Origin of the sequence: Arthrobacter sp. UYCu712 (genome assembly GCF_040547005.1) — a bacterium.
Taxonomy (GTDB): domain Bacteria; phylum Actinomycetota; class Actinomycetes; order Actinomycetales; family Micrococcaceae; genus Arthrobacter.
Genome location: NZ_JBEPOZ010000026.1, coordinates 1 through 57,054 on the forward strand (window position 1 = coordinate 1; position 57,054 = coordinate 57,054).

52 protein-coding genes and 4 pseudogenes (1 of these 56 only partly in view) are annotated in these 57,054 nt (G+C 62.1%); 24 read left to right on the forward strand and 32 right to left on the reverse strand.

Features of this window, described 5'->3' with window-relative positions; translation table 11 throughout:
• Positions 1-343 precede the first annotated feature (343 nt).
• The 3 genes from ABIB51_RS19310 to ABIB51_RS19320 all read left to right on the forward strand — a co-directional run bounded on the left by ABIB51_RS19310 (position 344) and on the right by ABIB51_RS19320 (position 5,048).
• Positions 344-3,751 carry a PIN domain-containing protein gene (locus ABIB51_RS19310; protein WP_354190949.1) on the forward strand — a complete coding sequence of 1,136 codons (3,408 nt, stop codon included), beginning with the start codon at positions 344-346 and terminating at the stop codon, positions 3,749-3,751.
• A gap of 43 nt (positions 3,752-3,794) precedes the next feature.
• Positions 3,795-4,541 (forward strand): M20/M25/M40 family metallo-hydrolase, encoded by a 747-nt coding sequence (locus ABIB51_RS19315; RefSeq protein ID WP_354190951.1) that lies wholly within the window; start codon positions 3,795-3,797, stop codon positions 4,539-4,541.
• Between the two features lie 183 nt (positions 4,542-4,724).
• Positions 4,725-5,048, forward strand: a complete 324-nt coding sequence (locus ABIB51_RS19320; protein ID WP_354190952.1) for a hypothetical protein — start codon at positions 4,725-4,727, stop codon at positions 5,046-5,048.
• A gap of 266 nt (positions 5,049-5,314) precedes the next feature.
• On the opposite strand, the gene ABIB51_RS19325 is transcribed toward ABIB51_RS19320, so the two are convergent.
• The 7 genes and pseudogenes from ABIB51_RS19325 to mobC all read right to left on the reverse strand — a co-directional run bounded on the left by ABIB51_RS19325 (position 5,315) and on the right by mobC (position 11,414).
• Positions 5,315-6,034: a nucleoside/nucleotide kinase family protein gene (locus ABIB51_RS19325; protein WP_354190954.1), complete on the reverse strand. Its 720-nt coding sequence runs from the start codon at positions 6,032-6,034 to the stop codon at positions 5,315-5,317.
• Between the two features lie 90 nt (positions 6,035-6,124).
• Positions 6,125-6,435, reverse strand: a pseudogene (locus ABIB51_RS19330) (DUF4193 domain-containing protein).
• Between the two features lie 134 nt (positions 6,436-6,569).
• Positions 6,570-7,616: a PDDEXK nuclease domain-containing protein gene (locus ABIB51_RS19335; protein ID WP_354190956.1), complete on the reverse strand. Its 1,047-nt coding sequence runs from the start codon at positions 7,614-7,616 to the stop codon at positions 6,570-6,572.
• 215 nt (positions 7,617-7,831) lie between these two features.
• Complete coding sequence (locus tag ABIB51_RS19340; RefSeq protein ID WP_354190958.1) at positions 7,832-7,960, reverse strand: hypothetical protein; 129 nt, start codon at positions 7,958-7,960, stop codon at positions 7,832-7,834.
• Between the two features lie 191 nt (positions 7,961-8,151).
• Positions 8,152-9,348, reverse strand: coding sequence for a hypothetical protein (locus ABIB51_RS19345; RefSeq protein WP_354190960.1), 1,197 nt, complete (start codon positions 9,346-9,348; stop codon positions 8,152-8,154).
• Positions 9,349-9,378: 30 nt separating this feature from the next.
• Positions 9,379-11,019, reverse strand: coding sequence for a relaxase/mobilization nuclease domain-containing protein (locus ABIB51_RS19350; protein WP_354190961.1), 1,641 nt, complete (start codon positions 11,017-11,019; stop codon positions 9,379-9,381).
• 2 nt (positions 11,020-11,021) lie between these two features.
• Positions 11,022-11,414 (reverse strand): plasmid mobilization relaxosome protein MobC, encoded by a 393-nt coding sequence (mobC, locus tag ABIB51_RS19355; RefSeq protein WP_354190963.1) that lies wholly within the window; start codon positions 11,412-11,414, stop codon positions 11,022-11,024.
• A gap of 247 nt (positions 11,415-11,661) precedes the next feature.
• Here mobC and ABIB51_RS19360 point away from each other — a divergent pair, with 247 nt between their 5' ends.
• Positions 11,662-11,967: a hypothetical protein gene (locus ABIB51_RS19360; protein ID WP_354190965.1), complete on the forward strand. Its 306-nt coding sequence runs from the start codon at positions 11,662-11,664 to the stop codon at positions 11,965-11,967.
• Positions 11,968-12,508: 541 nt separating this feature from the next.
• Positions 12,509-13,609, forward strand: coding sequence for an IS21 family transposase (istA, locus tag ABIB51_RS19365; RefSeq protein WP_354190967.1), 1,101 nt, complete (start codon positions 12,509-12,511; stop codon positions 13,607-13,609).
• A 68-nt stretch (positions 13,610-13,677) separates the two neighbouring features.
• Here istA (ABIB51_RS19365) and ABIB51_RS19370 read toward each other — a convergent pair whose 3' ends face one another.
• The 10 genes from ABIB51_RS19370 to ABIB51_RS19415 all read right to left on the reverse strand — a co-directional run bounded on the left by ABIB51_RS19370 (position 13,678) and on the right by ABIB51_RS19415 (position 22,573).
• Entirely contained in the window at positions 13,678-14,817 is a 1,140-nt protein-coding gene (locus ABIB51_RS19370) for a hypothetical protein (RefSeq protein WP_354190969.1), read from the reverse strand.
• Positions 14,818-15,092: 275 nt separating this feature from the next.
• Entirely contained in the window at positions 15,093-15,557 is a 465-nt protein-coding gene (locus ABIB51_RS19375; protein WP_354190971.1) for a pentapeptide repeat-containing protein, read from the reverse strand.
• Between the two features lie 1,109 nt (positions 15,558-16,666).
• Entirely contained in the window at positions 16,667-16,957 is a 291-nt protein-coding gene (locus ABIB51_RS19380) for a DUF4190 domain-containing protein (RefSeq protein WP_354190973.1), read from the reverse strand.
• Between the two features lie 137 nt (positions 16,958-17,094).
• The gene (locus ABIB51_RS19385) at positions 17,095-17,550 is read right to left on the reverse strand and encodes a DUF6176 family protein (RefSeq protein WP_354190975.1); all 456 of its coding nucleotides are present in this window, start codon (positions 17,548-17,550) and stop codon (positions 17,095-17,097) included.
• Positions 17,551-17,734: 184 nt separating this feature from the next.
• Positions 17,735-18,550: a hypothetical protein gene (locus ABIB51_RS19390; RefSeq protein WP_354190977.1), complete on the reverse strand. Its 816-nt coding sequence runs from the start codon at positions 18,548-18,550 to the stop codon at positions 17,735-17,737.
• 291 nt (positions 18,551-18,841) lie between these two features.
• Positions 18,842-18,979: a hypothetical protein gene (locus tag ABIB51_RS19395; RefSeq protein WP_354190979.1), complete on the reverse strand. Its 138-nt coding sequence runs from the start codon at positions 18,977-18,979 to the stop codon at positions 18,842-18,844.
• A gap of 114 nt (positions 18,980-19,093) precedes the next feature.
• Positions 19,094-19,765 carry an RloB family protein gene (locus ABIB51_RS19400; RefSeq protein WP_354191032.1) on the reverse strand — a complete coding sequence of 224 codons (672 nt, stop codon included), beginning with the start codon at positions 19,763-19,765 and terminating at the stop codon, positions 19,094-19,096.
• Complete coding sequence (locus ABIB51_RS19405) at positions 19,734-21,077, reverse strand: AAA family ATPase (protein WP_354190981.1); 1,344 nt, start codon at positions 21,075-21,077, stop codon at positions 19,734-19,736. Before ABIB51_RS19405 ends, ABIB51_RS19400 begins: the two co-directional genes overlap by 32 nt.
• Before the next feature lie 340 nt (positions 21,078-21,417).
• Positions 21,418-21,966, reverse strand: coding sequence for a recombinase family protein (locus ABIB51_RS19410; protein WP_354190983.1), 549 nt, complete (start codon positions 21,964-21,966; stop codon positions 21,418-21,420).
• A 277-nt stretch (positions 21,967-22,243) separates the two neighbouring features.
• Entirely contained in the window at positions 22,244-22,573 is a 330-nt protein-coding gene (locus tag ABIB51_RS19415) for a histone-like nucleoid-structuring protein Lsr2 (RefSeq protein WP_354190985.1), read from the reverse strand.
• Between the two features lie 367 nt (positions 22,574-22,940).
• On the opposite strand from ABIB51_RS19415, the gene ABIB51_RS19420 reads away from it, so the two are divergent.
• From ABIB51_RS19420 to ABIB51_RS19450, 7 genes are all read left to right on the forward strand, one after another.
• Positions 22,941-24,848: a hypothetical protein gene (locus ABIB51_RS19420; protein ID WP_354190987.1), complete on the forward strand. Its 1,908-nt coding sequence runs from the start codon at positions 22,941-22,943 to the stop codon at positions 24,846-24,848.
• 469 nt (positions 24,849-25,317) lie between these two features.
• A complete protein-coding gene (locus tag ABIB51_RS19425; RefSeq protein WP_354190989.1) occupies positions 25,318-25,830 on the forward strand; it encodes an RNA polymerase sigma factor in 513 nt (170 codons plus the stop codon).
• Between the two features lie 13 nt (positions 25,831-25,843).
• Positions 25,844-26,857: a CU044_5270 family protein gene (locus ABIB51_RS19430; RefSeq protein WP_354190990.1), complete on the forward strand. Its 1,014-nt coding sequence runs from the start codon at positions 25,844-25,846 to the stop codon at positions 26,855-26,857.
• Positions 26,858-27,070: 213 nt separating this feature from the next.
• Positions 27,071-27,838, forward strand: coding sequence for an RNA polymerase sigma factor (locus ABIB51_RS19435; RefSeq protein ID WP_354190992.1), 768 nt, complete (start codon positions 27,071-27,073; stop codon positions 27,836-27,838).
• Positions 27,839-28,039: 201 nt separating this feature from the next.
• Positions 28,040-28,381: a hypothetical protein gene (locus tag ABIB51_RS19440; protein ID WP_354190994.1), complete on the forward strand. Its 342-nt coding sequence runs from the start codon at positions 28,040-28,042 to the stop codon at positions 28,379-28,381.
• 87 nt (positions 28,382-28,468) lie between these two features.
• On the forward strand, positions 28,469-29,458 hold the full coding sequence (locus ABIB51_RS19445; protein ID WP_354190995.1) for a hypothetical protein: 990 nt from the start codon (positions 28,469-28,471) through the stop codon (positions 29,456-29,458).
• A gap of 247 nt (positions 29,459-29,705) precedes the next feature.
• Positions 29,706-30,077 (forward strand): GNAT family N-acetyltransferase, encoded by a 372-nt coding sequence (locus ABIB51_RS19450; RefSeq protein ID WP_354190996.1) that lies wholly within the window; start codon positions 29,706-29,708, stop codon positions 30,075-30,077.
• A 79-nt stretch (positions 30,078-30,156) separates the two neighbouring features.
• Here the strand turns inward: ABIB51_RS19450 and ABIB51_RS19455 are convergent, their stop codons facing one another.
• The 6 genes from ABIB51_RS19455 to ABIB51_RS19480 all read right to left on the reverse strand — a co-directional run bounded on the left by ABIB51_RS19455 (position 30,157) and on the right by ABIB51_RS19480 (position 36,494).
• Entirely contained in the window at positions 30,157-30,747 is a 591-nt protein-coding gene (locus ABIB51_RS19455; RefSeq protein WP_354190998.1) for a recombinase family protein, read from the reverse strand.
• A gap of 164 nt (positions 30,748-30,911) precedes the next feature.
• Complete coding sequence (locus tag ABIB51_RS19460) at positions 30,912-33,959, reverse strand: Tn3 family transposase (protein WP_354191000.1); 3,048 nt, start codon at positions 33,957-33,959, stop codon at positions 30,912-30,914.
• A gap of 487 nt (positions 33,960-34,446) precedes the next feature.
• Positions 34,447-34,881 (reverse strand): hypothetical protein, encoded by a 435-nt coding sequence (locus tag ABIB51_RS19465; protein ID WP_354191002.1) that lies wholly within the window; start codon positions 34,879-34,881, stop codon positions 34,447-34,449.
• 11 nt (positions 34,882-34,892) lie between these two features.
• Positions 34,893-35,411 (reverse strand): hypothetical protein, encoded by a 519-nt coding sequence (locus ABIB51_RS19470; protein WP_354191004.1) that lies wholly within the window; start codon positions 35,409-35,411, stop codon positions 34,893-34,895.
• A gap of 19 nt (positions 35,412-35,430) precedes the next feature.
• Complete coding sequence (locus tag ABIB51_RS19475; protein WP_354191006.1) at positions 35,431-35,919, reverse strand: hypothetical protein; 489 nt, start codon at positions 35,917-35,919, stop codon at positions 35,431-35,433.
• On the reverse strand, positions 35,916-36,494 hold the full coding sequence (locus ABIB51_RS19480; RefSeq protein ID WP_354191007.1) for an RNA polymerase sigma factor: 579 nt from the start codon (positions 36,492-36,494) through the stop codon (positions 35,916-35,918). Before ABIB51_RS19480 ends, ABIB51_RS19475 begins: the two co-directional genes overlap by 4 nt.
• A gap of 481 nt (positions 36,495-36,975) precedes the next feature.
• Here ABIB51_RS19480 and ABIB51_RS19485 point away from each other — a divergent pair, with 481 nt between their 5' ends.
• A complete protein-coding gene (locus ABIB51_RS19485; RefSeq protein WP_354191009.1) occupies positions 36,976-37,317 on the forward strand; it encodes a hypothetical protein in 342 nt (113 codons plus the stop codon).
• A 143-nt stretch (positions 37,318-37,460) separates the two neighbouring features.
• A complete protein-coding gene (locus ABIB51_RS19490; RefSeq protein ID WP_354191010.1) occupies positions 37,461-38,042 on the forward strand; it encodes a hypothetical protein in 582 nt (193 codons plus the stop codon).
• Between the two features lie 206 nt (positions 38,043-38,248).
• On the opposite strand, the pseudogene ABIB51_RS19495 reads toward ABIB51_RS19490, so the two are convergent.
• Positions 38,249-38,419, reverse strand: a pseudogene (locus tag ABIB51_RS19495) (ATP-binding protein); the annotation flags it as partial.
• A gap of 462 nt (positions 38,420-38,881) precedes the next feature.
• Here ABIB51_RS19495 and ABIB51_RS19500 point away from each other — a divergent pair.
• The 6 genes from ABIB51_RS19500 to istB all read left to right on the forward strand — a co-directional run bounded on the left by ABIB51_RS19500 (position 38,882) and on the right by istB (position 45,462).
• Positions 38,882-39,607, forward strand: coding sequence for a hypothetical protein (locus ABIB51_RS19500; protein ID WP_354191011.1), 726 nt, complete (start codon positions 38,882-38,884; stop codon positions 39,605-39,607).
• A 42-nt stretch (positions 39,608-39,649) separates the two neighbouring features.
• Positions 39,650-39,865, forward strand: coding sequence for a tautomerase family protein (locus tag ABIB51_RS19505; RefSeq protein ID WP_354191012.1), 216 nt, complete (start codon positions 39,650-39,652; stop codon positions 39,863-39,865).
• Between the two features lie 170 nt (positions 39,866-40,035).
• Positions 40,036-40,929, forward strand: coding sequence for an aminoglycoside phosphotransferase family protein (locus ABIB51_RS19510; RefSeq protein WP_354191013.1), 894 nt, complete (start codon positions 40,036-40,038; stop codon positions 40,927-40,929).
• A 113-nt stretch (positions 40,930-41,042) separates the two neighbouring features.
• Positions 41,043-42,389 (forward strand): MFS transporter, encoded by a 1,347-nt coding sequence (locus tag ABIB51_RS19515; RefSeq protein ID WP_354191014.1) that lies wholly within the window; start codon positions 41,043-41,045, stop codon positions 42,387-42,389.
• Positions 42,390-42,970: 581 nt separating this feature from the next.
• The gene (gene istA, locus ABIB51_RS19520) at positions 42,971-44,647 is read left to right on the forward strand and encodes an IS21 family transposase (RefSeq protein ID WP_354191033.1); all 1,677 of its coding nucleotides are present in this window, start codon (positions 42,971-42,973) and stop codon (positions 44,645-44,647) included.
• The gene (gene istB / locus ABIB51_RS19525; protein WP_354191015.1) at positions 44,644-45,462 is read left to right on the forward strand and encodes an IS21-like element helper ATPase IstB; all 819 of its coding nucleotides are present in this window, start codon (positions 44,644-44,646) and stop codon (positions 45,460-45,462) included. The genes istA (ABIB51_RS19520) and istB overlap by 4 nt, the downstream gene beginning before the upstream one ends.
• On the opposite strand, the gene ABIB51_RS19530 is transcribed toward istB, so the two are convergent.
• Both ABIB51_RS19530 and ABIB51_RS19535 read right to left on the reverse strand, forming a co-directional pair.
• The gene (locus tag ABIB51_RS19530) at positions 45,449-45,982 is read right to left on the reverse strand and encodes a MarR family winged helix-turn-helix transcriptional regulator (protein ID WP_354191016.1); all 534 of its coding nucleotides are present in this window, start codon (positions 45,980-45,982) and stop codon (positions 45,449-45,451) included. The two genes, istB and ABIB51_RS19530, sit on opposite strands and share 14 nt — an antisense overlap.
• A complete protein-coding gene (locus tag ABIB51_RS19535; RefSeq protein WP_354191017.1) occupies positions 45,982-46,398 on the reverse strand; it encodes an SRPBCC family protein in 417 nt (138 codons plus the stop codon). The genes ABIB51_RS19530 and ABIB51_RS19535 overlap by 1 nt, the downstream gene beginning before the upstream one ends.
• A gap of 758 nt (positions 46,399-47,156) precedes the next feature.
• Between ABIB51_RS19535 and ABIB51_RS19540 the strand changes: the two genes are divergently transcribed.
• Positions 47,157-47,639: a hypothetical protein gene (locus ABIB51_RS19540; protein ID WP_354191018.1), complete on the forward strand. Its 483-nt coding sequence runs from the start codon at positions 47,157-47,159 to the stop codon at positions 47,637-47,639.
• A gap of 291 nt (positions 47,640-47,930) precedes the next feature.
• Here ABIB51_RS19540 and ABIB51_RS19545 read toward each other — a convergent pair.
• Positions 47,931-48,233: pseudogene (locus ABIB51_RS19545) on the reverse strand (recombinase family protein); the annotation flags it as partial.
• Positions 48,234-48,693: 460 nt separating this feature from the next.
• Here ABIB51_RS19545 and ABIB51_RS19550 point away from each other — a divergent pair.
• Entirely contained in the window at positions 48,694-49,893 is a 1,200-nt protein-coding gene (locus ABIB51_RS19550) for an IS110 family RNA-guided transposase (RefSeq protein WP_354191019.1), read from the forward strand.
• Between the two features lie 271 nt (positions 49,894-50,164).
• On the opposite strand, the gene ABIB51_RS19555 is transcribed toward ABIB51_RS19550, so the two are convergent.
• Positions 50,165-51,070: a LysR family transcriptional regulator gene (locus tag ABIB51_RS19555; protein WP_354191020.1), complete on the reverse strand. Its 906-nt coding sequence runs from the start codon at positions 51,068-51,070 to the stop codon at positions 50,165-50,167.
• Between the two features lie 73 nt (positions 51,071-51,143).
• Between ABIB51_RS19555 and ABIB51_RS19560 the strand changes: the two genes are divergently transcribed.
• The gene (locus ABIB51_RS19560; protein ID WP_354191021.1) at positions 51,144-52,151 is read left to right on the forward strand and encodes an EamA family transporter; all 1,008 of its coding nucleotides are present in this window, start codon (positions 51,144-51,146) and stop codon (positions 52,149-52,151) included.
• Between the two features lie 63 nt (positions 52,152-52,214).
• On the opposite strand, the gene ABIB51_RS19565 is transcribed toward ABIB51_RS19560, so the two are convergent.
• The 4 genes from ABIB51_RS19565 to ABIB51_RS19580 form a co-directional block, all read right to left on the reverse strand.
• A complete protein-coding gene (locus ABIB51_RS19565) occupies positions 52,215-53,426 on the reverse strand; it encodes an MFS transporter (protein WP_354191022.1) in 1,212 nt (403 codons plus the stop codon).
• Positions 53,427-53,585: 159 nt separating this feature from the next.
• Positions 53,586-54,959 (reverse strand): FAD-dependent oxidoreductase, encoded by a 1,374-nt coding sequence (locus ABIB51_RS19570; protein WP_354191023.1) that lies wholly within the window; start codon positions 54,957-54,959, stop codon positions 53,586-53,588.
• A 183-nt stretch (positions 54,960-55,142) separates the two neighbouring features.
• Positions 55,143-56,135, reverse strand: a complete 993-nt coding sequence (gene trxB, locus ABIB51_RS19575) for a thioredoxin-disulfide reductase (RefSeq protein WP_354191024.1) — start codon at positions 56,133-56,135, stop codon at positions 55,143-55,145.
• Positions 56,136-56,161: 26 nt separating this feature from the next.
• The gene (locus ABIB51_RS19580) at positions 56,162-56,584 is read right to left on the reverse strand and encodes an arsenate reductase ArsC (protein ID WP_354191025.1); all 423 of its coding nucleotides are present in this window, start codon (positions 56,582-56,584) and stop codon (positions 56,162-56,164) included.
• Between the two features lie 342 nt (positions 56,585-56,926).
• On the opposite strand from ABIB51_RS19580, the pseudogene ABIB51_RS19585 reads away from it, so the two are divergent.
• Positions 56,927-57,054, forward strand: a pseudogene (locus tag ABIB51_RS19585) (aquaporin family protein) (its annotated part continues 145 nt past the right edge of the window); the annotation flags it as partial.

Consider the following 57,054-nt stretch of genomic DNA (forward strand, 5'->3'; position numbering starts at 1 on the left):
ATACTCCGGAGTGAATTTACGTCTTGTCGTGCTCACAAGAACACCTTCCCGCAGAATCCAAGGATCCCGCTACTTCAGGTGTCCACCAACAGAGGGTAACCCCAGTACCTGAGAGCTAAGGCCTGGCGGGAAAGCTTCGGACAGTAACCTAATGTGGGGTCCCGCTGCTAGCGGGCTCAAGTTTCAATTAGCCCGAAGGGGGAGGCTTGTGGCTGTTGAATGGGCGTTGCTGGCAAAGGCCGGGGCACCGCTAGTTGGGAAAATCACTTCGCCCGCTCTGGAAAGCATCACATTGCCTTGGCGTGTTTCATGGCGTATTACCCGTCGAGCCGCCCTACAAGGCATGAAGATCCGATTCTTCCGGCTTCATGGCGTTCTGAGACAGCTGGACGTCCTCAAGGCCTTCCAGAAAGGCGACTGGGATCAGCTAAAGGAAAACGAAGAAGCCTTCGCCGAACTCATCAAGAACGAACCCGACGACGCAAAGATCACGGCGTTGCTGAAGATCCTGATCGAAAGCTACGTTGCCAACCTGAAACCCTCGGAAGCAACCGCTGCCCAAGGACAACGGGTCGAAGCCCTCGTCGAGAATACGTACCAAGCAACATACCGGCATATCGACGCCAGAAACTCGGATGACGCCACGTTCGAGCCAAACCTCCAGATGTTGAATCGCTTTAGGGCAGAAGAGGCCAGAAACATAAGGTCGATTTGGCCAAACGTCAGCAGGGCGGTCGCCGAAATTGTTGTCTCGCCGGACAGAAAGCAAACAGTCGCGGCGTGGGCGGAGCAACGGCCAACATGGATGCAGGATCTTCCTATAGCGTCCATGTGCTGGCTGGGGAGTCTCGCCAGGGACTACGGCGCACGCACAACGGCGACAGGGTTCTACGCAGAGGCGATCTCCAATGGTGCGGTACCCAGAAGCTACTGGAAAGCAAAGCGGGCAATGGCGGCCGGTCCCGTGGACAAAGTCAGCCTTCAAGAACAACTGGCAGGTGACGCGCCCCACCCGCTCTCTAACGCACTCCTTTCAGCCGTAGATGGCGACGCAGGGGGCATGCGCGAACACCTGCAAAACTGGGAAACCGGGCCCTCTGAAGACGATTGCCTCCGCAAGCTCCTGCTGGTTGATGCCCTAGATGCCCTGGGAGACCACGACGAAGCGATCACCGTGGCAAAAGCTGCAGCCGACCTATACGGGACCGGCAGTGCACACCTGACAGCAGCACAGAGACTACTTGCTCGCGGTACCGCCCGGAGCCAGCCAAACTATCTGGGGGATCTGCAGGAAGGACTCCGTCACGCTCTCAGCGCCAGGGAGACCTATCGGAAGTGGCAGGGCGACAGCCCCGAGGCTGCCCTAACCACCATGCGCGCGTACAGCCTCCTCGGAGACTACCTGAGCGGTTGGAAGGCTATGCAACCTCCCCCCGAAGGGACAGCCACAGAGCGCGAAGCCTCAGACGAAACAGTCCGCACCGAGTCCTGCATGCTCTCAGCTGAGCTTGGAATGATGTCTCGAGCACGAGACTTGCTCGCCAGCGTTAAGGATCCAGGCACTATCGCCCATGTGAAGGCATTGATGGCCGAATCCGAAGGCGACACCGAAGAAGCCAACAGGAACTGGACGGAAGCCTTCAGACACGCCCCCGACCCGGGATTAGGGCTGTCGATCGCCACCCGCCTGGCCAGAAAAGGACTAGAGATACCGGTCCCAGCGTGGGAGAACCTGGCATCCCCCGAGATAAGCGACCTACGGCTCATCTCGGACGTTTTCCGGAAAATCGACGGCAGCCTGCAACTCGCCCGCTCACGCCAACTCGAAAGTAGACACGTACTTGCGTCCCTGATCAACTTCCATGCCGAACAGGGAAACATAACGGAAGCAGCCGCGACGGCCGAGCTCGGCGCGAAGCGCTGGCATGACCCCGAACTATGGCTTACCGCGGCAGGGTTCCACCACGAGCTAGACCACAACACGGAAGCATCGCGATGTGCAGAAAACAGCCTTCACGCCGGCGGCAGTATCTGGAGACGACGCACAGAGGCCTACAGAGTCCTCATCGAAGCCAAATCCGCAGCGGGCGACATCTTGGAAGCTGCTGAATACGCCGCCCAACTTTTTACTGAACAACCGGACGATCCCGGCACGCAATGGGCCCTAATCAAAGCCCAGTACTTAGGGGCCGACGTCGAGGGGGCATGGGACACATACAAGAACCGCGCTAATGAGCCCCAGCCCCGCTCCAACGAAGAAGTGCTGATCTGGCTACGCCTGAATCGGCAATTCGGCAATCCCTTCGACATCAACCGCGCCTTGGATCTTGCCGAGCAACGGGACGACGAAGAAGTGCGGGCCAACATCCTGCTCTCCATAATGCTGTCGGACACTCCAAGCCGATCCGAGTCGACTCAACAACGATTTACTGCGGCGTATGAGAAGTTCAGGGAGAACTTCCCCGCAAGCGAGTTCATGGAACCCCATGAGATCAACCCGGACGACCTCCTGGGGTCGTTTGATCAGCTCATGGAGCGGCTTCCTGACTACACCGAACAACTCGACCAGATCAATGCCGGGCTGCTACCCGTGGGCATGGCTTCGACCATGCGCAACCGCTCATACGCGGAATTGATAATCAGTGGAGGCGCCGGAGTGATCTACGGAGGCGACCCCTCGTCACTAGAGACTGAGCTCGGGAACCTCGAAAACATTCACACCGCCGTCCTGGACACCACGGCCATGCACAGCTTGGTTCTCCTCGACAACGAAACCTCAAGAATTCTCTTGGGAACCTTCTCCTCAACAAGAACGACCATCGAGCAATACCGCGACGTCTTGGCGGCCACCGATTCGACCACCTTCAGCTCTGAGCTCGCCGTTTACAAGGACCCTGTAACCGGCCGCGCAAGGCTGAGCCAAACTCCAGCGGAAGTACTGGAGATCAACAGGGCAAGATCAAAGTCTCTGCTGGAGATGTTCAAAACGACCCAACGCGTCAGCAACCCCAAACTGCTGCGCGCACCAGAGGACCATCGCCTGCTCCCGTGGCTCTCGGCCGCTGACCTGGCGGAAAGACAAGGCCTCATTTTCTGGTGCGATGACCGCGTACTGCGATCCATCGCCGCGGCCAGCGGCGTCAAGACCGTAGGAACGGTTGCAGTTCTCGAAATGGCCCGCGAAGGCGGACTGCTTGATCCTGACCTGGTCGACGTAGCCGAAGCCGTACTGGTCCAGAACCGCTACGTCGGCATCACCTTCAACCCGAAGGTCTACAGACTCGCCGCGGAAATGAGCGTCTGGCGGCCTCAGGGCGTCGCGGCAGCCGTCATGAAGCACGGACCAACGGATCCCGACGAGCTGGCCAACTTTGTCTTGAACGCCATACGACAGGTCCTCCATGCTCCGGACGACGTGCGGGATTGGGTAAGTGCCTTTGCCCAATGGCTGGTTTCGGTCACAGGCGAACCCAACAGAGCCACGGAAGCACTCATTCACTGGCTCCGGCAGCTTTCTGACCAAGATTGGATGACCCCGGACCTTATGGTCTTCGCAAGCGAGGGTGTGAGAAGCGCTGCAAACAAGCTGGAGGGCGTAACAGATCCCCTACCTCAAGCGATGAACCTCCTGTACGAAGACCTCGTCAAGCGAACAGATGAAAGCCTGGCGGCGCAGTTCCTGACTGGTCTCGTGTCCCGCATGAACTCAGAAGACAGGGGCGCCGTTCTAAGGAATATCCTGATGAGCTGATCCATCAACTTGTCTTAGTAGCTGCAACCCTGCGGACGACCCAATGGGAGTCCGTACCGGAGGAAACCCACATTCCGTAGATCATGATCAACTCTGGCTAGGCCAAGGCGGCGAAATCTTCATTAAGACTGATGTTCAACGGGCACCTGGACACCGTGACGCTCGCCGGCTACGACCGCGACCGGTGGAGTCCCGCATCGACGACGGCAAGATGTTCGGCCGCGGAACGTTCGATATGAAAGCCGGCGTCGCCGCCATCATGGTCGCCGCCGCCACCGCCGCCAGCCAAGCCCACCGAGGCAACATCATCCTCGCCCTGGTCGCCGACGAAGAATTCGCCAGCGCCGGGACCGAGGAAGTACTCCGCCACTTCACCGCGGACAGCGCCATCATCTCCGAACCAACCCACGAAGACGTGGTGATCGCCCACCGCGGCTTCGCTTGGTTCGACGTCACCATTCAAGGCCTAGCTGCCCACGGATCCCGCCCGGACCTGGGCATCGACGCCATCGCGAAAGCCGGCCGCTTCCTCGCGGGCGTGGACGAGCTCACCAAGAAACTCGCCGAGGACAATCAGCACCCCACCCTCAAGGCGGGCAACATCCACGCCTCCCTGATCCGCGGTGGAGAAGAAATCTCCAGCTACCCGGCCGAATGCACGATCCCCCTCGAACGCAGAACGATTCCGGAGAAAACGCCGACACGACGAACGCAAAGCTCGCGACCAAATAGGCCTCCCGGAAAGCACACAGGCCGAGCCAAGGATGCTCCACCGTTTCTGCTTACTTGACGGGGGCACCAACGCAGTCAGCCTGAACTACACCCCAGCCGGACGTCAGGTTGCCCCGCCCAGCGTGTCAGGATAGGGCTCAAACGCGTTAACCGGACTGCTGGGATGAACAGTCCCAGATTCCAACCTGACACAAATGTGCTCGCCGCCTTAAGGCTGATAGTGGGCGGTAGGACAACCTAGATGGTTGAGGCAAAAGGCTTCAAGAAGGGCGCCGCGTTCAATGTCGAGCAGCTGCCGCGGGAGCTGCTGTGCCTGCAGGCGCATAGTGGCGGCCGGGCTCCCTTGCGCCTGCTGATCCTGACCACTCCCCCACCCATCAGGCTCGCCGGCAGTGGCCGCCAGGAAGTCGAAGCCGGAGCTGCCGTGGGTCTTGAGGCGCTGTGCGCCCGCGCCGGAACGACTGCTGAAGACTATGAGGCTTTGCTGGCCTCATCGTCATGCGGCAGAAAAGAACTCTATCGGATCTCCCCTCAGCATCGCTGCGTCTCTCCACCGGACCGCTGACGGCGTGGCCCGGGCCATCAAATGGCACTCGGGTGGCCATGCATTCGATTCTTTAGCGGACGTTGACTAGCACTCGGGCCGACCCATGGAGCATAAGTTTCGGAAGTCTGTCACTACGGGAGTCCGTGAGGCGCAGTCTGCAGGCCGATCGTGGATATTGTGACAAGCTGCGCAAAGGAAGGGGCTACGACGGCGCGTTATGTGAGCACTATCGATGAGCTTCGGCGCGCGCTTTGTGTCCCAGGCAGTGAGTAATGCTGCTGGCCCTATGAAGCCGGCGGCTCGGTTTCCAGCTGCTTACCCTCGGCCGGGCGCCGAGGCGGTCGCGGGGTTGTGTGCTCGATGACGAGTGTGCTGCGCTGGCTTCCTGATGCCACCAGGCGGGCATTGCGTTCGTCATTGCCGGTCGCGCGCCATTCGGCGATGTCGGCGTCCTTGTCGAACGTCAGGTGCCGGGCGGTGAGCCGGCGCAGGCGTTCGTCCTGTTGGAGTTCCACAAACCAGGTTTCGTCCAGGAGGGAAGCAACCTCGTTCCATGGGGCCTCGTCGAAGAGCAGATAGTTGCCCTCGGTGATGATGAGGCGTGTTTCCGGCGGGATGGCGATGGCCCCGGCGATCGCGTTGTTGACTTCGCGGCGGAATACGGGTGCGAAGATTTCCCGCGAGGTCTCTGAGCGCAGCCGGCGGAGCAAGGCGACGTAGCCGAAGCCGTCGAAGGTGTCCGGCGCGCCCTTGCGGTGCTCAAGCCCGCGGGACTCGAGCAGCGAGTGCGCCAGGTGGTATCCGTCCATGGGGACCAGGGCGACCTGCCGGGGATGGTTGGTGAGCAGGTGCTCCAGCAGCCATTCGGAGATCGTGGATTTTCCGGCACCGGGCGCCCCCGCGATTCCAAGAAGGCACCGTCCGCGCAGGAGCAGCGCTTCAGCACGGGCGAGGAGCTGCTGCTGGCCTGATTCGTCCCAGCGCAGGCGTAGAGGGAAGTTCATCGTCTCTTCTTTCCGCTCTTTCCTGGACCACGACGGCAACCAACAGGAGGCATGGCGGATGACCGATGGCCTCCATCTGGCACGAGCGTGCTAGCCCTCGCACTCGATGCAGTATGAGTGGCCGCCCTTTTCCCGCGCGAGCTGGGACCGGTGCCGAACCAGGAAACAGGAATAGCAGGTGAACTCATCCTCGGCCTGGGGAATGACCTGAACGATGAGTTCCTCGGCGACAACTCCCCGCCGGGGGTCATGGCCTCATCCAGAGCATCGGAGTCGTCCAGCTCACGGACGACGCTCTGGGCATCCGGAGCGTTGGCGGACTGCAGCGCCTCGAGGGAGCGGTCCTGTGATTCCTTGACGTCGGAACGGACTTCGTCGTAATCGGTTGCCATTTGAGTCATTCTCTTTTCTGGCGTTCTTGTCTGACGGAGCCGAGACGTACACCATAGCCCCGATATTCCCTGATCGCCCCGCCTGCAGGCCGCGTCCGCAGCGCCGAATCCGACCTTGCCTGCGTGGCCGATCTCTTAATTCTTCATGCGTCGAGGGGACTCGCCGGGTCGTGCTCGAGCGCTGCGGTGATGGCCTCCGGGGACGGCAGGGTGGCCTGCTCATCCACGGGAAGTGCCTCGTACGTGTAGGACGTCACGGTCAGGGGTTGGGCGGAACCATCGAGGGCATAGCGCACAGTGCGTTCGTTCTTGGATCCGCATACCAGGATCCCGACGGTCGGGGCCTGCCTGGGCAGCCGGAGCATGTCGTTGATGGCTGCGACGTAGAAGTTCAGCTGCCCCAGATGCTCGGGTTTGAACTTCCCGGCTTTGAGTTCTACGACAACGTAACGGTCAGAAGGTACGTGGTAGAGCAGGAGGTCGATGAAGAAGTCGTCTCCATCGACTTCTAGATGGTGCTGCCGGCCGATGAAGGCGAAGCCGGGCCCGAACTCGGCCAGCGTCTGTGCCATGCGCAGCGTCATGGCCTCCTCGATGGCGTGTTCCTGGGAGTCTTCGGTGAGACCAAGGAAGTCAAGTACCAGAGGGTCCTTGGCAACCTCCCGCGCCAGGTCAGTACCTTCCCCGGGCAGTCTTGCCTCGAGGTTGTTCGGAGCCGCGCCGGCACGGGTGTGGAGGCTCGTGAGGATCTGATGTTCCAGCACGGCGACCGACCAGCCGTTCCCGACGGCTCTTGAGGCGTACCATCGGCGCAGCTCGTGGTCGTCCAGCTTGCTCAGGAGTGCGACGTTGTGGCTCCAGCTCAATTGTCCAGACGGTGTCTGGACAATTGGCTCCGGGCCGTTCCATGCTGCGGCGAACGCACGCATGTTGTAAAGATTGCTTCTGGAAAATCCCTTCATGTGGGGAAACTCCGTGCGGAGGTCGCGTGCCAGCCGGTCCAGAACCTTGCTCCCCCATGGCTCGTTCATCTGCCTGTCCAGGATGGTCCGCCCAATGTTCCAGTAAAGCTCGATCATGGCTGTATTGACGACGCGCTGCGCCCGCTGTTGTGCTTCCCGCACAAGGCTTTTCAGGGTCGTGAGCGCGGCGGCGTAGTCGCCCGGAAGGTCCGGTTGGAGCTGGATCATGACTCCACCCTAGTTGGAGGTTCCGACGTTCCAGTCCCAATTGTCCAGACTCCGTCTGGACAATTGGCGCTGTACCGGGGCCGCTTGCGGATCGGGACGAACCGGCGGCTTCCACTCCGGCCACGTCCTTCAACATTGCCCCCAGAGTTTGTCGTGCGGGCGGACGGCGTGGCCGCGGCTGACCGGCAAGGTCACTGGATTGACCGTGTCTAACCTTAGGCGTCGGGGTCATGGCCAAGGAGACGGAGCAGGTCACGGGTTGTCATGCTCAGCTGTTCGAACCAGTGCTGGTAATACAGGGCCGTCATTTGCTGTGGAGGGGTGTCATCGAGTTCGTGGAGCATCTGCAAGGCCTCGCGGATAACCTCCTCGTCTGACGCCAGCTCAGGATCAGGCTGGGTTCCCGTTCCTCCGGGTCTTCCATGCGGGCGACTCCTTCCGTCTTATATGGCCACTGGTTTTGCTGCCCCCCACCGACGCGAGTCGGGCTCGATACAATTGACCTGGGCCCGGCTGGCACGGCAGCAGGGAGCCGCTAGCGGCTGGGACCATTCTTGGTTTTCTGGGCCCCCATTGCTGCGCCCCTGCTTGTCTTTTGTGCCTTTGCCGGCGCTTTGCCGGTGACGAGTGCGGTGCTGGGGTGCGTGCCCTCGCTGCGGGCAGCAGCAAGGCGCCCCTTGACGCGTTCCTCGCTTGCGGTACCGGCCAGTGATGCGGCGAACGCCCGGTGGTGGTCAGCGGAGCCGTATTCCGCGGCCGAGCTGTTTTCGGCCTTCCCGCCTCGGTCCTTCAGCCGTTTGCTGTCGTCGGCGGTGACCCTGCCTTCCAGCTCGCGGCCGAGCTCGGCGATGCGTGCGAAGAGTTCCGCTTCGGTGCGTTCGTAGCGGAGCTCCAGCGGCTGCTCCGATGACCCCTTGAAGCCGCCCTCGGCGAGGTGCTTTGCTTCGTACCATTCCTTCGCGGCGTCCACGAACCTGGCGTCGTTGAAATGGTCCTCGCCAGCCCCGTTGAAGTTTGCCGTGGTTTCTTCGCGCAACTGGTCGATGGTGGGTCCGTTGATGCCGTCTTTGCCGATCAGGTACAGGCGTTCCTTCACGGTCTCGTCGGCGGTGTCGATGGCCGCGGGCGTCGTGGCGTCGTGGACGCTCTGCAGTGCTTCAGCCAGGGCGCGGTTGCTCAGGTATTCGATGGGGACCTGGTGCCGCTCCATTTCCGGAGCCAGTTTGACGGCCTTGGCGCGGAGCTCCTCGGCCTGAGCCGCGGCGATGAGGGCCATGCCCTTGTGGTGCTCGACCACAGCGGCGCGGCGTGCCCGTTCGGCGGTCATCGTTTCGACGCCGGATTCGAGATACCCGGTGTCCGTGCCGACGTCGTGGGTGTCGATCCCGTAGCGGCGCTGAACTTCGGTCCGGATCCGCTCGGCCGCGCCGAGGGCGGTCGGGTCGCGGTCTTTCCAGCTCATCGCGACGGCGTGTGCCGTGGCAATGTCATGGGGCTGCGCTTTGTCCCACCACTGGTCCTTCTCCACCGGGGCCAGCGCTGCGTGGGCGGCGCTGCGGTCAGCGGCGAAACGCGCCTGGGCTTCGTGCGCCGCCTGGGAGTCCTGGTGTTCCTGCTGCCGCTGGGATTCCTGCCGGCGACGGGCCAGAGTCTCGGCTATGCGTGAGGCGATCATCAGCGACTGCCGCAGGCCGCCGTCCACAACGTCATCCATTCCATCTGATTCACTCATGGTGTTCCCCTTGCACTACTGGTGTGAGTCTTATCGATCCAGGCCCGGCCCGGAGTCACGTCGGCTGGGCTGGTAGGTCTTGGCCGGCGTCGCCGGTGTTGGCGTTAAGGGCACTGCTGATCCCGGACGGATGGGGACCATGCCGCGCCGGGCGATGTCGATCGCCCTGGGCGGCACTGCTGCCTCGGGAGCCGGCTGCTGTTCCGCACCCACCAGCACGGGCTTGGGCATGGTGCCGGTGAACGGAGCCAGCTGTTGCTCGACCACTGCACGGATGCGCTGCGCCTCCCGGGTCCGTCCGGACTGCTGATGCATTTCGTAGACGGCGAAGGCGGTGTTGATCAGCTGCACCATGAGTGCCGTTTGGGCGGCCGTCTTGTTCCTACTCGACGCGGCCATGAACAAGACGGCAGTCCCGGCAATCGACGGCAGCGCCACGGGTTTGCTGTGCTGCCGTGGTGCCCGGAGCTGGGCCGTGCGGGACAGCTCGGCAGCGGTGGCCGCCAGCGGACCCGGCGTCGGTTCGAGCCGGTGGGACCATGCCGCGAACGCCCCCGATACTTCCCTCGCAGCTTTCGCCCAGGTGGCGTGATCATCACGGGGCAGAGTGCGCAGCTGCTCAACCAGTGCGGTCGCGTTCCGGGTGTACTCGACCCACATTTCCGCCGGGGGTGTTCCGTTCTCGGGACCGGTCCTGGACACCGTGCGCCTGTTGCGGGCCGCTGCGTTCCACTCCGCCGCGGCCTCAGTCGACAGCTGCGGTGAGTCCATCCACTCTTCACGCAAAGCACCCAGCTTCAGGTCCGAGGCGAGGGTGCCGCCGCCGAACCAGATAGGCCTCTCGCCCTGCTTCGGGCGTTCGGCCACGGAGTACCCAACGATGACGTCGGTCGTGTTCTTCGCATAGCGCGGACGGACGAGCATGCCGGTGCCCCTGGCCCGTCGGACGAACTCACCTTCGGTAGCCGAGGCGCTGGCACTGCCACGGACCTTCCGGGTCAGGGATGACCGGTGCATTTCCCGCTCGTCCCGGACAGCCGTGGCGTTCTCGGCCCGGTCGTAGCCACGGGTGGCGTGCACGGTCGAGAGCTGTTCCAGCCCGTACTTGACCTCCAGCTCGCGGCAGGTCTCTTGTGCCCGCTTGTAGTCGCCGTGGGTGGAGGCTTTGGTTCCGTCCTCGCGGACGAGGGAGACTGCCAGGTGGATGTGGTGGTTGCCGTTCTCGGACGTGCCGTGATTGACCGCCACCCACCGGCAGCGGGCCTTTCCACTGGCTTCGGTGAAGCCCATGGAGTCCACGAAGTCATTAGCTATATCGCCCCACTGCTGGTCCGTCAGTGCGCCCTCTTCGGCGCGCAGACTCAGCGAGCAGTGCCACACGCTGGCGTCCTTGTATCCGACGTGCACGCGCTCCTTCTTGGCCGCGTCCCACTGCATGTCCTTGATCTGAACCGAGACGCCATATGCCTTGCGCGGCTGGTCCAGATGCTTGGCAATAGCCAGCGCATCGTCACGGTCCAAAACACCGTCGTCGTACCACGCCATAATCGCAGCATCGCCTGCTACCAGGTGGGGATCGCTGTGCGCGTTCTTCGTCTTGTTGGCGTCAGTCGATGCCAAGTAGACCATGAGCCCACCCATGCGCGAACCGCGCGTGATGTTCGGGATCACCCTTACATCAGCCCCTCAATGGTGCGGTCAATACGCATCGCTACTGACCGGAGATGCTTCAACGCTTCGCGTGCTTCCCCGGGAAACTCGCTGGTGGCGTTTGCCTGCCGCGCGAGCTGGTTGATGTTGTTGGAGGAACGGGCGAGCAGATTGTGCAGAGACATCAATTCAGCGATAGCGGCACGCCGTTCCGTTGTCGTCTCCTGGGTCTCGGACAATGCCGACGTAATCAGCAGGTTCGGGACAGTCACCTTCTCGCGCTCAGCCCTTGCGACAAGCGCGGCTTCCTCTTCAACAGTGACCCACAGGTCACGGCGCTTCTTGCTGCCGGCGGGAGTGTTCTCCCGACGTCGGCGCGACAGATTGAAACGGTGAGTGAATCCCTCATCCGACATTCAATCCATCCCTTCAAGGCCCAGCGCAGCGACCCCGGAACCGGGGACCTCACCGACCAGTGTGCCGCACTCGACCGCCAGTGTCGAGCGCAACAAGCCAATTACACCCGTGTAAGTGTATAGCTTGCTCCGTTAGAAACGGTTAGGGTATTTTCCGGCGGCTTTGATGGGTGGTTCTGCAAGGACTGTCCCGACGCTGCGCGTCGATGCACCCAAACCGTGCTGCCTCATGGCTAGGGTGGAAGGCATGCCAGCGATCGATATCGAAAAGACACGCAATCAAGCCCGCGCCCTCCTCGACTCACGAATTGAGTCCGTCACCGCCCTGGTCAAGACCCGCCAGCGGATCACCGACCTGCGCGAACAACTCACGGAAGCCGAACGCGAGGACAAGCGCGCATACGTCCGCGCTACCAAGGACGGATGGAGCCCCGAGGAGCTGAAGAAGCTCGGGCTCGAATCAGGCGCCGCAGGACGCCGGCGCAAGACGACCAATCGCGCAGCGAGTGAGAGCGCATCGCCCGCACAGAACGAAAGCAACAGCGGAGAGTAGCGTTGCCCCTCGTCCACTTGGGCACGGCAAAAGCTCAACCCTTCGGGCTTTTCCCGCACACAGGTTGACGACCGGACCCAACGGAACGGCTGCACACCATCGCCAGGTCACCACGGGCACATGACTCACCACGGGGACCGGCGATCCTGCACAGCCTCCAGAGCTTCGGTACAGCACAACCGGGCGCTTCCCCATGGACCAAGACGCACCGTTCCCAAACGGGAACGTGCACCAGCTCAGTCTCCGCCGGGCATCTCCTCGGCCTCGATGGCGGGCCTTCGTCTGCGCGCGTAGGTGCGCTCCAGATAGTCAACTACGTAGGACTCACGGACACGCCACACTCGCGTCCGTTCAGGATCCCTTGACTTGGGGGAGCGTGAGCACCCGCGGGAACTGCAGCCCGGGGTCTTCCGGAACCGCGGCGACCTCTTCCACTTCAGAGTTGCGTGCTCCGCGGTCAGCCCTCCGTCCGGGTTGCACTTCGTCTTTGGTCCGTTGTGTTAACGCCAACTGAAAATAGGGCCACCGACCATTATGGAAGGTGATCAATTTGGATGATTGGGCGGAGATACGCCACCTGTTTTCGACGGGCAAACACTCGAAGCGTGAGATCGGCAGGATCGTGGGTGTTTCCCGCGGAACGGTTGACCGGGCGCTTGAGTCGGACCGGGCGCCGAAGTATCACCGGGCAGCCGGAGTATCGAGTTTTGATGCGTTTGCTCCCAGGGTGCGGGAATTGTTGGTGAAGACGCCGACGATGCCGGCAGCAACGCTCGCGGAGCGGGTCGGCTGGTCCGGTTCCGCGTCGCTGTTCCGGGCGAAGGTCGCCGCGATCCGGCCGGAATACGCCCCGCCGGACCCGGCTGACGGTTTGGTCCACGAGCCGGGATTCCAGGTCCAGTGCGACCTCTGGTTCCCGCGCGAACCGCTGCCCGTTGGTGAAGGCCAGAACGACACGCCACCGGTGCTGGTGATGACCTCGGCGTTCTCCGGTTTCATTCAGGCACGGATGCTGCCGTCGCGGACGACGCCGGACCTTCTCGGCGGAATGTGGACTCTGCTGCAGGACGCGAAGGCGGTCCCGTCCAGGCTGCTGTGGGACAACGAATCCGGCATCGGCAGGCGCAAACCGACGGAGCCGGTGGCCGCGTTCGCCGGGTCCCTCGGGCTGGAGATCAAGCTGCTACCGCCGCGGGATCCCGAGTCCAAGGGCATGGTCGAGAGGATGAACAGGTTCTTCCGGCAGCGCTTCATGCCGGGCCGGGACTTCCGCTCACCCGCGGATTTCAACGGCCAGCTGGAGGACTGGCTGCCCAAGGCAAATCACCGGTACTCGCGGTCCCGCCACGGCCGTCCTGATGAGCTGATCGTCCTGGACCGGGAGAGGATGCGGGAACTGACGCCGGTGACCCCGGAGGCGGTGTTCCGCAACGCGGTGCGGCTGCCACGGGATTACTACGTGCGGGTGTTCTCCAACGACTATTCCGTGGACCCGTCGTTCATTGGGCGGATCGTGGATGTCACCGCCGATCTGGACACCGTCTGGGTCACCCATGACGGCGTCATCATCGCCGCCCACGTCCGGGCTTATCGACGAGGTGACGGTCTAGGAAAGGCGCTGGCATTGTCGGCGCGGAGATAAAGGGCATCGGCTGTCAGCGACGTTCAGACCAGAGCTATACGAGCTGCGACGGCGTTCATGAGTGGCGCCTAAGCCTTGTCAGTCAGGAGCTCTTTCAGCTTCTCGTTCTGAATGGCTTCGAGCAGGGCGTCATACTGTTTTTGGAGCACATTCTTCTTGATGTCATCCTTTTCACTGCTCAACTTCTCTTGAAGCTGGGCAGCGCGGTTGATCATTGTCACGTCTGAATAGGCCGTAAAAACCTTCTCCGTGAGCTCTGGCAGCGCGGCATCTTTGTCGTGGTTCAAAAATCTTGCAGCGAGTACCGCGGTCACGGCGGCCGGCTTCCACTTTTTCAAGTCTTCGTCTTCGCCGCCGTGCACTTTCACGAGTGCGTACGGCCATGGGCCGCGAACCTTCTCGCCGGCCTTATACGACCAGTCGGCGTCGTCCCAACTTCCATCCCCCACATGCCGCAGGACGTGGTCGTGGCCATCCACATAGAAACCCCTACCGTCAACCTCGAGGAATTCCTTTGGTCCATCATGGGCATTGGCATACCCATCGTTTGACGCATAGCCGGCGACAACGTTGCCCACCTCTCCGTGCATTTGCACCCGGTTCTCCTCCGTCAGCAACACAAAGCCTGCCCTCTGGGCCACATAGCCCTGGTCAGAGACAGAAAGCCCCCAATCCATGCTCGTCACTCCAGCGCCATCTATGCCTTTGTCGAGAAGTGCGATACCAAGATTTGCTCCGGCCTCGGCGACGCCGACGATCGCTTGGGCGCTGGCCGCCCCGGCAGGCCCTCCGAACACCACTCCGCCGACGAGGATGGGGAGGCTGGCTATGTTCGCAGCGGCTTTGACCCACGCCTCAACCACCTCGCGCGGGAAATAATCGAACTTCACCTTCACCGAAATTGAAATAAAGGTTGCGGACTCAGCTGGAGAATAATAGATAACGCGGGTGCCAGCCATCCCGTTGTTGAGCGGGACTAAATCCTGAGACTTCACTTCCTCGCCCCACCAATTCATGGCGACGACAGATCCGGCTGGCGCGTCGGGATCCTTCGCTGTAGACATGACGAGCAGCTCGCCACTGCCTCTGTCAGTGCGACCGACGTAGACCGAGACGAGTTCTACCTTCAAGGGATTACCTAATCCTATGGGATCGAACTTCACAGTGTCCCCGCGTACGTCGACAATGTCGTCTGCATTGAGAATCATCTCGTGCTCCCTCGCGTCGAGCCATCTTTGGATCAGGCTAATGCCGGGGTAACGCCTCCGCAATACACCCGAAGCAGTTCATGGAGCCCAAAAGAAATGCAAGCCCCAACGAGCAGACGATTGGGCCCCTGATTTCTCAGGTGAAGAACTAGGAATCCGCCACGTGGCTTTGGGACTGGTCCTTCGTCGTTTTCAAACGAACAACTGAACAGCTTTGCTGAATGAAGCCCGTCGCCGGAGGAAGTGAAACCGTTCCGCCTGCTACATACTCCCGACTAGGGTCTCGGGAGACGTCCCATCGGCTCAAAATAGAAGTCCGGTATTGGCAGACCTCTTGCGCCGTAGAAGTCCTTCAAGTGGTTCACCGTACATGTGTCATCATTGCCACGTTCAGGTGGTGTGAAGCCCACCGGCCACAACGTTCTATCGTCATAACAGACACCGGAAAGATCGACACTTTCCAACTCCTGAATCCTGCTTAGATCGGCCCCATATAGGATCGCCCCGGACAAATCGGCTGCACGAACATCCGTGAAGACGATCCCCATCAGCTTGGCGTGCACCAAAACGGCACCAAAAAATGCTCCCACTTCAGGATTCGACGTTCCACCTACCTGTTGCAATGCAGCACCGGTCAGGTCCGCTGAGGTGAAGTCGGTTTGGGCGTTTATCTTGGAGAACGCAAAATCCGCACCCTGGAGTTGTGAGTCACGAAACGACGTACGCCCGATCCTAGACAAGCATATTTCGATGTCATTCTTGGGAATCGAGATAAGACATGAAGTGTTTCACTTCCCCGAAGCCGGCAGTGATCACACGCGTAGCACCAAGCTAGCTTCCCTGCTGCAGCCGTCCTCGGTTGATCAACGACTGAAGATTCACCCGGCTTATTACAACTTCCTGGCAGTGGAAGCACGAGAACCGCTGGAGCTGATGTCACGAGACAGCGCCCGGTAGGGGATCCCTCAGGGGGACATTATGACGCCTGTTGATCTGGTTGGGTCAGCAAGACGATCGCCAAGGCCGACCGTTCAGGGAGGCAGATTGCTAATCCCCCTAGCGAGCCGATTTCACCGGCGGCGTGAGGCCAGCACTCCATAGAACGCGGTCACGACGAGGACCAGTGTTAGCAGTACTGACGTATTGACGACGATGGAGAGCTCCATTTGGTGAGGCAAGAGCATGGTCGTGTCCCACCCGGCATTGTCGGCGCGAGTAATGAAGTCCGCGTCGATGGGGGTCCACAGGATGGCTGCGGCGCTTGTTGTCGCTAAGGCGCAGAGACTGAGGACAAGGTAAACGACAGACAGTACCGGTGGCTTTTCGGTGTGATGTGTCGGACGCTGGTGCAAAGCTTCCCCCGCTTTTCGGTGACGGCCGGCCGTTGGAGCCGCCGTCGCTATATTGCCCCTAACCCGGGGCGACATCAGCCTGGATATTGTCGGTGACCGTAGGCTTCCAGCGCGTCGTCTCTGATCCATTTCCTAGTCAGGACGACGTCCAGAACGCAGGAAGCGGCGAAAGTGGCCCAGAAAATCCATAAGGGTGCGGAACCCGCAAAGACCAATCCCATGACGGCAATAACGATGCCGGCCGAGACATAGCCGTACGTTCGGCGGCCGCGGGTTGCAAAGCGTGCCTCTTGCATCTCGCGAAAGTAGTTAAGCATCAGTCCCCCAAGGTTCGAATCGGAGCCTACAGCACCGGTTGCGCTACGCAGCGCTTTTCGTGCTTGCCGAACACTCCCGCATTCCACAGCGCTTGTGGGACCGGGAACACCTGGAGCCCAGGGAGACCCGCTGCGTCGCCCGATAGCCGATCCTTCAACGGACGCTCCGAATGAGGAGTTCTAGTTAGCCATCTGCTGTAGTGCAACAGGGATGTATGTCAGCACGTTGATCAGTGCCCAGGTGGCAAGTCCGTAGCCTAGAACGAGGGCCACTATCGCCACTGAGCGACCCTTCTCGTTTTTTCGTTTGATCTGATTCAAGGAGACGTGTCCAGCGCCCACAGCAAAAGTGGCAAGAATCCCGAGGCCAAAGAACCAAATACCGGAAAAGGCGACGGCGGCCAAGGCAACGGCAGCTATAGCCAGCATGTTAATCCGGCCAGTGGTCGGCGGTGCCTTTGTCGATGACATACTCACAGTTTCCCCATTTCGTAAGTGTCAATTGAGTCTAACCGCGTAGCAGGGACTCCCGCATGACTGCCCGGTGAAGGATCGGCTTACGGGCAGCCGAACCAGTCGGGCGGCGTCGCCCGCGACTGATCCAGATCTCACTCGTGTCCGGTCGCGGCCCAGCGCTTCATTGCTTCGAGGAGATGATGTGGCGTGAGCATGAAGCGAGGTTCGAGTTCCTCCCAGCCGGGCTCTTTCACACGCCGGCTGTACGCTGCATGGTCGGCATCAATGGGGATGGACTCGTCGAGCCCACCCGATTCCTCGCCCATGAGAGCAAGATGATAGATCCACGTTGAGCCGTCGGCTTCGACATTTCGGAACGTTGCCTCAAAGGCCGCGCGTTCCGCCGAGAGTCCTTGTTGCAGTTCATCCGGTCGCGAATTGAGCATGTTCATCCACTCCTCGAACGCGTGCTCCTTGCCGCTGACGATGCGTGAGCGACTCAGCTCGAGTCGCATGCCCTGCGGTACTGATGGCGGCATCTGGTGCCCGGGAAAGTCGCGCGGTACCGGAGTGAAAGGGATCTCGAAGTCATTGTCATGAGGGGTCATGAAGGTATTCTCGCGGCGTTGACCGCACGGAGGCACCTCCAACGCAGATGTGTTTCGCTCAGGGATCCTTTCCGTGGGGAGAGTCTGCTTGGCGTGGTGGTCAACTAGCCCTGGGTGTGGCCGTCTCACGAGGGACGAGTCAGAGTCGAGTGCGGTGAGGGATCCGCGGACGGGCGCGAAAAAGTCAGCGCTTCCGAGGGACGTTGATGCGAACGTCAGCGGCCTGGGCTTCATCTAGCACCCATCGCTGGTACTTCGGGTGGTCCGGGTATTTTTTACGGAGATAATCCCGGACGACCTTCCCCGGGCGGTGTTCATTGGTATAGCCGAGCTCCCGAGCGAGTTCGGCAGGTTCATACGTAGCCACGGCTCTGAGTGTAGGCCGTGGCCGGGTCACTTCAGAGGTGACGGTTAGCCTTGAGCGCCCGGTAAGTCGATCGGCATCCGGGACATTGTGCTGGCTTCCCTGTCGTGATAGTCCAGCGGTAGCTTCGCGCACTTTCTCGACAAACTCGCTGCGCTTATTGCCAAGTGGGAATGGGATGGCTTCGTCATGAAGTAGCGGAAGATGAGCGGCTCTAAATGGACCAGCGAGGAGCTCAAAAGTAGGGGTATGGCATATGACAATCCCGTCGGGATTGAGATCGCTGACGCGCCGAACGCAGTCTTCAACGCTTGCTTTAAGGGCCGCCCGGCGAATTGCCGGCGAAAACGCGTTCACCGGTCGCGATGCGAGATCGATCAGGTACACGCCCTCATTGCGAAGCCGTGTAAGCCAAGGCTCCTTCCGATCACCCTTGGTCAGTTTGCCGCTATCGCAGAGAGCGGCGACGACGGATCTAAAGAGGTTGTCCGCTTGGTTCAATGGCTCTGAGTAGAAGAACCGCCGGTTGGTCGGGTCGCCACCGTCATCTGGTGCTGATTCACCGACGAGTAAGAGCCGGATACGCGACGGTTTCCACTGTTCGCGGAGGGATTGATACCACTCTTCCTCGGCCATTTCCCTCCTTAGATGAATTCGCTCGGCCAGCCTGTGGGGACAATCCGAATGCTGCATGGCAACCGCGCTGGCAAATCCCTGAGGGCGCCGGCGACCGTGCAACATGCCGTGAACTCAGAATAGGGCTTTCATGGACTACTGGCATCCACGCAGAATTATGGGGCCACGCACCGGATGGACGGCTACCCTGAGGCTGTCCCGGTGAAGGATCCTTTACCGGACGCGCACCGTCCATCTAGCCCGTTGCGTTAGAACGCGTGCTTGGAACGCTAGCGTTGGCGTGTGGGGGAATCAAAGAATAGTGAGTCCAAGACGGCTGCCGAGAAACGATGGGCTGGTGGCGCTCTCAACAACAGGCGGCTTCGGTTCGGTTTTGGGTTCATGTTGGCGCTGCTTGTGGTTGTCGCCGGTCGTGTTGTTGTGGTCCAAGGCTTTGATCCTGAGGGCTTGGCATTGACCGCTGCTGATAAGCGGACCCAGGTCTCCGTCCTTGCCTCGGAACGGGGAAAGATTCTGGACATGAACGGAGCGGTGTACCGGCAGTCAGTACTCCGCTTGCATGGCCTCCACTAGCCTCCACATACCGCTAGACGGGTTGTTTTCCGGGAAACTGGTTTCGTCCCCGACATGTTTGGCTTCCAGCTTCTTGGCGCGGTCGCGCGCGTCTTCAAATTTGCCTTCCAGATCATCAAGGGTAGTCAGACGCTTGTCGTAGTCCTTGATGCGTTGCTGGAGCTGCCGTCTGGCATCATCGCGGTGAATGTAGCCCTGCTGGTCCGCAAAGTGAAGCAGGAGCCAGAGCTCGATGCACGGGTTGGAGATGGCAAGATGGATGCCGTTGTCATCGGCCTGTTGGCAGGCCTCTCTGATCAGTGGGTGCTCGTCAACGTCAAAGGCGCACCAGAGTTCATCTATATTCGTGTTCGGATCCTTTGTCCGACGAGCCTGCTTCTCCGCAGCTTTCTTCTCCCTACATGCCCTTTCGACGAGTTGTTTGGGCGCGGTCGACGGCTCGTCAACCACCACGAGCTCGATGAGGGCGCTCTCAGACCTGGCGTTGACGAGTTTTAGATACATCGGCTCAGTCTTCTCGCCCTCGCACACGACGACCACCCGTTTCTTCGGCGCTCTCGTCGCAACTTTGCGTTCCAACCTTGCACTGCCGCGGCTCCGTCTTCCGCCGCTAACCATGAATGCGCTCCCCGGGCAGTGCATCGCTGGCCATTGGAACAAGGTGGGGAGTGCCGCCGTATCGGCCTTGGAGGTACCCGCGGACGAGGTCTTCGCCTTTGCGGGGCTTGTACTCGGCCAAGGGAGTAAGGATGGATCCTCCGTCGCGCCCCTTTTCCGTCAGCCACACTTGACCGCGGGACAGGTGGTATCGGTCAAGGGCGTCTCCCGTTCCGCCCAGGAGTGTCACGTCGTGGGTGGAGAAGATCAGCTGCGCCCCGTTCGGATTTGTTTCCTTGGACTGAAAGAGGCGCAGAGCTTGAGCGAGCAAGAGAGGGTGAAGGCTGGCGTCGAGCTCATCGATTAGTAGAACGCCTCCGTTCTCGATTATCTCAAGAGCGTTGGTGACGAAGGACAACCAAGACTTGGTTCCGTGGCTTTCCTGCTCGAAGGGCAGGGTCATGGCCCGTCGTCCGGCCCGATGCACTAGCTCTATGGTGCCTTCATCCCGGGTCACGTGCTGCATCATGTCCGAGACCTGTGCTTCGCGCTGCTCCTCGGAAGAGTCCTCCGGGAAATCTATAGCATCCCGGATAACGGAACGAATGCGCTCTAGTTCTTCCTGAGATCGCTCAGCCTGCTCGACATGGGCGTCCAGGATCCCCAAGTCGGCCATGGAAAGGAGTTCGACTGCCTTGCTGCGGCGTTCAAGGAGTCGCCGGATGAGAGCCTCATCCACACGGCCCCGCTCAGCAACGTCGAGCACCTGCAGGTTGCGGACGAAGTACTCGTAGATTTCTGACAGAAGAGGGTGACCTGCGTTTGCGGCCGCCGAGAGAAACAGGACTTCCGGTCGTGTCGTTTCTGTAAGAAACTTGCCGTACTTCCCAAAGCCCTCCCTTAATTGGAAGTCATCGGTGTTCTGGCGATCGAAGATGTTCTGGGGCCGCTTGTGGGGAAACGTTTGTAGCCATTCCTCCATCACTCGACCCTGCTGGATCTCGAAACCGTATTGGTAGCGTGCGCCACGGAGTGAAAAGTTGATCTCCATCAGCGTGGGCTTGTCGCTATATGTAGGGTCGAGCAGGAACGGCTCGATCTCCAGGCTTCGGAACGCAGGCCGCGCGGCAGAGTTAAGCACCAGGTCCCGCATCGCTGCCATTGCGCGAAGCAGGTTCGACTTCCCAGATGCGTTCGCCCCAAGGACGGCAACAACTGGAAGCACGTCAACGGCGGTTCCGTCGAGGGCAACGGTGACCGGCACACCGAAACCTTTATCGAGGCGAGTCGCTAGGGCAGAAAACTCAGCCTCCTCTTTGAACGAGCGGTAGTTGCTGACACGGAATTTCAGGAGCATGATGCAATCCTTAGCGTAGGTGGCAGGAAGACCGCCACTCAATGCATTCTATGCAAAAAATCTGCGCAAACAAGCCCTATAGCCTTGGTTCAAGAGCATCCTGTCTCGGGCCCAGAATCCAGGCCCGGCGGCCCTGATCTTACTTGCGCAGCATCCCGACCGTCAGTGAAGGGACAACTGACGGATCTCTGAGTGCAGGCTGTTCAACAGGCCTCCGCTGAGGTTGCGACAAGGGACTTCCCCTCAGCCAGGTGGCGGCCGCCAGCACTGCGGCGGAACCACCGGACGCGCCTTACAAACGATGGTTACCTCCCGTCGACGCCGAAGTCCTCCGTACTCTCTAGAGAAGGTAGCGGTAGACCGTGGCGCGGGAGACTCCGAGCATCTTGCCGATGTCGGCGGCATTGATGCCTTTGCCTTTGAGTTCCTTGGCCCGGGCAGCGGCAGCGTCATCTACTTTGCGGGGTCTTCCGCCGTGGCGGTTGTTGGCCGCGGCCGCAGCGAGGCCGGCTTTGGTGCGTTCGATCATCGTGTCGCGCTCCAGCTGCGCGAAGGCGGCCACAATCGTAAGCATCGCGGTGCCCATGGGTCCGGTCGTGTCCAGACCCTCGGTCAGGGAACGGAACCCTGCTCCCCGTTCTCGGATGTTCTCGATAAGGTCCAAGACGTGCCGGGTGTTGCGTCCCAAACGGTCGAGTTTCCATACGGTGAGTACGTCGCCGGTCTCCAGCCTGTCCAGGGCTTTGGATAGCTGAGGGCGTTCGGCTGCGGATCCACTGACGCCTTTGTCGGCAAAGGTCCGGGCTGCGCCGGCTGCCTGGAGTGCATTGAGCTGCAGATCAAGGTTCTGTTCCGCGGTGGAAACCCTCGCGTACCCGATTACAGCCATGGACGTCCCCGTATTCTCTTAATGCCGAGCAATTTACCGTTGTGAGACTATCTGTTATTGGACGGCATTCTGAGACTTTGGGGGGCGTGTCGAACCGCGAGTTCCTCCACATTCCTTACATCCCCTGGAACACGACCCGACCGTCTCAGTAATGGATCGTTTTTGAGAACGAAATCCGCCACGTTTCAGGCCGCAGAGATGGAAGTAGGACATGGCCCACGTCACCGCCTTGGCTCAGCTTGGGTCCAATGAGCTGAACCAAGGGTCACGCACCTCGCTAGGCGTGAGCGGCAGCGTAGGCCTGTTGGATGTCCTGGCGGATTCGTCCTCGACTGCTGGGGGTGTACCCATTGGAGTTGGCCCAGTCCCGGATCCTCCGGGTTTCATCCCGACTCATCGGAGCACTCGTGCCGGCCCGGCTCGCAGAGGGGCCGCGGAGACGACGGCCGTTGGAGATGTATTCCGCTAGCGCTGCACGAAGTTCCTCGGCGTGGTCAGCGGTTAGATCAATTTCGTAGTCGGCGCCGTCGACAGAAAATCGAACCGTTTCTTCGGCGTCCTCGCCAGAAAGATCATCGATGAGCTGGACATGGATTTTGCGGGCCAAGGGGGTCCTCTGGTTGTGGTTTCATGCTGCCGTCTTCCCCAATACGAATTCAGCCTTCAGCCTCAACCCTATTTCACATCCAGACACCCCCATGAGTGGCAGGCCACGCACCCCTTCACGCGTGTCAAGTTGGCACCTCAGAGCACCGACGGCCAGCGTCAGTATTCAAGTTCCGACCACCCGGCCAGTTTGCGCTCTCGGGTCGGCCTTCGGGATGTCGACGCCTATCTACAGGCCAATACGGGACATTTGCCGCGGCCCTGGCAAGCGAGCCAATACCACCCGCGCGGTGGCGCTGCGGGAGCCAGTCAGTACGGGTCGTTTTTGCATACAAACTGCTGCGCCCTTTATGGGACCCCGGATTCTGGTGTCAAACTGGACGCACCCAACGATCGGAGAAAACGTGGTGCGGGTTCGCCCGACGGCAACCGTCAGTGACTGGCTTCTATCGGTGGCGGAAGTTCTTCCCCTTCCGCATCGGGCTGTCCCCCCATACACCCTGGGTGAAGCGGTCGCCGAACTCGGCGAGTACGCTCAAGCGGTCGATGCTTCGGACTGGAATTCGAGGTTCGCCAGGAACAATCGCCATTCCCTGCGAACTGAGATTCAGGCGCAGTCTGAGGCCATCGGGCGGCGGCTTGGAGCTTTAGTCGCTCCTCTCCTGGATGACCTTCGCGATGACGCTAACCAAGAGGCCGTTGTTGCAGCGGCTACTAAGTTCGGCGAGGTGTGGCACTCAGAGATAGCGGTCACTGACGCGTTCCGTGATCTTTGCGCCGCAGCGAAGGTCTTCGGGATGACCAGCCGTGCATTGCGGCGACTGTCTGCCATCATCGCATCGCAAGTAGGCCCCGCCGCACACAGTACCTTCTCGTTGCTCAGCCACGCGGCCGATGCGCTAGTCAACACCGAGGAGGACTTAGCTCGCTGGCGCGATGCGCCGATTGCTGAGCCACTGACGGAAGAACACCGGCTTGAGATGGCGAAGGACAGTCTTGTTGCCGCGCCGGTGGGTCGGGTAGTCGTGTGGACCGTGTTTTACCGCGCCCTTCTTTCAGGGATGCGCGAAGTCATAGGCCCGATGACGTTCCTAAGAGCGGATTGGGCGCTTCCAAATGCTTTTGAGCTCGAACTACACGACTTCCCAGAACGTGCCGAGCTACGCGGGATCCGCGAGAAAGTAAGCTGGCTCGAAGATCTCAATGTCGAAGCGCTGAAACCGGAGAACCGACTCACCCTCGTTCGTATCGACCTCGGCGAACGGCAGGTCGCCGGCGCTGAAGAGGAAGCCCGGCGTCGAATTGAGGCAGTAATAAGCGTCGCCGTCGAGGCAGGCGGCGTCTCTTGGCAAAGCGCAGGCGCAGCTACCGTGCTCCTTGACGGAAAGGTTCGCAGCTCTTCCCTCGGACTAACGGTCCGCAACGTTCCGGTACTAGAGGATGACACCTACGGGATGGGCGGCACAGCCGAGATCCTCAGCAGCGTCGCAGATCAGTTCGGAGATGCCCTGGCCAAGGGACCCATGCCAGAGCGGCTCATCGAAGCGCTGACCTCGCTACGTGAGGCACGGATGACTGATCATCGCGACGTTCTCTTCTACGGGGCGCGTCGCGTCACGCCTCGCATAGCGACAGCGCTCGAGGACCATGCGATTGAACTCTTCGCGTCCGTATTACGGGTGCCTGCGGCAGACTTGGCTGCCGCCCTCCAGCGTCGAGAAGCCCTCAGCCAAGCAGACCGTCGAACCGTAGGCCAACTGATGGCGCCATTCAACGAAGCATGGTCACGCGAACGATACGAGGGGCGGGACGAGCTCGAACGGAGAATTTCCAAATACAGCCGAGGTGGAGTTCGCTTGGTGTCCGTTGCGAAGGCTGTTGCCCTCCAAGACGAAATTCGCGCACTTCCGATGTCTAAACTCCAGCGCGCAGATCTGGAGGATGCGCTTGCAATCTGCACTGATCCCGACCGGGAGCGGCAGCTCCTAGGGGAGATGTGGCGCGAAACGGAATTGCTTCGTAGTCGCCATCGACGTGTTCGGAATGCTGTCAACCATGGTCTGCCGCTCCATGAGACTACGCTGAGTAGCATCCGCAACTATGCCGCCGACACTTCGAGGACGGCGCTGAACATCGCCCTCACCTGGTTCAAAAACGGCGACCCGGGTGCGGCCTTGCTCCAGCGAGAAGAGAAGGCCTGGACCGACCAAATGGATCGGATCGGCCGCGGCATGAGTTGGGCTGAAGAGAGCGCGCAGACCGGGGAAGAATCGTAACCGCGTTCGGGCAAACCGACTCGTAAGAGTCAACCGATAACAATCGGGTAGCTCGTAAGGTGGTAAGCCGTGTCGGAGCCGTCGGATCTACGCGCTCTGGTGCCTGGCCTGATCCTCGCGCTGGACCATGCGGGTCCCGAAAACGGTCGTTATTGACGCGCCCATGCGAGAGTTGTCAGCGTCGCCGGAAGAAGCCCATGACAATGCTCCGATGCCACGAGATGTGGCGAAACTGTCTCTTCGTTGAATCTCCCGGTGGCCGACGAAAACTTTTCCCAATTCGCCCTTACACTTTGGGCGCTGCTAGACATCAACGAGGCAAGTTTGTGGGATTCAAAACTTATTTGAGACGAAATGCTGTTCAACCGACATATACGGGTATGAAGACAACACGGGGGCGTCAATGACAGGTCAGAGAACGGGCCTGGAAGCTTCCGTATCGGATCCAGCGTCGCAACAGCAAGCTGATGTGACCCTGTTGGAGCAGATCGTCAAACGAAATCAGGCTGCGTTCGCGGAGGTCTACGACCGCCATAGCCGGCCAGTAGCGTGGCTGGCGCATTCTTTGGTCCCCGGCCACCTGACAGATGATGTGATCCAAGCAACTTTCATTAGTCTCTGGGACAGTTCCCATCGGATCACCATCAGCGGCGAATCACTGCTGCCGTGGCTGATGGGAGCGTGCCGAATCCACAGCAAAGCCATCCTTCGCAAGGAACACCGCCACCGCCACGAGGCCACAGATCCGGCCATGGCCGGCGGGAATGTCGAAGACGAAGCCCTGCACCGCCACCTGATCGCCGCCATCGACGCCCACATTTCGAGCCTCGGTGGCCTCGACCAGCGAATCTACCGCCTCTGCATCCACGAAGACTTGAGTTACGAAGCGGCCGCGGAACAACTCGGCATCACATCTTCCACTCTCCGCAACCGTCTCTCCCGGCTGCGCGCCGGCGTCCGCCGCCGGTTTGGCAGCGACTGAAAGGACAAGACCAATGAGCATCATCCCGGATCCTTTGGTTCCTACAGCTTCAGACCTTGCCCGGAACCGGGCCCAACTCCTCCAGAAAATCGCAACGCGACCTGAAAGGCAGATCAGCGATGCCAAGAATCGGGTCCCGCGTTCATCGCGGCCACGGCCCTTAGTCCGACGCACCGTCCTCCTGGCAGCTGCGGCGGCTGTTCTCGCCGGAGGACTCGTCGCCACGGACGCCGTCAGCTTGTTCTGGCGCGCACCGGCCACGGCGGAGGCCGTGGAAGCCCTTAACGGGGCGGCGCAGCAAACGATCAACACCTCTGATCCTGTGTTGGGTCCCGGGCAGTTCCTGAAAATCGACACCAGGGCCGTCTACGCCGATGAGGGTGAAGGCGGTGCAGGCCGCCTGTACTGGCTCGAATCCCAGGACCGCCAGCTGTATGTTCCGGCCGACCGGAGCGGCGCCTGGGTGATGAACTTCGAGCCAGCGCGCCCGGTAACTTATTTTGGCGAAGGCACCGAGGCCGCAGTCAAGGAAATTGAAGCCCGGACTCCCAAGGGGCGGACCGAACGTGGGGACCTGCGGCGGGTGGACGCACCCTGGTCAGACGAAGAACTAGGTGCACTCCCCCGGGACCCGGGCAAGCTTCTCGATACTATCCGTGACCAGACTGGAAGTGCGGGAAACTCCGCCGACGACCAGGCACTCGTCTGGATCTCCGCCCGGCTGCGGGTAGGAACGATTCCCGCCGACCTAAGGGCAACCCTGTACCGGGCGGCAGCCCTCATCCCCGGAGTCACTCTGGTCGACCGGCAGACGACCCTGGATGGAAGAATCGGCATCGCTATTGGGCGCGTGGACCGCAGCGCCAATACCCGTCACGAAATCATCGTGGATCCGGGCAACGGCCAGTTCATCGGCGAAAGGGTCGTGGATCTAGACGGATACGGGGCAATCCCCCCAGGAACGGCAACCGCCTGGACAGCAGTAAAGACCTCGGTAGTCGACACCGCCCCCACACCCACCCCTTGACGCCGGCCCGGCCTGCATCGGCCATTACTGTGGGGCTCACTTTGATGATTGAAGCCCCGGAGAAGTTAAGGAACGCGTCGGGACGATGGCCTCGAAAGTCGGCACGGGACCGAGAATGCACGGCCGCCGGCGAGCCGGCGGACATCTCGTCATGGAAATTCGAATCAGCGGGAACTTTTTGAAAGGCAACGGACACTACTAGGTATGAAACAAATGGGGGAACAGGATGCGGTGCTGTGGGAAAGGTGCGTCCAAGGTGATCCCGATGCTCTGGGAACTTTGTTTGACCGGCACTCGGATGCGGTCTTCCGGTACTGCCTGAGCCGCACCGGGTCGTGGCACGACGCTGAAGAGCTCGTATCAGTCACGTTCCTGGAAGCATGGCGGCAGCGCAAGGGACTGGCCCTGCAGCGTGATTCCCTTCTTCCCTGGCTGCTGGGGGTAGCAACCAACGCGGCAAGGAACAAAGCCCGCTCCATCCGCAGGCATGAGCAGTTCCTGGGCCGGCTTCCCCATTCACCGGTTGTTCCGGATCATTCCACCGCGGCGGACGATCGGATGGACACCGAACGGCAGGTCCGGGATCTCCTGGACGGAACAGCCGGACTCAACTCTGGTGAGCGCGACCTCCTGCTGCTGTGCGTGATGAACGGCTACAGCTACGGGGAAGCCGCCACGGCACTCGGCGTCCGGATCGGAACGGTCCGTTCCCGGGTGAACCGGGCCAAGAACATGAACCCGGGCGGGATCACGTCTGACTTCATCCCCGCAGACTTCATCACCTCTCCCAGCACGGCTGGCGGCTGGGACGGGCAAAGCACCGATGCCCAAGGCAAGCCGCTCATCTCTGGGCCATCCGAGAACCACGCCGGCCATTACGTCCCCCAACTCACGGAATGCGTCGTCGACCACACCGTCAGCGTTATCCCTGGGCCCGCCGACATCTGCAACAAACTCGGGATCGCCACGCTCACGAAATAGACACCCCGCCGCACACCAGGCTGGACCGTACCGGAAAAAGACTGACGACAGTCATACGCCGGCGCAAACGACAAAACCAATCGGACCCTGTGAGACCTGGAAAAGCGAAACCAGACGCCGCCGGGGCTACAGAAAACCGGCAGAACCGCAGGTCCCTCATCACCTCGCAAGACCACCACATAGACATTGGGGAAACATACGATGAAGAACTCACTGAAGATCGCCGCATCCGGCGCCGTACTGATTTCGATGCTCGGACTGGGCGCCGTGGCCGCCAACGGATCCGCCAAGGAAACGCCAAACGATCATCCGTCCCGGACGTCGTCACCTGCCGCCGGGACCGACCATCCGGAATGCTATGACGAGCGGAAACTCCATGACCCAGCCGATTTCTGCTACCTGACGATTGGTCCCTGGAACAGCACGAAGTCCTCCGACGAGGAAGTCCGGAGCCTCATGCCCATAGACCGCATGCTGACGGCCGGAAAGACCACGGAAGAGATCCAGAGGTACTACCCCGATTACGTTCCGGCGGCCAGGTAAGCAAAAATTCCGGGCGGTGCGGACTCCCGGAAGACTCGAGATTGGATCCGAAAGAGACATTCAAGACCTATAGCAAAGAAGGCAGAGATGAATCAGGCGGTGGTGAAGATTGCGGCCCGGTGGCTGCTGGGCCTGATGCTTGCCATCGCCGCAGCCATTGTCGCCGTCAATCTGGTCAACAGCTCCATCGCCAGCCCCCAGCAGCCCGTCCGCCAATATCTGGCCGCCCTGCAAAAGGGCCAGGGCGGCAAGGCGTTGGGCCTGCTCCACGCCACCGTCCCACGGAGCGATGCCGCCATGCTTGACGGGACAGCCCTGCAGACCGCCGCGTCACGGATCGCGGACGTGAAAATCGGCGATGCCGAGGAGCGCACCGAGAACCAGGTCATGGTTCCCGTGAACTACACCGTCGACGGCAGCCGGCTACAAACCGAGTTCCTGCTCGAGCGGACCGGAACCGAGTGGCTGTTCTTCACCACCTGGGCCTTCGTGCACTCACGGCTGCCAACCGTCGATGTCACCGTCGTCAACGCCGCCGAGGCCACGGTCAACGGGGTGCCGGTGAACATGCCCGAGGGCAGGAACACCTTTGTCGTGTTCTACCCGGGCGAGTACGAAGCCACTCTGATCGGTGAGTACTTCGCTGCCCCTGCCCGTCGTGTCACCGTATCTGCGGCAGTCGACCCCGCCACCATGAATCTGCGCACTGAAGCAACAGAAAAGCTGAGGACCGACGTCGGGACAAAGACAAGGGAGTATCTGGGCAGCTGCGCCACGGGAGCGACCGAAGAGCAACGGCTCCAGCCGGACTGCCCGTTCTATTACGTCACCAACAACCGCGTCGTTCCCGGAACCATCAACTGGGTCATCAGCGCCTACCCCGAAATCAGCGTGGAACCTTTCGACGGCCGCTGGGTCGTTGCACCCCTGGATGGCAAGGCCAGAGTCACCGGAAGCCAGATCGACCTCTTCACCGGCACAGTGTTTCCCCTGGACGAAGAGGTGGACTTCAGCTTCACAACCCGCCTCGACATCACCCCCGACACCATTAGCGTCACTCCCCTACTGAAGTACTAGGCGCACACACGCCTCCCAGTGCAACGGCACGGCCAGACAATGTGCCTCATTAGACATCGTGTCTAAGGGCAGCAAGAGAACGACCCCGCACAAAGGGTCGTTAATGACTGCCCCGCGACCGCAGATAAACTGGCGGACCCCGCGAGTATCGGCCGAAGACTCGGGTCAAAAACAGCCGAGCCATTCGGGAAGTTCCGGCTCGTTCTCGAACTGCCAAGGTGTTGCTGTGCATCGATACAGTGGTGGCATGCCTGAGTTGATCGCGCCGACGCGCAGCCTGCGTACAGCGTGGCTTGAAGCACACGAAGAGTGGGGTCCCGGTGTCCATGAGGATGGTTTCGGGTTGCTGCAGACCGACAAGGTCGAAACGCCGGCCGGGTTCGAGGCGTGGGTGGCACGCCTAGCCGACGAGTCAGACCGTTGTACGTATCGATGGATCATCGACGACGGCCACGTCCTTGGCGGGATCGCGCTGCGGCACGAGACCCACGACCTTGTGGCGCGGGCCGGGCATATCGGTTTTGGCATCAAGCCCTCGGCGCGTAAGCGCGGACTCGCTGCGTGGGCGTTGGGCCGGATGCTCGGCGAAGCGAAGGCCTTGGGCATGGATGGGGCTTGAGGACCAATGCTCGGGAAAGTCACGCTAAGCCGGTGGGCCAGGTAGCAGAGGTTCTGGTCGGCACTGCTGTTACGCCGGGTCACGGCGTTGGGGTGGGGCGTCGCCCGATGCTTGTTTTGTTGAGGTGGCCGTAGATCGTGGAGCGCGGGACCTGAAGCAGATCGGCGATGCGTTGGACGGTGTGGTCCCCGGCGTCGTAGAGCTGTTGGGCGTGGTGGGCCTGGTCGGGGGTGAGTTTGGGGCGTCTTCCTCCGGTTCGTCCGCGGGCGCGGGCGGCAGCGAGGCCGTCGCGGGTGTTGGCGATGATGAGTTCTCGTTGGAGTTCGGCGAGGACGGAGAGCATCCCGAACATTGCCCGCCCTTCCGCGGTCGTGGTGTCGATGCCTTGCTCGAGGACACGCAATCCCACACCCCTTTCCCGGAGAGCTGCGCCGAGGGTGACGAGGTGGAGGACGGAGCGTCCGAGCCTGTCGAGGCGGGTGATGACGAGCTGGTCGCCGGCCCGGTTGGCGGAGGCGAGGGCTTTGTCGAGCTCGGGCCTGCTGGCTTTGGCGCCGCTGGCGTGGTCGAAGTAAATGTTGGCCGGGTCGACGCCGGCGCGGGCGAGGGCGTCCGTTTGGTGGTCAGGGTTTTGGTCTGCGGTGGAGACGCGCGCATATCCGATCAACATGTGTCGAGAATACCTGTACCACAGGGTTTGCCGACGTTGATTTTCGGCGCGGGTTTTCGACATGGATTTCGCGGCGTGTCGCCGGCAGCGTCGGGGTGTCGGTAGATGGTCGTTTTCCGACACCCCTTAATGCCGGTTGCGTTCCGTTGCCTCTCAGGCTCTTCTTACTCCTCGTTGCTGTCGCGGTGGTCTGGATCGCGCAGCGTGCGCCGGCCGCCGGCGAGGTCCGGAAGTTGGAAGGAGTAGTGACCGTGGACGTTGATGTGCCGGCGCACGTACGCCGACAGACGGACGACATCGGCATCAAGCACCGGGTAGCCCTGTTCCCGCAGCGCGGTCAGGGCGTGGTCGAGGTAGACCGTGTTCCACAACGTCACACAATTTATGACAAGGCCCAGGGCGCCGAGTTGGTCTTCCTGCCCGTCACGGTACGCCTGGTGGAGCTTGCCCTCGCGGCCGTGGAAGATGTGTCTGGCCAGGGCGTGGCGGCCCTCCTGGAGGTTGCGCATCGCTTTCATCTCCCGGCGGTAGGCCGGGTCATCGACGAAGGTGAGGACGTGCAGGGTTTTGAAGATCCGGCCGTAGTTAGCCACCGCCTCGCCCGGATCGGTCGGACGTCCGTCGCGTTGCAGGATGCGGATGACATCGTGGGCGGAGACCTCGCGGGTGTGGATCGAAGCGGCGATCCGGCAGATGTCCGGCCAGTGCCGGCGGACCTTCTCAACGTCGATCTTTCCCCGGGCTGCCCTGTCGAGCCGGCCGTAGTCGGCTGACCGGTTGATCCGCCACAGCTTGGCATCGGGCAGATCAGCGAAAACCGGCCGGTAGTCGAACCCCAGCAAGGTGACCAGTCCGAACACGATGTCGGAGTAGGAACCCTGGTCGGTGATCAGCACCTCGGGCCGCTGGCCGCCGTCTGGGTTGTAGAGCAGGTCCACGAAGTGAAGGGTGTCCTTCGGCGTGCCCGACACCACCTTGGCCGCCAGCCCGACGGACTGATCGGAGATCATGTTCAGCCAGGTCACACCCTTCTTTCGGTGGAAGTACTTCGGGTTTGGGCGGGCGTCGACGGAGCGGACCGGCACGATGAACCGCATCCCGTCGACGGCGGCGACCAACCCGCCGCCCCACGCCTGCGCCAGGTCGCTGGCGCCCTGGGCATCGATGAGCACCGCGTTGGCTGCGGCGTAGGAGTCCGAGCCGATGTAGTGCTGGTCGACGTGGGAGAGCCGGTCCCGGGTCAGCGCCGGAGCGTCGGCGATCACCGGTCCGAACCCGATGTTGAGCGCGTGCGCGGTCAGCAGCGCGGCGACCGAGACGTGCAGGTCGGTCAGCCGGGAGGACCCGCCGGCTGCGGAGGTGAAGGAGGCGGTGAAGTCCGGGTGCCAGCCCATCACCTCGAGCACCAGTTCGGACAGATCCACGCGCGGGATCATGCCCGCTACACGGGTACGCAGGTCTTTCAGGCTGGGCGGCTCCTCCAGGGCGTCGTCCTTGCCGAGGTGCATCCGGCCGTCGGTGTCCACGGTGATGTCCCCGCCGGCGGTCATCCCGCCGGACACCGTTCGCCATGCTGCGTCCAAGGTCCCGGCATGCTCGGCGAGCAGTGAGTCGGGCTGCTCCGGCAGCAGCAACGCGCCCAGCGCCGGGCCCTTCGCGTTCTCCCACGCCGGGCCCGACAGTAGCCGGGCCCGGGGATCTGACCAGCGGTCTGAGGTGGCCGCGAAGATGTCGCGGTGCTTGAGCGCGGTGTGGAACTGCTCCAGAACGCAGAATACGTAGGCGTTGCGGTCCACCGTTTCCTCGGGTCTGCCGGCGGGGAACACCAGCTTCTGCCACCAGCCCTTCGGCACCACCGACAGGTCGACCTTGCGGGCATCGAGGTACCCTTTGGGCACCTTCACCGTCTCCCGCAGGTCCAGCAGATGCGCCAGCTCCTGCATCGCCGCAAGGATCTTGTGTGCGTCGGCGGTCGCCGCGAACCCGACTACCTCGCATAGCACCTTGGCGAAGCCGCGTACGGTGGCGTACCGCTCAACGACCGCCTCCCGCCATTGCCCCTCCGGTTCGGCCTGCGGCGGCGGGATGATCTCTTGGATTCCCTCCACCGCCGCGGCGATCTGCGCCCGGGAGCCCACCTGGTGCTCGATCATCGCCCACATCAGGCCCAACGGAATCTCCTCACTCGCCCCCTCGGCCTCGAGCAGAAGTTCCACCACCGCCTTGAGTACCCGGGCGTGCCGGGCGACCACCGGCGCCCGCTTTAGCGCGGCCTTCTCCGCGGCCTTGTTTGCCCGCCCGATCAGCTCGTTGGACATGAATACGTCGAACAGTTCCAGGGCGTCGTCGGTGGCGCTAACTTCCAGCCACCGCACCGTGGCCAGCAGCGTGGCGATCTTCTTCTCGTACGGCAACCGGTCAAGCTTGGTCGCCGTCTCGTTCCTGCCCTCCTTCGCCAGGGCAATCAACCGCCGCTTGGGCACCCCGGCCACATCCACCTCGCCCAGGTGCAGCCCGGCGATCTCCGATACCCGGTTCAGCGCCATGACCATGCCGCGCCCGGTCGTGTTCTTCCCCGCCTTGCGCCACATCTCCAACTGCGACCAACGGCTACGCTCGGGCACCTGCAGCAGTTTCTCCAGCTCAAGGGCCTGCCCGCCGGTCACCGCCCGCGCCAGGGCGGCGTATAGCCTGGTCTCCGCCTTCTTACGGACACTGGCCACTTCGTCCCGTAACGTCGTGACCCCCGGCAGCAGCACTCTCCGCGCACGTAACCATCCCACCGCCGCGTAGAACAGCGGCCCCGGCTGATCACCGGTCGTCCACGCCTGCCCGTCCAACCAGTCGATCAACTCCGCCTCCGCCGAGGCGTAGGAGACATAACCGTATACCTCGGCGATCTCCGCCTGATGCTCAAACCGCGTCGGCCGCCGCTCCAAGTACCCCTTCACGCACGACGGATCCGCCACCCCGACTTGTCCGGCCACATAATCCACCACCGTGGTCGGTACGTCGAGGGGGTCCTCCAGAAACGTGCCCAGGTGTCGGACGGTCACCAGCTGGAGACTGAACCCGAGCCGGTTGCGATCACCGCGCCGTTGCGCGACGAGGTCCAGATCGGCGTCGTCCAGGAAGAAAAACCGCTCCAACACCGCCTGTTCCGGGGCCTGCGCCTCGAATCTCCCGTACGAGGCCTCCTCGGCCGCAGTCAAATATTTATGTTTAGCCATACAGGCTCAACGAACCGAGGCAACCATCGTTACCACTAGGGATCGGCTTAGCGCCGCCTTCACAGGCACCAGCGGCCAGGAGATGGACTGAAGCTGGTCCGATTTCATCTCGCGGGCTGTCCTCCAGCCCGGAAGGCATTAAGGTGTCGTACGTTCGGCGCAAGTATGCCCGAATGGTCCTCTGGTCCACGTGTGGTTCCCTGGATAGATCTGCGGGGGTCACGATTGCGGATGGGCAGCTGGGCTGCATATGCACCGGCGTGGGCGGCCGGTGAGCCGTGTCAGTTCCAAGGATGCCCTTCCGTGCGCCATCGGCGCCGTGATGAAGGCTGTCGCTGCCGGCTCCCAGGACACGTCGCCCCTTGGCGTCTGACGGAAAGATAGCGCCCACTCGTCAGTGGGCGCTATCTCGATCCATAAATCAATGCCGTCGGGACGGCTCCTTTGTCCGGGCGGCCGTCGGCACCGGCTAGCGCTGGGCCTTGTCGATCTCCTCCTGTGTCGGAGGTGTAATCACAAAGGTGCCCACGCGCTTTGTCCCCGAGGAATCGTAGAGCCCGATGGCAACATGCTTGCCGGCGTTCGCGTTCTGCCACTCAGCGGCCTCTGCAGGGCTCTTGAACGTCGGCTGGTAGTCGAGGTCACGCTTGAAAACGTAGCCCTCAACCCCGCCCTCTCCCTGTGCCTGGATGAGGTCAGGTTCCGTCTCTGGAGAAACAGCCTTGGCTGCCGACCCGTAGGTAAGGCCAGCTGCATTGCGGGCGAACTCCGGTGCGACCGGTGATCCGGTGCCAGGAACCTGAACCAGAAGGGCGTCTTGGGCTGCAAAAGCTGCGGTACCTCCCAATGCCAGTGAGGCGACGAGCGCGGCGCCAAGTGAAAGATTCTTCACATTCTTTTTCATGACATTTCCCCCTAAACGCCGTTTACCCAGGGGCTCTGGGGTGCGTAGTAGTAGTTATATCCGCCGCCATTCCACGCACCGGTCACGGACCATCCGTAATAGGCGGAGGGAAGAGCGCAACCGGAATAGTTCGTACCTAGGGAGAACTCTTTAGCTGCTCCTCCTGTGTAAACATGACCTGTTTCCCTGCACAGAGTCCCATTGGAGAGGAACAGCCGCGCATTGGCCGACATGTACCCCGCCGGAACGGATGAAGCGGTGGTCCGGACCCTTGCGACCGCATAGGTGCGGCTGCTGGCGTAGACCTCTGACCAGTTGTTGTAGCTGTAGCCGCTGATGGGACCGTAGTAGCCTGCGCTGCCCGTCGCGGCCTGCGCGGCGCCGACGCCGAGCAGGCCGAGGAATCCGACAATGAATGCAGATAAAAGCGGCAGCGCGAATTTGATGGATATTTTCAAATTCCCCCCATGTTTCGACATGACCACCAGTGTGGTGTGGAGAATGTATCGAAACAGGAGGTGTTCTGGCAATACCTAAATCGAGTTTATTTTATCCGGCTTGAAAAACTCCGATTTGCGTTTTCCCGTCGCTGAGGTAAACCGGAACCTGCCGGTTTGGTCTCGGGGTGGAGAAATTCTTTGCTGCGTCCTCCGGGCTGGTTGGCTGGGGGCCCTGCAACTCCATAGAGAACGCATAGCCTTCCTTGCCGTTCGTCGCCATGACGCGCACGAGGACCGGAGCCACCGGGCTGTCACCCTGCACGCCGTAGGTCTGCCCGCTGTCATTGACCGGCCATGACGGGACCGGCGCGTAGGAGGGTGAGCATGCCTCCTGGCTGGTGCACGGCAGCGCAATCCAGCCGAGTTGGCCGGCAGTTGCGAAAGCTCCGGTCCCCAACGCCAAGGACCCTGCTGTGATCAGACCGATCGCGAACATGCGACGCTTCCTTGGCTGGGCCGTGTCTTTCCTGACGGTTGCCACCAGGAGGCCCCTGACCACGCGCCGACGCTTTTCATCAAACTGAACTTCTGAGCTCATGGTGTGCTCCTTGCAAGGTCTGCATTGTGGGGGAGGGAGGTCATCTTCTCCGCGAGCTTTGCTTTTGCCCGGCTGAGGCGGGACTTCACGGTGCCGGCGGGGATGTCCAGCGCTTGACCGGCGTCAGCCATTGAGAACCCCTCAAGCACGCACAGGGTCAGAATCTCCTGGTCCTGACGTCGAAGACCATGAAAGGCGGAACGTACGGCGGCGGCCGACTGGGCCCTCGCAAGCCGGTCCGTGATGTCGTCGGCCGGGTCCGTTTCATGTGTTCCCTCGGGCAGCCGCGCCAACATCTGCTGGTAGCGGCGCCGGGAGCGCATCGAATTGCTGATGGTGTTGTGGGCGACCACGAGTAGCCAGGCGATCAGTGAGCCGTTGACGATACGGACGTGACGCCGTCGCCTCCATGCCTCCAGGAAAACTATCGCGGTGACGTCTTCAGCGTCTTCCTTGACGCCCAGGACACGGAAGCTGTGTCTGAGGACGCGCAGGTGGTGCCGGTCGAAGATCTCCCCGAACGCCAGGGAATCCCCCTCAATTGCCCTTCGCCACAGCTCTTCGTCGGTGCTCATACCTGATAGTGTCCGTTCCCCCGGATTGGTTCCATCACTGCCATGTGCCGCCGAGCGTACCGGAAACCGGTCCGTGTGGCGCTTCGATTTCCGCACTACTTGCTCTTGCCGATTGTGCACCGGTTGAATGTGTCAACTTTGATCGGCGCCCACTAGGACGCCCCGAACGGTACCCACCTGAGCGACATACCGGACCTAATGACGGCTTGAATGGCACCCACCTGTGAGCGTTGATCCCATCAATATCGGGGTCAAGTGCAGGAGAGCCGGGATGGGGTCAAGAGTGGAGTTGTTCGCGAGGTCACGTACGACTGTGGGTAATATGTCGTGGCCATGATCGTCCTACTCGGCCCGGTGAATCGATGCATTAGGTGCGCCATTCACCTCGGCGAAACATCACGAGTGAATTACGGCAATGGACGCCCTTGCTCCGGGATGGTAGGTTCGCTATTTCGAGGTAGGTTATCGATGTATTGGGGGAATGATGACTAAGAACACGAAGCTCGTCGGTCTGAGTATTGGGCTCGCGGCGACGCTGAGCCTCGGCGCAGCCGCGGCTTACGCTTCCGCGGAGCACCCTTCGAAGGATAATTCGCCGGCGGTGACGTCCGAAGTGGGCTCAGATCACCCTGAATGCTACGACCCGGCCAAGTTGAACGATCCGAATGACTTCTGCTTCAAGACGATAGGCCCATGGAACAGCGTCCGCTCAAGCGACGATGAAGTGCGGGCACTGATGCCGGTAGAGCGAATGGTCAAAGCTGGCAAGACCGTCGAGGAGATCCGACGCTACTATCCGGAGTACTCGCCCCAGGGTAAGTAGAAAAGCGTTCCATCTTCCTAGAGAAGAATCCATTTTAGACATCAGCTCGCCCCATCGGCGGGCTGATACTTTGCTCTGTGTAATTAATCTGACTGCCGTATGCGGCAAAGTTTTGACATCAAAAAAATATTGGGGGAATAGAAATGAAAAAATGGGGATTGCGGACCGGAACCGTTGTCGCTTTGCTGGCTCTGGCTCTGGGGGCTGGGTCCACAGGGGCTGTTGCAAGTCCAGGACGCGTCGTTAGCGAAACCACACAGGTCATTGCCGAAGAAATTATTGACCCGTCGAACAGCATCAAGCTCACTGATGCCGAAGTCCGTGAGCTCATGCCTATCGACCGCATGATCGCTGCCGGCAAAACCGTAAAGGAAATACGGCAGTACTTTCCCGAAAAAACTCCGGCGGAAATTAAGAAGCTCCAGCGCGAAGCCGAGCTTGCACCAAAGCCCATGATTGTTGAGGCCAACTGCTCGCTCAGCACAGAGTTCTACGGCGTGCTCCGTTCGGATGGCTCTCAGTACTGCTACGCATATGCGGGGTCCACCAACACTTACATCAACGCAGTGTCGCAGCTTTGCCCCGGCAACAACATGGGCCGCACCTACTACGCCACGGTGAGCAATGCCTACTACTGGAGCCCATGGCGAGGTCCAGTTAACCCGCTCACTACGTGCTACCGATTCTCGGTTCTGGTCAGCGTTTACATCGTCCAAATCGCGTAGCGCCTGACCGTGGGCTGATCCAACGTTGGCCCACAAGCCAACTCCATCGTGAGCGGTCAGATCAGACCGGGGGCCTGACATTTGTCAGGCCCCCGTTCTGCCGTTAAAGGCATGCGTTTGGCCACGGACGAATCTGACCTGCTCCGCCTGAACCCATGGCTGCCCGGCTGTGAATCCGGAGACTTGCAGGGCTTCTAGGCAACCTCCTATCGGACTGTCTGTCGGGCCAGTGTGGCAGCGAGCCGGTATGAATCGGTGACGGTTTCGATGATCGTGCCATTGAAGGTCAGACGGTCAACGATCGCGGCGCACAAGCGTGGGTCGGTGAAGGTTTTGGTCCATCCGGAGAAGGATTCGTTGGAGGCGATGGCGATGGCCGGTCACCAACCGCGACCTGGCCCACCGGCTTAGCGTGACATTCCCGAGCATTGGTCCTCAAGCCCCTGGATCGCGTGCTCGTCATTTGCGAGGCCGGGAACATTGCCTCCGCCCGGACGATCCAGAGTCAGCGCGGTTCCCCGGCCCAACACGGAGCCGCCGCGGACGACTCCGCCTGGCGGTATTGGTTCCAGCTCTAAAGCGCACCCAGGGCGACGTTCCAGCCTTGTCGGCAGGCTTTCGGCGGAGCAGCCGGACGAGCCGACCTGGTGATGTACAGCCCGGGCTATGGAACCAATAGTCAGGGAGCGCATCCGCGTCAGAACCGCCGACGCGACCTGAGCTCCGTTGTAATGACGATGCCGCAAAATGCCAAAGGCCCGACGATGCTCAATCGTCAGGCCTCAGGGTAAAACTATGAACGGAGAACTTGTCCCCGCCTTCTCCAGTAGTCTACGGAGATGCCTTCACACCCGCAACCCCAACCCAAATCGCCGGAATGGGAAGTCTTTCGCGGGTACATTTCGACGCCGCGCCTCGGGCCCTATCTCGCCGCCACGGGCGGCAACCGGAAACAGGCGATCCAGCTCTACCACTGGAACATCGGATTGTCCGGGGCGGTGTATGAATCCCTGCACTTCTTCGAGGTCGTTCTCCGAAATGCGATCGATGCTCAGCTAAGCGTCTGGAACGCAACGCAGATCAATCCTTCCGGAGGAATGCACGGCCGGGACTGGCTCACAGACCCCTCTCCCCTGCTGTACAAGCTCACGCAGCAAGGCAAAGACATCCGAGAAGCCACTGGACGAGCAGAAAAGGCAACCAAAAGGCGTGCGGCACAGATGGGGCACGCCGACATTCTTGCGCAGATGAGCTTCGGGACATGGAGATTCCTGCTGCCGGACAAGACGCCGGGGCGAAAACTGCTGTGGAAAGACGCTCTAGCCGACGCATTCCCCCACAACGCCCGCGCAGAAGACGCCGTTACCAAGGATGTCGCCGGGATCCACCTGCTGCGAAATCGGGTCGCTCACCTAGAACCTCTACTCAAGACTGGCGCAGTCCACGTTCAGTACCAAAGCATGAGAAATGTCTTGGCTGCCATTCACCCTCTGATGGAACAGCGATTCATCTCGACGCAGAGAATTACCGTCCACATTTCGCAAAGGCCTCCAGGAACCACATAGGAAGGCTGTGGGAGGGGGGAGCGCTCAATGCAAGACTAAACCATGCCCCTCATCCAGGTCTCTAACGCCAGCCCGTCCTCGACAGCCAAGAAACGCCAGCTGCTCGCCGAACTTACGGCGACGTATGCGCGCGTTATGGAAATACGGCCGGACACCATCAGGGTCACCCTCCAAGAACTGTCAAGGGAGAACTGGTCTGTCGCTGGGGTCACGTTGGCTGACTCCGGCCAAGACGAATCACTGACAAGCCCGGTCTAGGAACGCTGCAAAGCTCGGCATTGACGCCGCCGTTGATATCCATGTGTAACTCGTCCGCGTGGGCGCCATCGACGGCCGGATTCAATGGTTCGGGCCAATCGGCACCGGCTGAGGAATGCCTGACCGGGGCGCCTTCGCAATGGTGGCGCCGCAGCAGTTAACATCGCCTCATGACCCCGGTTGCGTTGCCTAATGATGCCCGTGACCGACTTCTCGATCGATTCGGCCCCTCGGCTGCGGCCTGGATCGACGACTTCGGAGCGCTTGTTGGGGAGCTGTGTCAGAAGTGGGCGCTCGAGCCTCAGGCTGTCCGTGCGGGCGGGACGGGCGCCGTTGTCGAGTGCGTTTCGATCACGGGAAGAACCCAGTACGCACTCAAGCTCTCCCCTGACCGGTCGGTCACGGAGCAAGAGGCGGCTGCGCTGACGTACTGGACGGACGCCCCCGCCGTCGTCGACCTGGTGGATGCGGATGCCGCCCGTAGTGCGATCCTGCTCGAATGGCTGCCCGAGTCCACCGAGCTGGCCGCCGATGCATCGGGCATCGCCGATGTTGCCGGCCTCATCGGCGACCTCTACCTACCGCGCGGGACACTGCCCGCTGATATTCCTCGCGCCCATGAGCGCGTGGAGTTCGTGTTCGAGTTGTGGGATCGACGCAGGCGTACTCTCCGGGAGTCCCCGATCGATGCGACAGTTTGGCGCCGGTGTCGCGAGGCTGCGTTGGATATGGCAACTGAAGGGGATTCGCTTCTTCACGGCGATCTTCATCCCGGCAACATTCTGCGGACGGGTAACGGCAGCCGAATTGTCGCGATCGACCCTCGCCCGTGCATCGGCGATCCAGCGATGGACCTCACCGACCTCGCCATGACTGGAGCCGGTAGCGAAGCGGCCATCCGCCGCCGGTGCCGTCAGCTCGCTGATATTGCTAATCCAATCGACGCCGACCGGCTGTGGCGTTGGTGCTGCAACTTCGCCCCGATCATGGCGGTCTCGCTCGTCCGGCGCGCCGCGAGGACCCGGGACGTCACCCTCATGCGCACCCTCGCCAACACCCGCTGAGCGAGCGCCAAACACCCATCAGCTAATCAGGGGACGACTACGCCTGCGGCCCCGCAACTGCCTGTGCCCTACGTCACGCTAGGCTCTATGCCTACGAGAGGATTGGGGGAAACGTGGGAATCTCTGCCAACGGCTCTTCCGCAATGGAGCCGAAGCTTCGCCGCTATCCGGCCTTTGTCAGATTCTGGTTGGCCTCGACGGTGTCCGATTTCGGCACCTATATAACTACCTTGGCTTTATCCGTTCTGATTTTGGTGACGATGAACGGCACGCCGTTGGACCAGGGGCTGGTCAATGCTGCCAGGTGGACCCCATATCTACTATTCGGGCTGGTTGCCGGAGTCTGGATCGACCGCTTCCCCCGCCGAACGATACTCATCGGCGGAGACCTCGGTCGTGGCCTGATCCTCACCGGCGTATGCGTCACGGCAGTGACAGGGGCCCTCTCGGTTCCGACGTTGCTAATCCTCATGTTCGCCTTTGGAACCCTCGCGCTGACCAGTGACGCCGCGTATCAGAGCTTCCTCCCCCAGCTGGTCCCCAGATCCCTGCTGACCAAGGCGAACGCCCGGCTCCAGCAAAGCGACACCGTGGCCCAAACTACGGGAAGCGCCGTAGCCGGTGGTCTTGTTGCAGTGGTGACAGCCCCTGTGGCTCTTCTTGTGGATGCCGTGTCGTATTTTTTCTCGGCATCCGTTCTCTTTACCTTGGGACGGCCATCCGGCCAGGCGCCAGTTCGAAGCAAACAACGACTTCGCCACAAGGTCGGGGAGGGTCTGCGGTGGGTTTATGGCCATTCCCATCTGGCGCCCTTGGCGTGGAGTACCCACATATGGTTCATCGGTTCCGCCATCCTCGGGGCTGTCTTGCCGACCGTGATTCTGAATGACCTTCGTTTGGGTGCCTTGGGGTTGGGTTTGGTGATGGGGTGTTCCGGAATCGGGGCCGTCGTCGGCACCACACTGTCCACCCGGCTCGGGCACCGATGGGGTACGGGCAACGCCATGGTTGCGGCGCGCCTGGCCCAACCCCTTGCTATCGCCTTGGTGGCGCTGGCGCCCCTCGCCGCCGGCGGGGAACGCACTGGAGAGATTTACGGTTCGCCGCTGCACTGGCCGGGAGAGTTGTGGGCCGCGTTTGCCCTGGCCGGCTCCGGGCAGCTGCTATTCGGCATGGCCATGGGAGTCGAAGGGCCACTGGAAATGGGCTACCAGCAGGCTGTGACGCCGGACAGGCTCATAGCCCGCATGAGTGCCACGAGGCGTTCGCTGAACCGGGGAATGATCGTCATCGGAGCCCCCTTGGGCGGCGTCATAGCCACCGTCGCGGGTACCGATACGGCGCTCTGGGCCGCCGCCGCCTTCCTCCTACTGGCCTCCCTCGTACTGCTGTTCTCGAGGTTCAGAGACGCCCGTATAGAAGTCCACCAACTTTCCGACGAAGAAGCACTCATGCCCTAGGCGGTAAAAACCCGCAAGAAACAGGGCCCGCTGGCCAACAGAAGAGCGCAGCACCGGACCCGAGCGCTTCTCTACGGGGCGGAGTTCACTACGGATGTCTGCACGGAGGTCCACGAGGTGGCTGTTCCGGCGGGGAAATCAACCGTGGCCTTAAGCGTGTTGGGAGCTGGTCAGCAAGGACGGGGTGGTCCTGGATCAGGCCGTCTCAGTGGTCCTGAATCAGGTTGACATACTCACGGTGCGTGATGGGGGCGCCGTACGCCTGTTTCAGCACTGCGCTCCCGTCTTGTTCCTTGACTGGGGTCCGGGTGTGGTTGTCCACCAACCGCCAATACTGAACTGTACGTACGATTGGCCGCTGCTGCATTTTTCCCCCAGAATGGCTTTTTGCCCACGCCGACGGCTGATGGGATCTTGCTCCCGCGATCTTACGGGTGATTATGGCAGTTTGTTTGGAGACCACTTCTGCAGTTTGGTTGGAGCCCACTTGGCGGCTCGCCGGTCGATGAATCGCAGTTTGACTTGAGCCCGCCCCACCGTTGATTTCATCAAGGTTGTTTTTCCAACAGTGGAAGGCAGTGATGGAGTTGAGGGTGGAGCTATTTGCCAGGATCCGGAGGGACGCCCGGGTCCATGGATCATCAATCCGGGCGCTGGGCAAGGAATACCGGGTTTCTCGCAGGACTGTCCGTCAGGCCCTCGCTGCGGCTGAACCACCAACCCGAAGAGTCCATGCCCGCGCGGCTCCGAAGCTGGACCGTTTCAGGTCCGTCATTGATGACATGCTCATCGTGGATCTCGATGCCCCACGGAAGCAACGCCATACCGCGCAGCGTGTTTTCGACCGTCTGGTTGATGAGCACCAGGCGGTGATCTCGTATTCGACGGTCCGCCAGTATGTGAAGGCCCGCCGTGCAGAGATTGCGTTCGAGTCCGGGAAAGCAGCGGTTGAAGTGTTCATTCCTCAGGAACACGCGCCCGGCGCTGAAGCCGAGGTCGATTTCGGGGACGTGTGGGTGGATCTGGACGGCGTCAGGACCCGGTGCTACATGTTCGCTTTCCGGCTTAGCAACTCTGGAAAATCTGTCCATCGCGTATACCCGACCTGCGGGCAGGAAGCATTTCTGGAAGGCCATATCGAAGCGTTCAACGCCATCGGCGGCGTACCGAGGAAGCACATCCGGTACGACAACCTCACCTCAGCGGTGACCAAGGTTGTCTATGGTGCTGGCCGTCAACGCGTCGAGAACGAGCGATGGGTGTTGTTCAAATCCCACTTTGGGCTGGATGCTTTCTACTGCGAACCAGGACTGTCCGGCGCACATGAAAAGGGCGGCGTGGAGGGTGAAGTCGGAAGATTCCGGCGGAATTTCCTGACTCCTGTCCCTGTCGTGGAGTCCTTGATCGAGCTGAACGAGAAGCTGCGGGGCTGGGACGAGGATGAGGACCGGCGCCGGATCTCCCAGCGGCTGCGCACTATCGGGCAGGACTTCGCTGTTGAACAGCCCTTGCTGGCACCGTTGCCGTCAGAGGACTTCGATCCGGGCCTGATCCTCACGCCCAGGGTGGATCGTTCCGCGCTCGTGACGGTCCGTTCCGCGAAGTACTCCGTTCCGGTGCGGTTCATCAACCGCAAAGTCCGGGTGTCCCTGCGCGCTACCGAGGTGCGGGTATTCGATGGAAGGGTGCTGATCGCGGCCCATCCCAGGACGGTTGCCCGGGGCGGGCAAAGTGTGAAGCTGGACCACTATTTGGAAGTACTCAAAATAAAACCTGGCGCGTTGCCTGGGTCCACGGCGCTGGCCCAGGCCCGGGAATCCGGGAAGTTCACCCCGGCCCATGACGCTTTCTGGGCGGCGGCACGAAGGACCGATGGCGATGCTGAAGCGACCAGGGAACTCATCGACGTGCTTCTCCTCCACCGGGCCATGGAAGCAGAAGACGTCATTGCCGGGATCACCGCGGCCCTGAAGGTTGGTGCGGTCAGCGCGGACGTCGTCGCCGTTGAAGCCCGGCGCGTGGCCAACGAACGACAGACGGGGTGGGTCCGGCCCGATTGCGGTTCCGGTGCAAAAGCCGATGTTCTCGAGCACCGCGTTGTCAGTCTCACCCAGCGCCGCCTCACCGACCCTGCAGCGGTCATCGCCGGTCTCCCTCCGGACAAACGTCCGCTCCCTACAGTGGCCGGCTATGACGATCTGCTCAAACACCGCACCCAACCATCCCCGACCCCACCATCCAAGGAGCAGGTTTCATGAGTCCGACCGCACCCGTAGTTGTGTCCCAGAGTCTTCGCCGCCGTCGCGGCCTGACCGAACAGGCAGCGGTTGCTGCCGTGGACCAGGCCTGCCGCCGGCTGCGCCTGCCCACCATCAGGGCAGTCCTGGACGAAGCCCTGGGTGTTGCCGGGAAGGAACAGCTCTCCTACCAGGGATTCCTGGCCGAGCTCTTGCTGGCGGAGTGTGATGACCGGGACCGCCGCTCCTCGATCCGACGGGTCAAGTCAGCGAACTTCCCCCGTGACAAGTGGCTCGGCGATTTCGACTACGAGGCGAACCCGAACATCAACCAGGCCACGATCAACACCCTCGCCACCGGTGACTGGATCCGCAAAGGCCAACCCCTGTGTCTGATCGGGGACTCCGGCACCGGGAAATCACACCTACTCATCGGACTCGGCACAGCAGCCGCCGAGAAAGGCTTCCGGGTCAAATACATCCTCGCGACCCGGCTCGTGAACGAACTCGTCGAAGCCGAAGACGAAAAGATGCTCGCCAAAACCATCGCCCGCTACGGCCGCGTTGATTTACTTTGCATCGACGAACTGGGCTACATGGAACTGGACAAACGCGGCGCCGAGCTCCTCTTCCAAGTCCTCACCGAGAGAGAAGAAAAAGCATCCGTGGCCATCGCGACCAACGAATCGTTCTCCGGGTGGACAAAGACCTTCACTGACCCCCGCCTCTGCGCAGCGATCGTGGACAGGCTCACGTTCAAAGGCACCATCATCGAAACTGGGACCGACTCCTACCGCCTCGCCCACACCAAGAACCAACAACTCACCGACGCCTAGGAGGACTTTTCTTGTCGGTATGAGGGTGTGTATCGGTCGGTTCTGGCCAGTGAATCGCCAGTTCGTCGCCCTCGGTTGTCGTTGAGGGCGTTTCAGGTTCGGGATGGGTCAGGCGACTCAGTAGAGTTACCACGGCGTTGAGGGGCACCGGCCGGAAGAACTGCGCGTCGGCGAGCTCAACGGCGGCAATTGCGCGTGGCGCCAAGTCGGCTCCGGCGTCGGTGACGTGCAGCCGTTTGGCGCGGGTGTCGGCCGGGTCGACTTCACGCTCGATGAGTCCTTTGTCTTCCAGCGTGCGTAAGACCTGGGAGGTCATCTTGACGTCGGTGCCGGCTTGGCGGGCCAAGGCCAGCTGGTTCGGATGCTCACCCTGCGCGTTGAGCCACCAGGCGCAGGCGAGCAACACGAATTGCACATGGGTGAGACCGAGCGGGGCAAGAGCTGCCGCGATGTCGCGCTGCCAGCGCAGCGTGGCGTGCCAGAGCAGGAATCCGGGGCTGTCGCCGGGGCTGAGGGGCATCAGCCGCGAGCCATCCTTACCAAAGCAGTCATCGTGTCGGGCCAGTCGGCGGTGATGCCCGGCCCAATCTGCGGGCCGGCTTCGTCGGCGCCGCTACCCGTGATCTCCAGCCGGTACACCACACGGATCCGGTCCTGATCGATTCGCTCGATCCGGTGGGTGGTGCGCAGAAGCAGGCCATCGAAGCGGGCCTCGTCGACGAATAGTTCGTTTTCGACCGCCTCGGCGATGACCAGGAGTATCGGATCGTCCCCCGGGGGCGTCATCGCGATCTGCGTGCCTGCCGCGAACGGGCCGCTGATCTCAATCTTCTCGATCTCGGCGTTCCAGGCGCCCCAATTCTCAACGTCGGCCCAGAGTCCCCAGATCGCCTCGGGTGTGGCGCTGGTCTCGATGTTGTTCTCGTACTCCCACATGAGTGGCCTCCCTGCGTAGATAATCTATACAGAGATTATCTACGCAAAGACTATTTTTGTCCAATGCTCTGCGGCCCACCTGCAGAAACATGATCGCCCACCCGAACCACCAAAGAGGCCCCGTCCCGCACACGCGACTCCGCGGCATCTCCCACGCATCCCCGCGTCTCTCTGGTGCAGGCGGCCCATCACCGCCCACAATTCCCGAAGGATTTCGAGAGTGGACAACAAAGCCGCGCCCAGATGGCTCAAGTCAAGCTGCGATTTCCCGCCAAAGTGGGCTCAATTCAGATTGACATTCTCACTGAACGGACCCATTTCCACATCACATCACAGAAAATGGGCCGTTTCAGGTGCGTGACTGAGGGGCCACTTACCCGTCAGTTAGAACGTTTGCCGAAAAAGCCGCCCTGCTGCGTTTACTGGCCTATTTCAGAGCAATCTTCTAGCTCCCCCTAGCGGACCGCACCCCAACGGGGGCTATCACCGCACCAGAAGGCACAGTCTCACCTTCCACGATCTCGTGAGATCTGGTCATCACTTGCCTCAAAGAATTGCTGTTGGGCCTCCGCGGATCCGCCTTCGGCTTTCGAAACGTCACCAACTACATCGCCAGTTCGCTCCTCGAATCCGGCGGATTCAGACCGAAACTACGCTCTCAATTCTGACAAGCCAGAAATCACCCACAAAGATGCGAAAGGAGTCATCCCTGTGGTGGGAGTATGTCCAACGTACGTTTACCCACAAAAGGAGCATCAGTGCCGCTAGAAGCCCTAAAGGACAGCCCGACCGACTTCGACTTCATCATCGGAACCTGGACCGTGCGACACGAGCGACTCAACCAGCTCTTCGCGGCATGCACCGAGTGGACCGAGTTCACTGGCCTGTCGTCGACTTCCAAGACGCTCGGCGGTTTCGGAAACCTTGAAGACAACCTCCTGAGATTCCCCGGTGGCGATGCGCGGGCCACCGCCATCAGGTCGTACTCGCCAGACCTCGGGACGTGGTCTATCTGGTGGTTGGACGGCCGCAACCCCGGGACCCTTGACACTCCCGTCGTCGGCAAATTCGATTCCGGCATTGGCACCTTCTTCGCGGAGGATAATCTGAACGGCACCCCTATTCGCGTGCGGTTCACCTGGAATTCAACGACCGAGAACCCGCGATGGGAACAAGCGTTCTCCAACGATGGCGGAAAATTCTGGGAGACGAATTGGCGGATGGAATTCATCCCGGCCTGACGGAAACTCTGGTTCAGGATCGCAACTGGTCCCGGCGGCGCTTCAGGGTGGCCGTTTCGGCGGAGTTACCCGCCAGTTCGATGGCCTTCGCATACGCCGCACGCGCCTCCGGGACGCGTCCCACCCGCCGCAGCAGCCCGGCGCGGGTCGCCTAAAGGCGTTATAGCCGGCCAGGTCGGTCTCCAGCCAGTCGACGGCGGCCAGGGCCACGTCCGGCCCGTCTTGGCCCGGTACTCCTGAAGGCGTCGTGAGCCGCCAAGTTTCGTTCTATCGGGCAGTATGACGGATGTATTAATACACGGTTTCGCGGCTGATTCCGTATTCGCGGGCGAGTGCGGCTTTTGGTTCCCCGGTCGCGGCGCGTCGGGCGAGTTCTGCCGCACGTTCGGCGGAGAGTGCTTTCTTGCGGCCCCGGTATGCGCCCCGCTTCTTGGCCAGGGCGATCCCTTCGCGCTGGCGTTCCCCGATGAGAGCCCGTTCAAACTCCGCGAACGCCCCCAAGACGGAGAGCATGAGATTCGCAAGGGGAGAGTCTTCGCCGGTGAAGACGAGATCTTCCTTCAGGAAGTCGATCCTCACACCCTTATCGGTTACCGAAGTATCCATGCTCGCCCTACACCTGCTCCAATCCTCGCTGGTGTTGGTCAACACGTTGATGCCGCAAACCGTCCTTGAGGTCCCCGAATTCAATGAACTGCTCGAGCCGGAAGACCGCAGGCAGAGACACGATCGTCCCACCCGAACCACCAAAGAGGCCCCGTCCCGCACACGCGACTCCGCGGCATCTCCCACGCATACCCCCGCGACTCTCTGGTGCGGCGCCCGTTACATTTATTCCGTCCCCGAAGGCCGGGGACTTGGTCGCTGGACCTGGTATGACTTTCTTGCCCTGTCACTGATGATCCGGGGGGTGTTGTCGCCAGGTTCGGAGACACGCGTTGACTGCTGATAGGGACACGGCCGGCTCCTTCCGCGGGGGCCAGGTCTCTTTGTAACGTGGGTGCCAGCATCGGGTGTCGTGACTGCGGCCAGAAGTGGTGCAAAGGAGCGCCGGATGGACGAAGGTTACGAGGTCTACTGCGGGCTTGATGTTGGCAAGTCAGAGCATCACGCCGCGGCGTTGAACGCGACCGGTGAGCGGGTTTTTGACAAGCCGTTGCCGCAGGACGAGGCTCGGCTGCGCGAGCTTTTCACCGGCCTGCAGCAGCACGGCCGGGTGCTGGTGACCGTGGACCAGCCCAACACCATCGGCGCGCTGCCGATAGCCGTGGCCCGGGACTGCGGCTGCACCGTTGCCTACCTGCCGGGCCTGGCGATGCGCAAAGCCGCTGACCTGTACCCGGGAAAGTCCAAGACGGACGCGCGGGATGCGTTCATCATTGCCGAGACGGCACGGGCGATGCCGCACACGCTGCGCTCGGTTGACCGGGACAGCGAGGTGCTCGCCGCACTGAAGGTGCTCTCCGGATTCGACGCGGACCTTACCCATGAGTGCACCCGGGCGATCAACCGTCTGCGGTCCCTGCTGCTGCAGATTTTCCCCGCCCTGGAGCGCGTCTTCCCGGGAACGATACTGACCCGGTCTCTGGTCCTGGAGCTGTTCATCAAGTACTCCGGGCCGACGGGACTGCGGGGCGCCGGACGATCCAACGTGCTGCGCTGGGCCAGGAACCGCAGCCGCAAGGACCCGGTGACCCTGGTCGACGCGATCTTCATGGCACTGGGTGAGCAGACCGTCACCGTCATCGGCACCGAAGCCGTAGAACTGGTCATCCCCCGCGTCGCGGCGCAAATCAAGGAACTCAAGCACCAACGCGCCATCGTGGCCGAAGAAGTCGAAAAACTCCTCGATGACTTCCCTCTTTCCCAGGTCTTGATGTCCATCCCGGGAGTCGGCATCAAGACCGCAGCGACGATACTCCTGACCATCGGCGATGCCGGCACCTTCACCTCCGCCGGACACCTCGCCGCCTACGCAGGCATCGCCCCGGTCACACGACGCTCCGGCACCTCGATCCGCGGTGAATTCCCCGCACGCTCCGGCAACAAACAGCTCAAGAACGCCCTGTTCAGATCCGCCTGGATCGCCAGCTGCCACCACCCGGCCTCGAAGGCCTACTACCAAAAGAAACGGGACCAGGGAAAGAAGCACAACGCCGCCGTCGTCTGCCTGGCGCGGCGCCGCTGCGACGTCATCTACTCAATGCTCAGAAACGGAACCCTCTACGAGGAGAAACCCGCCCAAGCCGCTTGACGAAAAGCATAGGGACACCCCCCGCCACAAGGTGGCCGGCAAAAACTTGTCTTCCCCCTAGCTGACAACGCTCCGGCCCGAACTGTCGAGACCATAGTGAACCCAGGTGCAGCGGATCGCGGCCCCCGGCCCGCGGCCGGATACAGCCTGAAGGCTGCATAAACCGTCAGGGCACGCCCGGAGCCGGGCTTCTGGCTTTCTGATGCTCGGCGGTCAGAGTCTCCGGGGGTGATGCGGAGAGGACGCTTGTTAATTTGCGCCAAGGGGGCCTCTAGTTCGCTGCGGGGCCTGCAATCTTGCGCAGGAGGCCGGCAAGGTGCTGAATGCCCGGGCTTTCGGTCATGGTCCTGCGGTGCACCATCCCCACATGACGGGCCGGCACGGGATGGACCGGTACGGTGACCACATCCGCGGGCAGTGCTGGCCTGCCGAGACGAGGCACGAGCGCCACCACAGCCCCTTGCTCCACCAGCGCGATGTGGGTTGCGAAGTCCGGATCGTAGACCTGGATATCCGGGACACGGCCCAGATCGGCAAAAATTCGCAATAGGGCCTCGTTGCAGATGGCGCCGTGCGGGGTGCTGATCCAGCGCTCATCAACCATATCGGCAGCTTCCACCTCCGCCCTTCCTGCCAGGGGATGGTTGCGGTGAACCAGAAGATCCGCGATGTCATCGCAAAGCCACTCGAGCATTACGTGCTCTGGAATCACAAGAGGGACGGAGTTCCAGTCGTGGACGATGCCGAGGTCGGCTTCCCCGCCGGCTACGCGTGCCACCGCTTCACGTGGGTCCTCAGCCAGCACAGTGACGTCCAGATCAGTTCCGGAGGAAGCGAGCATGCCCAGCATCGGCCCCACCAGGCCCCGGCACGCCGTGGAGAAGGACACCACCTTCAAGCGGCCATACGGTTTGGCGGGATCGGCCAGGAGCGTGGACTGGAGTTCTTCCAGTTCGGCGAGAATGCGGCGCCCATAAGCGGCCAAGGCAAGTCCGCGTTCTGTCAGCAGCACCCCTCGGCCATGCCGCTCCAGGACCGAGAAGCCGGTCTGCTTTTCCAGCTTCTTGATCTGCTGCGATACCGCAGACGGGCTGAAGCCCATCACCTCTGATGCTGCAATGACGGAACCATGGTGCTCAATCGCTGCCAGCGCACGGAGCGCTCCGATCTCTATCATGAAGCAAACGTACATGCTATGCGGTACGAATCAACGCTGGTGCTTCATTCTCCTCTCTGTCAGGGTGAGGAGCGTGAACCTTCGCCATTCCTTGCTTGCCACCCTCGTCGCGCTCTTGTGGGGCCTAAACTTCGTGGCCATCGACTTGGGCCTCCACACCAACGGCCGCGACGTTCCGCCGTTGCTGTTCGTGGCCATGCGGTTTGTCCTAGTGGTCTTCCCCTGGATTTTCTTCGTGCGCAAGCCCGATGTCAGCTGGGCGGCAATTATCGGCGTCGGACTCTTTATGAGCGCCGGCCAGTTCGGGCTGCTGTACCTGGCCATGGCGCTGGGCATGCCGGCTGGTCTGGCCTCCCTGGTACTCCAGGCGCAGGTTCTGCTTACGGTTCTGTTGGCCAGCGTGTTCCTTGGCGACCGGCCCAGCAGGCGTCAGTTGGCCGGCGTCGTACTGGGCGTCGCCGGCCTGGCGGTAGTGGCGATGGGCCGCAGTGCCATTGCCCCGCTACTTCCGTTCCTCATTGTGCTGGCCGCGGCGCTTTCCTGGGCTGTGGGCAACGTGGTTGCACGCAAAGCCAAGGCCGCCTCGGGGCTGGGGCTGGTGGTCTGGTCGGGTGCGGTGGTGCCGCTCCCACTCGCCGGGCTTTCACTGATCATCGATGGTCCCGACGCCATCACCGCAACCATCGGAGACCTCCAGCCCGCCACTGTCCTGAGCGCGCTATACACCGCGGTTTTCGCTTCGCTGGTGGGCTACGGGATCTGGAACCGGCTGCTCGCGACATACTCGCCGTCGGCCGTGGTCCCTTTCACGCTGCTCGTCCCGGTCGTGGGGATGAGTGCCGCGTGGCTGGCCCTGCAGGAGGTGCCCTCGGCCACGGAAGTGGCTGGCGGACTGCTCCTGCTGGGAGGAGTGGCGACGGCGGTGCTCACCAGACGTGATGGGCGGGATCAACGACAGGGCCCCGCTTTGCCGCCAGTTTTGGGCCCGGCTTCGGCTAGTGGCTTGCCGGTCGCAGACGCCGACGAACAAAACCTCCAGCGACTGCAGGGATCAGCCAGCGGAAAACCGTCCGAGAACTGACCTAACGCAGTTCAGGGGGCCAGCTCAGCCACCTTAACGGTCTCACCCCCGGCCGGCCATTCTTCATCCGGCACGGGAGCCTCTGGCGAGGCGTTCGACGACGGCGAGGAATGCGGCGGTCCCGGTGGCGACTGCCATGGCATAGGCCATGGCCGTGTAGGTGCCGAGCCAGGCCGCGATTGCCGGGCCGAGTGCCGGGGCGATGGCGGTGACGGCTGTCAACGGGGCCGCGAAGATGCCTTGCAGGGTGCCCAGGTTCCGGCTTCCCCACCGGTCGCCCACGATCGTGGCCTGCAGCAGTGTCTGGCACCCTCGGACCGCGCCAGCGAGCATTCCTGCCGAGATCAGCAGCGGGACCGGGCCGGGCAGGGCCGCCAGTATAAGGACGGCGCAGGCTGCGGTGCCGGCGATGACCGGCAGCCGGGTGCCGGTCGGGATGGCTGCGAACAGCAGCCGTCCGCCGACCTGTCCGGCGCCCACGAGACCGAGCCCGAGCGCGGCTGTCGTGTAGTCGGCGCCCTTTTCCATCAGCACAGGGATGATGTTCAGCGTCACGGTGTAGAGGGCCAGACAGAGCAGGACCATCAGGGCCTGCAGGCCGAGGAATTCCGGGCTTCGCCGCACGGCTCGCATCATCACCCGGTGGTCCGTGGCGGGGGTTCCGGAGGTGGTCGGCGCCCAGTTTCGGTTCAGGTATCGGGCGTGAAGCGGCACGGTGATGATTCCCATGATCCCGGCGAGGATGATGAAGGCGACTCGCCAGCCGAACGCGGATGTCAGGGCTGCGGTAAGCGGGGCGAAGATGGTGGAGGCGAATCCTGCGGTGAGTGTCAGGACGGTCAGGGGACGGACCCGGGCGGGTCCGTACCAGCGGCTGATCACCGTGAACGCCGGTTGATACAGCACCGCGGCCTGCGCCGTTCCGGCGACCAGCCAGGCCGCAAAAAACACCGGCAGGTTCGGTGCCAGCCCCACCAGGATCAGGGCCAGCACTCCGATGAGCGATCCGCCGGTCATCAGCGCACGCGGGCCGGTCCTGTCCAGGATCTTGCCGACGGCGATCCCGGCCGTCGCAGAGACCAGCAGTCCGGCGGAAAAGGCTCCCGTCACGAGCGCCGGGTCCCATCCAGTCTCCTCACTGATGGGGCGGACCCCCACGATCAACGAGTAGTAGAGCACGCCCCACCCGGTGGTCTGGGTGATGCACAGCGCGGCGAGGCCGCCGCGCGGTGCACCCTCCGCGACCAGTGTCCGGGATAACGCCGGGGCGGGCATGGCCTAGCTCCCGGTCAGCTCCGCATGAAGCTTCAGGACCCGGGCCCTGATGTCGTCCCGGCCCAGCCCCATGTGTTCCATGCCTTCGGTGCCGCGTTCGTGGTGTTCAGTCATGTCAGTTCTCCAGTGTCTTCAGTGTACTCAAGCAGGGGAAGGTGGTCAGTTGTCGCCGGAGCGGCCGTGGGAGAGTTCGGTGGGGAATCCGACGAGCACGGGCTCGGGAGCGGCGCAGCACGAGGACTCGGATGCGACGGCGTGGGCTGCCGGGACGTCGCAGCTGGTGCCGGCGTCGGAGGAGCAGACGCCGGTTTCGGGGAGTTCGAGCTGGACGGTGTCGGCTGCTTCGCGGTCACCGGCCAGGGCGGCGGCGACGGAGCGGACTTGTTCGTAGCCGGTGGCGAGCAGGAAGGTCGGCGCCCGGCCGTAGGACTTCATGCCGACGATGTAGAAGTCCTGGTCCGGGTGGGCCAGCAGGGCCGCGCCGTGCGGGGGGACGGTGCCGCAGGAGTGGAATTCCGGATCGATGAGCGGGCCGAGCTCGGTGGGTGCTTCGACGGCCGGGTCCAGGTTGAGGCGGAGTTCACGCAGGATGTCCAGGTCCGGGCGGAAGCCGGTGCAGGGAACGAGGACGTCGGCCTCGAGGGTCCGGCCGTCAACGGATCCGACGGTGACGTGCGAGGCGAGGGATTTCAGCGAGCTGATGCCGAAGCCGGTGTGCAGTTCGATGGTCCCGGCCTCGACGAGGCGGCGCAGGCGGGCGCCGAGCTGGCCGCGGGCGGGCAGCCCGTCCAGGTCCCCGCCGCCGTAGACCTTCGAGGCGGACGCGCCGCGGACCGCCCAGAGGATCCGGGTGTCGGGTTCGTCCGTGGCCAGGTCCGCGAGGTTGATCAGGGTGTTGGCGGCGGAGTGGCCGGCTCCGACGACCAGGACGCGGCGTCCACCGAACGAGGCACGGTCACGGCCGGTGACGTCCGGGAGCGGCGAGGAAATCCTGGAGGCAGCGGAGTCTTCGCCGATCGCTGGAAGTCCCGAGGTTCCCAGCGGGTTGCGGGTAGACCAGGTGCCGGAGGCGTCGATGACTCCGGCCACGGTGTGGTCGCGGGTTTCTCCGTCCGCGTGCTCGACCCGGACGATGAACGGTGTGTTCTCGCGGTTGCGGGTGTGGGTCTTGTCCATCCCGGCGCGGGTCACGGCGATGACCCTGGAGCCGGTCTGCAGCTTTGAGCTGATGGCCGGGAGGGCGGCCAGTGGGGCGAGGTAGTTGTCGATCAGTTCCCCGCCGTAGGGCAGGGCGGTGGGGCGGGGTGATTCCCAGCCGGAGGCTTCGAGCAGGCGGACGGCTGCGGCATCGATGTTGTACTGCCAGGGGGAGAACAGCCGGATGTGGCGCCACTGCTCGATGGCGGCTCCCGCGGCGGGGCCCGCTTCGAAGATCAGCGGTTCGAGGCCGCGTTCGAGCAGGTGGGCCGCGGCGGCCAGGCCCACGGGGCCGGCGCCGATCACGGCAACGGGAAGGGTCTTCGCTGAATCCATGGTTTCCTCTGTTTCATCCGTAGGTGTGGCGGTTCTGGCCGGGGTGCCTGCCGGTCCCGGGGGGGGGCCGGCAGGCGGGAGGGTGTTAGCAGCAGCCCTGCATGTCATCCGGGCAGTCCTCGCAGCAACCCGAGTCACTGCAGCATCCTGTCGTCATTCAGCTCACCCCCTCTCCGTTCGGGGTCAGGCGTGGGTGGGTTCTTCCACCAGGGCCGTGGCGATGCTGTCCGCGTCCGCTAAGGCGGCGAGGTACCGCTCGGCATCGAGGGCGGCGGCGCAGCCGGTACCGGCGGCGGTGATGGCCTGCCGGTAGCGGTGGTCCACGACGTCCCCGCAGGCGAAGACGCCGGAAAGGTTGGTGACCGTGGTGGGTGCGTCGACCTTGATGTAGCCCTCGTCATCCAGTTCCACCTGCCCCGTCACGAGTTCGGTCCTGGGGACATGCCCGATTGCGACGAAGATCCCTGTGGCCGCCTGCTCGCGGGTTTCGCCGGTGACGGTGTCGGTCAGGGTCACGCCGGTGACCTTGGTGTCGCCGTGGATCTTGGTGATGGCCGAGTTCCAAGCGAAGCGGATCTTGGGATTGTCCTTGGCACGCTGGGCCATGATCCGGGAGGCACGCAGTTCGCCTTTGCGGACGACAACGGTCACGGACTTGCCGAACCGGGTCAGGAACGCCGCTTCCTCCATCGCGGAATCCCCTCCACCGACGACGACAATGTCCTGTTCCCGGAAGAAGAACCCGTCACAGGTCGCGCACCAGGAGACCCCGTGCCCGCTGAACGTCTTCTCTTCCGGCAGGCCCAGTTCCTTGTACGCGGAACCGGTGGCGAGGATGACGGCGGGAGCCGCGTGGGTGGTGCCGGCTCCGGTGACCACGCGCTTGAGGTGCCCGGTGAGCGTGGCTTCGGTGACGTCGTCGAAAACCACCTGGGCGCCGAACCGTTCCGCCTGCAGCTGCAGCCCGTCCATGAGCTCCGGTCCCTGGATGCCGCCGGGGAATCCGGGGAAGTTTTCCACCTCGGTCGTGTTGACCAGGGCGCCACCGGCGGTAACCGACCCGGCGAGGACCAGCGGTTTCAGTCCGGCCCGGGCGGCGTAGATGGCGGCGGTGTAGCCGGCGGGGCCGGACCCGATGATGATCAACTGTTCAGTGGTTCGGATGTCGGTGCTCACGAAAAGTCTCCTGGTGCTCGGTAGGGTTACTTGGCGACGGGAGTGAGGGACGCGACCAGGTCCTCGATGCGGGCCTTGATCTCGTCGCGGATCGGGCGGACGGATTCGACGCCCTGGCCGGCCGGGTCCTCGAGTTCCCAGTCCTCGTAGCGCTTGCCCGGGAAGATCGGGCAGGTATCGCCGCAGCCCATGGTGATCACGACGTCGGATTCCTTCACGGCCTCCGTGGTGAGGATCTTCGGGATCTCGGAGGACATATCGATGCCGAGTTCCGCCATAGCCTCAACGGCTGCGGGGTTGACCTTGTCCGCCGGCTGGGATCCGGCGGAGCGGACCTCGATCCGTCCCTCGCCGAGGGTGGTGAGGAAGGCGGCGGCCATCTGGGAGCGGCCGGCGTTGTGGACGCAAACGAACAGCACAGAGGGCTTCTTGGCAGTTTCGGTGCTCACGGGTTTCTCCTGGAATCAATTAGGCGCGCGGATCGGTTTTGATGAGGTCGTCGTCCCCGCACCCGTGACTTAATATTGATGTTTGTCGATGCATAAGTATCCAACAACAAATCGATACTTGTCAATATAGCGCGGGTTTCGGGTTTTAGGCCGCGTGGAGGCGGCCTCCGAGGTCGTCGATGCGGCGGGCGATGTCAGCCGAGGCGCCCTCGAAGGCGTCCTCGGTGTTCAACCGGAGCGGACCGGAACAGACCAGTGGATCCCTCCCAGGTTGGGGACTGTCTTGGGGACTGTCGCACACGGTCACGACGGAGTCTCCGTCGCCCTGGCCGCCACCAACCGGGCATCCTCGCCGCGTCGGCGGTGGGCGCCTACATCGGAGCCGCATACTGGTTCACGTCCTCGACGTCGTTCGCGAACTCGGCCGTGACGGTGGGCCGCATCTTCAGTGACACCTTCACCGGCATTGC

Excerpts from the sequence above, each read along its gene's own strand:
- ABIB51_RS19310 (WP_354190949.1), top strand. The coding sequence starts at position 344 with ATGAAGATCCGATTCTTCCGGCTTCATGGCGTTCTGAGACAGCTGGAC.
- ABIB51_RS19315 (WP_354190951.1), top strand. The coding sequence starts at position 3,795 with ATGGGAGTCCGTACCGGAGGAAACCCACATTCCGTAGATCATGATCAA.
- ABIB51_RS19320 (WP_354190952.1), top strand. The coding sequence starts at position 4,725 with ATGGTTGAGGCAAAAGGCTTCAAGAAGGGCGCCGCGTTCAATGTCGAG.
- ABIB51_RS19325 (WP_354190954.1), bottom strand. The coding sequence starts at position 6,034 with ATGAACTTCCCTCTACGCCTGCGCTGGGACGAATCAGGCCAGCAGCAG.
- ABIB51_RS19335 (WP_354190956.1), bottom strand. The coding sequence starts at position 7,616 with ATGATCCAGCTCCAACCGGACCTTCCGGGCGACTACGCCGCCGCGCTC.
- ABIB51_RS19340 (WP_354190958.1), bottom strand. The coding sequence starts at position 7,960 with ATGCTCCACGAACTCGATGACACCCCTCCACAGCAAATGACGGCCCTG.
- ABIB51_RS19345 (WP_354190960.1), bottom strand. The coding sequence starts at position 9,348 with ATGAGTGAATCAGATGGAATGGATGACGTTGTGGACGGCGGCCTGCGG.
- mobC (WP_354190963.1), bottom strand. The coding sequence starts at position 11,414 with ATGTCGGATGAGGGATTCACTCACCGTTTCAATCTGTCGCGCCGACGT.
- ABIB51_RS19360 (WP_354190965.1), top strand. The coding sequence starts at position 11,662 with ATGCCAGCGATCGATATCGAAAAGACACGCAATCAAGCCCGCGCCCTC.
- ABIB51_RS19370 (WP_354190969.1), bottom strand. The coding sequence starts at position 14,817 with ATGATTCTCAATGCAGACGACATTGTCGACGTACGCGGGGACACTGTG.
- ABIB51_RS19380 (WP_354190973.1), bottom strand. The coding sequence starts at position 16,957 with ATGTCATCGACAAAGGCACCGCCGACCACTGGCCGGATTAACATGCTG.
- ABIB51_RS19385 (WP_354190975.1), bottom strand. The coding sequence starts at position 17,550 with ATGACCCCTCATGACAATGACTTCGAGATCCCTTTCACTCCGGTACCG.
- ABIB51_RS19390 (WP_354190977.1), bottom strand. The coding sequence starts at position 18,550 with ATGGCCGAGGAAGAGTGGTATCAATCCCTCCGCGAACAGTGGAAACCG.
- ABIB51_RS19400 (WP_354191032.1), bottom strand. The coding sequence starts at position 19,765 with ATGCACTGCCCGGGGAGCGCATTCATGGTTAGCGGCGGAAGACGGAGC.
- ABIB51_RS19405 (WP_354190981.1), bottom strand. The coding sequence starts at position 21,077 with ATGCTCCTGAAATTCCGTGTCAGCAACTACCGCTCGTTCAAAGAGGAG.
- ABIB51_RS19410 (WP_354190983.1), bottom strand. The coding sequence starts at position 21,966 with ATGGCTGTAATCGGGTACGCGAGGGTTTCCACCGCGGAACAGAACCTT.
- ABIB51_RS19430 (WP_354190990.1), top strand. The coding sequence starts at position 25,844 with ATGAGCATCATCCCGGATCCTTTGGTTCCTACAGCTTCAGACCTTGCC.
- ABIB51_RS19435 (WP_354190992.1), top strand. The coding sequence starts at position 27,071 with ATGGGGGAACAGGATGCGGTGCTGTGGGAAAGGTGCGTCCAAGGTGAT.
- ABIB51_RS19440 (WP_354190994.1), top strand. The coding sequence starts at position 28,040 with ATGAAGAACTCACTGAAGATCGCCGCATCCGGCGCCGTACTGATTTCG.
- ABIB51_RS19445 (WP_354190995.1), top strand. The coding sequence starts at position 28,469 with ATGAATCAGGCGGTGGTGAAGATTGCGGCCCGGTGGCTGCTGGGCCTG.
- ABIB51_RS19450 (WP_354190996.1), top strand. The coding sequence starts at position 29,706 with ATGCCTGAGTTGATCGCGCCGACGCGCAGCCTGCGTACAGCGTGGCTT.
- ABIB51_RS19455 (WP_354190998.1), bottom strand. The coding sequence starts at position 30,747 with ATGTTGATCGGATATGCGCGCGTCTCCACCGCAGACCAAAACCCTGAC.
- ABIB51_RS19465 (WP_354191002.1), bottom strand. The coding sequence starts at position 34,881 with ATGAAAAAGAATGTGAAGAATCTTTCACTTGGCGCCGCGCTCGTCGCC.
- ABIB51_RS19475 (WP_354191006.1), bottom strand. The coding sequence starts at position 35,919 with ATGAGCTCAGAAGTTCAGTTTGATGAAAAGCGTCGGCGCGTGGTCAGG.
- ABIB51_RS19480 (WP_354191007.1), bottom strand. The coding sequence starts at position 36,494 with ATGAGCACCGACGAAGAGCTGTGGCGAAGGGCAATTGAGGGGGATTCC.
- ABIB51_RS19485 (WP_354191009.1), top strand. The coding sequence starts at position 36,976 with ATGATGACTAAGAACACGAAGCTCGTCGGTCTGAGTATTGGGCTCGCG.
- ABIB51_RS19490 (WP_354191010.1), top strand. The coding sequence starts at position 37,461 with ATGAAAAAATGGGGATTGCGGACCGGAACCGTTGTCGCTTTGCTGGCT.
- ABIB51_RS19500 (WP_354191011.1), top strand. The coding sequence starts at position 38,882 with ATGCCTTCACACCCGCAACCCCAACCCAAATCGCCGGAATGGGAAGTC.
- ABIB51_RS19505 (WP_354191012.1), top strand. The coding sequence starts at position 39,650 with ATGCCCCTCATCCAGGTCTCTAACGCCAGCCCGTCCTCGACAGCCAAG.
- ABIB51_RS19510 (WP_354191013.1), top strand. The coding sequence starts at position 40,036 with ATGACCCCGGTTGCGTTGCCTAATGATGCCCGTGACCGACTTCTCGAT.
- istA (WP_354191033.1), top strand. The coding sequence starts at position 42,971 with ATGGAGTTGAGGGTGGAGCTATTTGCCAGGATCCGGAGGGACGCCCGG.
- istB (WP_354191015.1), top strand. The coding sequence starts at position 44,644 with ATGAGTCCGACCGCACCCGTAGTTGTGTCCCAGAGTCTTCGCCGCCGT.
- ABIB51_RS19530 (WP_354191016.1), bottom strand. The coding sequence starts at position 45,982 with ATGCCCCTCAGCCCCGGCGACAGCCCCGGATTCCTGCTCTGGCACGCC.
- ABIB51_RS19535 (WP_354191017.1), bottom strand. The coding sequence starts at position 46,398 with ATGTGGGAGTACGAGAACAACATCGAGACCAGCGCCACACCCGAGGCG.
- ABIB51_RS19550 (WP_354191019.1), top strand. The coding sequence starts at position 48,694 with ATGGACGAAGGTTACGAGGTCTACTGCGGGCTTGATGTTGGCAAGTCA.
- ABIB51_RS19555 (WP_354191020.1), bottom strand. The coding sequence starts at position 51,070 with ATGATAGAGATCGGAGCGCTCCGTGCGCTGGCAGCGATTGAGCACCAT.
- ABIB51_RS19565 (WP_354191022.1), bottom strand. The coding sequence starts at position 53,426 with ATGCCCGCCCCGGCGTTATCCCGGACACTGGTCGCGGAGGGTGCACCG.
- ABIB51_RS19570 (WP_354191023.1), bottom strand. The coding sequence starts at position 54,959 with ATGGATTCAGCGAAGACCCTTCCCGTTGCCGTGATCGGCGCCGGCCCC.